Source organism: Acidaminococcus sp. HCP3S3_H5 (genome assembly GCF_052122235.1).
Lineage (GTDB): Bacteria > Bacillota > Negativicutes > Acidaminococcales > Acidaminococcaceae > Acidaminococcus.
This window is the reverse complement of the sequence record NZ_JBQKCS010000008.1, coordinates 57,672-115,342: the sequence shown is the minus strand read 5'-3', so window position 1 is coordinate 115,342 and position 57,671 is coordinate 57,672. Positions and strand designations below refer to the sequence as shown.

Sequence of the window (57,671 nt, the reverse complement as noted above, 5' to 3'; positions counted from 1 at the left end):
CATGGCCGGACCGCCGATGTCGATGTTTTCGATGGCTTCGGCTTCGGTTACATCCGGTTTGGCAATGGTCTGCTGGAAGGGATACAGGTTCACCACCACCAGGTCAATGGGCTGGATCCCGTTCTTCTTCATGTCTTCCATATGTTTGGGATTGCTGCGCACAGCCAGGATGCCCCCATGGATCTTGGGATTCAGGGTCTTTACCCGGCCGTCCATCATTTCCGGGGTCCCGGTTACGTCGCTTACGTAGGTCACCGGCACGCCAGCTTCCTTCAGCACCTTCATGGTGCCGCCGGTGGAGATGATTTCCACCCCATTGTTGTTCAGGAAATAGCCCAGCTTCACAATGCCGGTCTTGTCAGAAACGCTCAGTAATGCTCTGCGAATTTTCAGCATGGATTGTTCTCCTTATTTACGGATTTTCACTTTCCGGCCGTTTACAGTCAGCCGGTCTTCCGCCCACAGCTTCACCACTTCCGGCAGGATGGTATGTTCCTGGACCAGGATCCGGGCGGCCAGGGTGTCATGGGTATCTTCGTCCAGCACAGGTACGGCGGCCTGCATGATGATGGGGCCGGTATCCATCCCTGCATCCACAAAGTGGACGGTGCAGCCGGCGATCTTCACCCCGTAGTTCAGAGCCTGTCCCTGGGCATCCAGTCCCGTAAAGGACGGCAGCAGGGCCGGATGGATGTTGATGATCTTGTGGTACCAGGAATTCACGAAATCCCCGCTGAGGATCCGCATGAATCCGGCCAGCACCACCAGTTCCACCCCTGCTTCCCGGAGGGTCTTGTCAATGGCGGCTTCGAAGGAAGCCTTGTCCACAAAATCCTGACGGGCAATGGCGCAGTGAGGGATCCCCATCTTTTCCGCCCGCTGGAGGGCATAGGCTTCCGGACTGTCGCTGATCACCACGGCGATTTCGATGGGCAGGTTTTCTTTTTTGATTTTGTCGGCCACGGCCTGGAAATTGCTTCCCCGGCCGCTGACCAGTACCCCGATTTTCCGTTTAGTCACCGAAAACCCCGCCTTTCATCACGGTCTTTTTGGTGCCGGGCACCACATGGCCCAGTTCGTAGAAGGTTTCCCCGTTTTCTTTCAGATGAGCCCGGACGGCGTCGGCTTCGGAAGGATCCACCACCAGCACCATGCCAACCCCCATGTTGAAGGTCCGGTACATTTCCTTCACCGGAACATTGCCCCATTCCTGGAGCTTTTTGAACACAGCGGGCACTTCCCAGGCGTCTGCATGGACTTCCGCGTCACAGTTTTCCGGCAGGATCCGGGGAATGTTGTCATAGAAGCCGCCCCCGGTGATGTGGACCATACCGTGGAGATCGAATTTTTTGATCATGGGCAGGATGGTCCGGGGATACAGCCGGGTGGGAGTCAGCAGTTCCTCACCCAGGGTTTTGCCGAATTCCGGAATGTAGGTGTCCACCGTGAAGCCCTGAGCTTCGAAGCAGATTTTCCGTACCAGGGAGAACCCGTTGGAATGGACCCCGGTGGAAGGCAGACCCAGGAGGACGTCCCCGGCCTTCACCTTGTCCCCGGTGATCATCTTGCTCCGTTCCACCACGCCTACGCTGAAGCCGGCGATGTCGTATTCGTCATTGGCATAGAACCCGGCCATTTCAGCGGTTTCCCCGCCGATCAGGGCACAGCCGCTTTCCTTGCAGGCATTGGCCACCCCTTTGACGATGTCGGCGATTTTCTGGGATTCCACCTTGGCGGTGGCGATGTAATCCAGGAAGAACAGAGGTTCCGCCCCCTGGACCAGGATATCATTGACGCACATGGCCACGGCGTCCTGGCCGATGGTGTCGTGACGGTCCATCATAAAGGCGATCTTCAGCTTGGTGCCCACACCGTCGGTACCGGAAACCAGCACCGGATCCTGGTATTTGTTCCCCAGGGCAAACAGGCCCCCGAAGCCCCCCAGGTCCCCGATGACTTCCGGACGGTAGGTGGCCCGGACGCTGTCCTTCATCAGTTCCACGGCTTTGTTGCCGGCGTCGATATCCACCCCTGCATCTGCGTATGTAATGACCTTTTTCTCGCTCACGCTGTTTCCTCCTTAGCAACCCAGTTCAAACTGTAATTTGGATCCTTTTTTCATTTCTTTATCTGCTCCATCCGGATAATGGGAATTGAAGCAGGCATAGCACATATCATCGGGTTTCAGCACGGACAGGCTGGCCCGGAGTCCTTCCATGGTAATGTAATGGAGGCTGTCCGCCTTGATGTACTGGCGGATCTCTTCTTCCGTCTTGCTGGCGGCGATCAGTTCTTTCCGTTCGGAAGTGTCGATGCCGTAGAAGCAGGAATCCATTACAGGGGGCGAACTGATGCACACGTGCACCGCCGTGGCTCCCGCATCCCGGAGCAGCTGGACGATCTTGCCGCTGGTGGTGCCCCGGACGATGGAGTCATCCACCATCACCACGGATTTCCCTTCCACCAGGCTCCGGTTGGCGTTCAGTTTCAGCCGCACCGCATTGAGGCGCTGTTTCTGGGTGGGCTGGATGAAGGTCCGGCCGATGTATTTGTTCTTGGTGAGCCCTTCCACAAAGGGGATCCCGGCTTCCAGGCCGTAGCCGATGGCTGCAGGGGTGCCGGAATCGGGCACGGAAATCACCACATCCGCCTTGATCCCCCTGGTTTCCCGGGCCAGGATCCGTCCCATGTTCAGACGGGCCTGGTATACGCTTTCCCCGTCGATGATGCTGTCGGGACGGGCGAAATACACGTATTCGAAAATACAGTGGGCACAGTGGGCCGGTTTGTGGGTGCTGTACATGATGCTTTTGGGTTCTGTTTCCTCGTTGTCGATGACGATCATTTCCCCGGGCTTCACGTCCCGCACATAGTGGGCCCCCACCAGATCCAGAGCGCAGGTTTCACTGGCCACCACCCAGCCGTGGTCCAGCCGGCCCAGGCACAGAGGCCGGAAGCCGTAGGGATCCCGGAAGGCGATCAGCTGGTCATCGTTCATGATGAGGATGGCAAAGGCACCCCGGATGGTGTCAGCCGCTTCCGCCACCCGTTCCGGCAGGGTCTTTTTCCGGCTCCGGGCGATCAGGCTCAGCACCACTTCGCTGTCGATGGTGGTCTGGAACACCACCCCGTCGTTGGCCAGTTCCTTCCGGAGCTGGGCGGCGTTGGTCAGGTTGCCGTTGTGGCTGAGGGCCAGGTTGCCCCCGTCATAGAACACCTTCAGCGGCTGCACATTGTAGGGCATGCTGGCCCCGGTGGTGGAATACCGTACATGGCCGGCGGCAATGCAGCCGTCCAGGCCCTTCAGTCCGTCCTTGAACACATCGTTCACCAATCCCATGCCCTTTTTGATGTGCATGTGCCGGCCGTCGGTGACAGCGATGCCGGCGCTTTCCTGGCCTCTGTGCTGGAGAGCGAACAGCCCCCAGTAGGTATTCAGTGCCACGTCGTCTTTCTTGGAATAGATGCCGAAGACCCCGCATTCTTCATGGAGCTTGTCTTCCGCAAAAAACTTGTCCCCCATAGTTCCTCCCGTTTCCTTATGCTTTGGCAGCGGCGGCTCTGGCAGCAGCCAGTTTTTCCCCTTTGGCTTTCACTTCTTCCTTCATCTTGGCCCGGGCTTCCGCCAGTTTGGTCACCAGTTCCGGATACTTCACCGCCAGGATCTCCACGGCGAAGATGGCGGCATTCTTAGCCCCGTTGATGGCCATGGTGGCCACGGGAATGCCGGAAGGCATCTGCACGAAGCTCAGGAGAGAATCCATCCCGTTGAGAGGGGTGGCGTTGATGGGAATCCCGATCACCGGCACCGTGGTGAAGGCGGCGATGAATCCGCCCAGATGGGCCGCTGCACCGGCGGCGGCAATGATGACTTCCACACCCCGGTCACGGGCGCCGGCGGCGAATTCCTGTACCAATTCCGGAGTCCGGTGGGCGCTGGCCACCACTACTTCCACCTCTACCCCGAATTCCTTCAGAGTTTTTTCCGCAGGTTCCAGCACCGGCCAGTCCGAATTGCTTCCCATGATAATTGCTGCTTTCATTCGTGAGCACCTCCAATAAAAAAGGCCCTTGATACCGCCCGCACAGCCAGTGTTCAAGTTTCTCAGAGCCAAACCACCACAATAATTTATACTCCTATTCTATCAACGGACCGGGGCTCTGTCAATGTTTTATCGAACTTTTATAACATAAGTTACACTATCGTTCGAAAAGGGAGAGGCAGCCAGGTGGGTAAGTGGCTAGGTGGGCGGCAGGATGGGAGACTCTGCTCCAACCGTAGGGGCGGCAGGCCCGGCCGCCCGCAAAATGAGCCGCCAGCCACCGGATGAGCGGGCAGCCCGCCCAGGACCGCCGTACCCCCTTTTGTGCAGCAGCCCCTCCAATATGCTATAATAGGACCAAAGAGGTGATTCCCATGAAACAATCCATTTGGAAACGGTTTTTCCTGACCATCCTTACGGCCTTTTCCGTCTGCGGTTCGGCGCTGGCGGCCGGGGCCATTCCGGTGCCCAAACCCGGGCGGATCGGCTCTCCTGTGCCCCGGCCCACGGTGCCGGTGGGCGGCTTCCAGAATCACAGTCCCATTCCCACTCCCGTTTACACTCCTGTAACCCCCTCCCGTCCCATCCAGGTCCAGAAGATCCCCCTCCGGCCCATTGTCCAGCCCATGACCGAGTCCCTGGCTCCCACCGGGAAACAGGTGGGGGTGTTCAAACCCAACCTGACCCTGTTTTCCTGGGCTTCTCCCCGGGATATCGGAACCCCCTTCGGCCGGACCTTCCTGAACAATCCCAAGGATTCTCTGGCCTGGTGGAAGCCTGCCAGCGCCATCACCCAGGGAGACATCTTTCAGAGCCGTCTGGCAAGGCTGGTGGAAGAGGTGAAGTGAAAAAAATCCTGCTGCAGCCTGCAGCAGGATTTTTTTGTCAGCGGTCAATGGTCACTGGACGAAGGAGAGCATCTGCCAAAGGCAGATGCTCCTGAAGGGAAACGCAGCCCTGAGGGCTGCGTTTCCCTTCAAAGAAACCCGCCAGCGGCGGGTTTCCTCCTCCGGCCGCCGACCGTTGACAGCGCGGCGCCCAGGCACCGCGCTTTTATTTCACCCACACAATGGTGGCCCCGAATCCCCCTTCATTCAGGGGGGCCATTTCGGTTTTCAGCACATTGGGATGCTGGTCCAGGTATTCCAGGAGGCCTTTCCGCAGCATGCCGGTGCCTTTCCCGTGGACCAGACGGAACCGGTCCATCCCGGCCAGCAGGGCATCGTCAATGGCCTTGTCCACATAGGGGATGGCTTCATCCACGGTCTTGCCCCGCACATCGATCTGCACCGTGGCGTCCTGGGCCTTCTTCACAAACAGGTTGTGGCCCTGGCTGGTGCTCTTCTTCAGGGTCCGGTGGGTGCTCCGGGGCTGGCTGGGCGCTTCCTTCAGCAACAGGCAGTCCTTCAGCTTCAGATTCATCTTCATGATCCCGATCCGCACGGTGACTTCCTTGCCGTTCAGGGCCACAATGGTGCCGCTCTGGCCGATTTTCTTCACATACACCTTCTTGCCCACCGCCGCATTGCCGCTGGTGAGCCCCTGACCTTCCGGCATGGGCTTCCCGTCAATGGAGAAGTTCTTGTTCAGCACCTTCCGGGACAGTTCCGCCAGCTGTTCCACCTTCCGGCTTTCCACCATGTCCTGGTTGGCCCGCAGTTCCTTCAAAATGGAAGTGGATTCCCGCCGGGCGTTCCGGTACAGTTCGTCCGCCTGTTCCCGGGCCTTCCGTAAAATGGCGTTCCGGCTCTTTTCCAGGTCCTGCTTCTGACGGGTCAGTTCGTTCTTCAGGTATTCCGCTTCCCGCTGGAGGGAGGCGATTTCGTCCTTCCGGCTTTCATATTCCCGGCGCTCCCCTTCCAGGTTCTGGAGCACCCGTTCCATATTGCTGTGGCCTTCTCCGATGAAGGTCTTGGCTTCGTCCAGGATCTCCTGGGGCAGCCCCAGCCGTTTGCTGATGTAGAAGGCGTTGGAACTGCCGGGCACACCCATGAGCAGCTTGTAGGTGGGCCGGAGGGTTTCCGGATCGAATTCCACACTGGCGTTTTCCATACCCTCATGCTCGTAGGCAAAGGTCTTCAGTTCGCTGTAGTGGGTGGTCATGATGGTAAGCACCTTTTTGTTGTACAGGTACTCGATCATGGCCATGGCCAGGGCCGCCCCTTCGGTGGGATCAGTCCCTACGCACACTTCGTCCACCAGCACCAGGTCCCCTTCCCGGACTTCATCCAAAATGGAGATCATGTTCTTCATATGGCCGGAGAAAGTAGACAGGCTCTGTTCAATGCTCTGTTCATCCCCGATATCCGCATAGACACCGCCGAACACCGGCAGGATGGCTTCTTTGGCCGGGACGAACATCCCTGCCTGGGCCATGAGGGCGAACACCCCCACGGTCTTTAAGGCCACGGTTTTCCCGCCGGTATTGGGGCCGGTGATCAGCAGGGTGGTGAAATCGTCCCCCAGGTTGATGTCCAGAGGCACCACCTTTTCCTGGTCCAGGAGAGGATGGCGTCCCTGGGTAATCCGCAGCCGCTGCTGGAGGATCATCATGGGCCGGCAGCAGTGGAGCTTCTGGGCCAGGGCGGCCTTGGCACCGATGAGATCCACCTGGGCCGCCACTTCCAGGGAGCTGAGGATGTTTTCCGCCTCGCTGCCCACATGGCCGGTGAGAGTCCGGAGGATCCGTTCCACTTCTGCCTGTTCCTCCAGCCGGTATTTCTTGATGTCGTTGTTCAGGTTCACCACTGCCATAGGTTCCACGAACAAGGTGGCCCCGCTGGCGCTCTGGTCATGGACCACCCCGGGGAAGTTCAGCCGGTATTCCTGTTTGATGGGGATTACGTACCGGTCTTCCCGCATGGTCACCAGGGCATCCTGGAAGTATTTCTGGTTGTTGGGATCGTGGAGGATATTGGTGAGTTTGTCCTTCACCCGGTTCTTGGCCGCCAGGATCCCGGTGCGCAGGCCCTGGAGCTTTACGGAAGCGTTATCCTTGATGTTCCCCTTTTCATCCAGGGCGCTGGACAGCTGCTTGCTCAGCCGGGTGAAATCCCCCAGCTGGGGACCATAATCCCGGAGGGCCGGAGCGTTTTCCGTGTCTTCCAGCAGGAACTGCTTCAGATGCCGGAGCCCGTCGATGGTGTCTCCGATGGCCTTGAAGTCTTCCGGCTCCAGGATGCTCCCTACCCGGGTCCGTTTCACCAGGGGACTGATATCCGTCATGCCCCCCAGGGGCAGCCGTTTCCCTTCGTCCAGCAGCTGGACGGCTTCGGCAGTTTCCTCCTGGGCCAGTTTCACCTGTTCGAACCGGCTGGAGCTCACCAGGTCCAGGGCCAGTCTCCGGCCCAGAGAAGTCCCTGCCTGGTCCGCCAGGAGCGCCTTCACTTTATCGAATTCCAATGTATTGACAGCAAATTTCCCCATGCTTACAAAACTCCTCTGAAATAATGTCCCCGGGTGGTGTGGGGCCGGTTCTCTTCCACTTTGGTGTCCCCGTCCAGCACGCCCCGGTACAGGGCGGTCAGTTCACCCAGCTCTTCGGCGGTATAGCCCCGGCCATCGATCCGCAGCCGGGCGATCCCGGCCTTTTCCATATCCGGCACATTGGCCAGCATGGACAAGGGATGGCCGTTGAGCACGTGCATCCGGCCGAACTGGTCCTGCTTCAGAGGGAACTTTTCCTTCTTCCGGTCTTCCAGGAATCCCTGCTCTTTGCAGTGGAAGCTGCAGGATCCTTTGTGCAGGTTCCCCAGGAAACTCCCTTCCACACAGTATTCGCTGACCATCATTTCCAGGGCCCCTTCCGCCAGACACTCAATGGGGAGCGGGCTCTTCTTCACCAGGGCCCCCACCTGCTGGAGGGTCAGTTCCGGAGACAGGGTTACCCCGGCAAAGCCCTGTTCCTGCCAGAACAGGATGCTCTGGCTGTTGTAGGCGTTCATGTCATAATCCAGCCACAGAGGCAGCCCCAGCTCCTGGGCCATTTCCACCAGCCCGTTGTTGGCGATCAGGAACCCGTCGGGCTGGAGAGCCGCCCACTGGGCCAGGGCGCTCCGGAAGTACTTCAGCTGGCCTTCGCTGACGATCCGGCTGGTGGCCGCCATCCACTGTTTCCCCCGGGCCCGGGTCCAGCCGCTGATGGTGCTGTAATCTTCCAGGGTAAGGAGAGGCAGGGTGTAGCTGTCCCCTCCCACCAGCAGCACATCGGCTCCGGCTTCCAGGGCCACTTTGGCCTTTTCCAGGGTGTCCACCTGGACGCTGAGCTGGCTGTGTTTCCGGGTGCCGTGGTTTTCCCGCTGCCGGAGCACTTCCCTGTGCCACACAGCCTTTTTCCGGGGAGGCAGGAAGGCGTCCAGCCGCTTCTGGGTCAGTTCTTCCACGGCTGCCCGGCGGGCTTCGTTGATTTCGCTCATGGGGACCATGACCCCTTCATCCAGGCGGCAGACCAGTTCTCCCAGGGAGAATTCCGTGGTCCCCAGCCGGTCCAGCTGCTTTTTCACCGCAGCTTCATCCAGGGCATGTTTCCGGGCTTTTTCCACAATGAACCCGGTTTTTGCAGAGCCGGTATTCCCTTCTTCGTCGGTCACTTTCACTTCCATGGGCTGGCCCAGGCGAGCGGTGACTTCTGCATACAGAGGGATCCGTTTCTTGTGGTCTTCTCCAAAATACTGGGCGGCATACTGCATCAGTTCATTGTCATAGGTCCGGAACACCCGGTCGTTGAGCCGGATTCCCCGGGGTACGGGAATGGTGACGCTGCTGCCTGCCCGGGCCACCGGCACCTCTTTCCCGTTTACGGTCATATGTTCCACGGAGGTGCCCACCCGGCCCCCTACGCTGACCCAGAATTCCAGTCCGTCTCCCAGGTGCAGGTCCCGGTCCAGCTTCAGGGTGCCGGCGGTATGATCCTTGGCAAGGCTCTGGACCCGGCCCAGGAGCACTCCCCGGTTGTTGGGCCGCCGGTCGCTCATCATGGTCCGTCCAGGCCGGTTCACCATATAGGCAGTGGTGAAATCCCGGTTGAAGATCTGTTCGATGTTATCCCGGTCTTCCTGGGGCACTTCATAATGGCCGGCCAGGTAGCTGTCAATGGCCCGGCGGTAAATGTCCGTCACCACCGCCACATATTCCGGCCGCTTCATCCGGCCTTCGATCTTGAAAGAATGGATCCCCGTTTCGATCAGCTGGGGCAGCACATCCAGGGTGTTCAGGTCTTTGGGGGACAGCAGGTAATGGCCGGCATCCACCTTGGCCAGCAGGTCCTTCCCGTCCTTGTTCACCAAAGTGTAGGGCAGCCGGCAGGGCTGGGCACACCGGCCCCGGTTGCCGCTGCGGCCTCCGATCATGCTGCTCATGAGGCACTGGCCGCTGTAGCACACGCACAGGGCTCCGTGCATGAATCCTTCAATCTTGCCCGGGGTGATATTACAGATGGTCTTCAGATCCTTCAGGGAGGTTTCCCGGGCCATCACCGCCTGTTCCATACCATTGTGGTATGTAAACAGAGCCCCGGCGGAATTGGTCACCGTCATCTGGGTACTGGCGTGAAGGGGCAGTTCCGGCGCCACCTGCCGGGCCACCCGGATCACCCCCAGGTCCTGGACGATGATCCCGTCCACCCCGATATTGCTCAAAAAGCACAGGTATTCCCCCATATCAGGCATTTCCCCGTCATCCACCAGGGTGTTCACCGTTACATAGATCTTTACCCGGTGGAGATGGGCGAACCGGATGGCCCGGGTCATTTCCTCCGGTCCGAAGTTTTCCGCATAGGCCCGGGCGCCAAAATGGCTGCCCCCCAGGTACACCGCGTCGGCACCGGCAAACACAGCCGCTTCCAAAGCTTCCCAGGTGCCTGCCGGGGACAGCAGTTCGATATCTTTTCTTTCCATTAGAGACTCCTTTATGATCCAGCAGGGATGATCCCTGAATACGTACAATCCATGACTTTTTATTTTATCATATTCCTCCGGAGATGGCCAGAAGGAGGAGGCTCCCGGTTCCCTCATGAACAATTAAAAAAAACTCTGTGAAAAGTGCAGAAATCTGTTGTATTTTTTTACAGTCCGTATATACTTATAAAAGTGTTTTGCGCGCAGGGACAGGATTCTTCCGGATTGCTCCGTTAGCGGGGAGCCTGGACGGTCCTGTCCGGTGAGAAAATAAGAAAAGAGGTGCCTCATGGCTCCAGATACCCGTGCTTCCCAATTCCATACCCCGGACCGGACCGCTCTCCAGGAGTACGTCTGCGCCCATTTAGATGAAGCCATTGCCAAAGGCTGGATCCGACTGTATTTCCAGCCCATTGTTCGGAGCCTGTCCTATACCCTCTGCGGTTTCGAAGCCCTGGCCCGTTGGCAGGACCCGGTCCACGGGCTGATTTCCCCGGGCATCTTCATCCCTGCCCTGGAAAAATCCGGCACCATCCACAAGCTGGACCTGTGCATGGTGGACCAGATCTGCGCCCATTACCATCCCCGGGCTGATGAAGGCATGGCCATGGTGCCGGTTTCCTTCAACCTGTCCCGGCTGGACTTTTTTGCCTGCAATTTATTTGAAGAGATCAACGGCCGGGTGGACCGGGCCGGCATCCCTCACAGCCAGCTGGCTCTGGAAATCACCGAAAGCGTCTTTGTCCAGGACATGAGCTCCATTGCCCCGGTGCTGGACCAGTTCCGGTCCGCCGGTTACGAGATCTGGATGGACGACTTTGGCAGCGGCTTTTCTTCTTTGAACGTACTGAAAGACTATGGTTTCGACACCATCAAGCTGGACATGGCCTTTCTGGACAGTTTCACTGACCGGGCCCGGACCGTGGTGAAAAATGTGGTCCGGATGGCCAAAGAGCTGGACATCTTTACCCTGGCGGAAGGAGTAGAGACCCCTGACCATGCGGAATTCCTCCGTTCCATCGGCTGCGACCGGCTCCAGGGATTCCTGTTCAGCCGTCCCCTGGAAGTGGTGGATTCCCGCTGGGTGGCAGAAAAAGTGGGGCTGTTCCACGAAACAGACGCCATGCGCCGGTATTTCGATGAGGCAGACCGGGTGAATCTGATCACCGACAGTCCCCTGGCCCTGGTGGAATTTAAAAAAGATCAGGCTGACAGACACCAGTTCCAATTCTTCTTTTCCAACAGCGCCTATCAGAAGGTGACCCGGTCCATGGGCTTCCCCAATCCGGAAGCCGTGGCTGCAGACATGAGCCGGCCGGACAGCTTTTTGTGGAAGACCCTGGCCCCCTGCATCCAACAGGTAGCGGAACCGGGCCAGAAAGGGTCCGTCACCTTCCAGAGTCAGAGACAGTTCTTCTGGCTCCAGATACACCTGATTGCCCAGGCCAATGACTATTACCTGTACAAATGCCGGCTCCAGAACATCACTACCACCATGGACCGGCTCCAGGCAAACAAACTCCAGGGACTCCAGGACCGGGTCTATGAACTGTACAACACAGTGACCCTGCTGGATATGGACAAAAAAGAGGCCCGTCCCCTGGCCTTCTGGTACAAAAACTCCCCCTTCCAGCCAGGGAGGACCTTCGACAGCCCCAAAGCCTGGGACTACTACATCAGCAATTTCATCCATCCAGACGACCAGGACCGGTTCCGGGAATTCAGCAACGTGAACACCCTGGAAAAGCGGTGCGACCCCAAAGATGGAATCCTGGCGGACTACTTCCGGTCCCGGATGCCCAATGGGATCTACCAGTGGAACATGCACGGGATGATCCTGCTGCCGGAAAGATTCGGCCGCAAAGCCCTCCACGTGGCCCGGATCTGCCGCTACGGAGATGCCGCCACCGCCCGCCAGCTGATACGGGTGTATGAGGAGTATTTTGGGAAGTGAAAAAGGGGCTGTTGCATAAGCAACAGCCCCTAGCTATAGAGCCGCATAGCGGCTCAAGTCGGGAGTCTGAAGTCTGGAGCCGAATGATAAATTTGCAGGCAAATTTTTGAATGTGTAGAACCTTTGGATGAAATGATATCCCAGGTCGATTTCGAGTCTGGTTCTATACAATCGAAAGGATCCGTCCAACCAGGCGGATCCTTTCCTGAGGCTTCCGACTCCCGACTCCTGACTTCCGACTAAAAGGGCTGTTGCTCATGCAACAGCCCCTCTACCTCACCCTGAACCGAAACACCCGCTCCCTTAAGGGGGCGGTCATTTTTTTTGCGTAGACCGCTTTGATCTGGTAGTCACCGGGCTGGCTGAAACCGGCAAACAGGATGGTCACCCCGGGAGAGCCTGCCTGGCCGGTGGGGTTCAGCAGAGGCAGGGTAAAGGAATGGCCCAGGTTTACAAACCCTGGCTGGGCGCTCTGGTCCACCATCACCCACTGGTTGCCGCTGGTGGGGTTGGCATCCATGTACAGGGCCACCAGTTCACCGGGCTTCAGGTCCAGAGTCATGTCTTCCCCATTGCTGTCCAGTTTGTAGCTGGTAAGCAGCCGGGCCCCTTCCGCCACGTTGATGGCCTTCAGCAGTTTCGTATAAGGGATGGTGGTGTCCAAGGGCCCTTCCGGCTGGGAAGCCACCCGGATCCCCTCTTCGGCGAACACGTAATTTTTCCCCTGGATATACTGGGCATATTCCGTGGAATTGGTATACAGCAGATCCTGGTCTTCCAGGACCTTCCCCCCGGTTACGTCCAGGTTCATGCCGGCATACACCGTCCGGTCCCCTTCCGCCTTCAGGATGATGCTGAACAGGGTAGGCCGGTTCATGGTCACTTCATAAGAAAGCACCGCCTTGCCCCCGGCTTTTTTCCCCAGGGCATTGGCCTTTTCCTTGATCAGGTGGTTCAGGTTGGCCTGGAGATTGGCCTCCTTCAGCCCGTCCACAAAGGGCACCTGGCCTGCCGCCTTCCCGTCCGAATAATCCTGCCGGAGCAGAGTGGTATGGCCAAAAGCAAAAGCGGACAGAGGCAGAGCCAGAGAAAGCCCCAGAGCCAGCGCCGCCGCAGATTTTTTCAGATGCATGGATATTCCTCCTTCGTATCACTTCCCTTCTATTCTACACGATAAAAGAAGGAAGAAACATGAAATTTGTGAAAAAAGGGGGGCTATGTATCTATCAACAAATTCTCAGCGAACCCTTCATCGCCGTATAGTTATTCAGAAATGGGGTCAAAAATTTTTTATCGCTGCTTTGAGGTCGACGACGCAGGGGTTTCGCCGCAGGCAAACCCGTCCCGGCCGCCCAGAGGGGAAAAACTTCAATACCCATACACCCGCGAGGACTCTCCGCCGGGAGGGCAAGTCCGCCCTGCAGGGGCGGGGGACCGGGCTTGCCCGGTGGTGGGGGCATGAGGTCCTTAAAGGACCGAATCCCTTGACGGTGGTACGGAAACTATCTACCTAAGAGACAGCAATGGATACTGCTGTCATCATATTTCTGCTTCTGCCAGACACTCCCTTGTTTTCGGCCGGCCCTGCAAAGGATCGGCTGTCGCCGATGCCCCCACCACCGTGCTCCGCATGGTCCCCCTCCCCTCCCGGGGCGGACTTTTTGTTGGTGAAATCCGTCCCTCCGATTCCCTGCCAGGCGCACGAGATGGGTCCAGATGCGCGAAAGCAGCGAATTTTGGCTGGGGCATAGTACACGGACGTACATGCCCCAGTCAAAATCCGCTGCTGACAAAGCAGATGGGCCCATATCGTGCGCCTGGGTTATGCGATAGCCTTTGTGCGGAAAACCCCCACCACCCCCTCGCTCTTCACAAACTCCGCCCCCTTTTTCACCACGATGGGCCCCCGGCAGGCCAGGATCCCGGTTACGTGGGAGCCTGGTTCCAGGGTCAGGGTTCCGGTGGCGTAAAGGTAGGCATCTTCCAGGCGGGCGCCTTTTTCCACGGTAATATCCCCGTTGGCCAGGAACCGGAAATCCCCCTTGCAGCGGAAGCCCTGACGGAACCGGATGCTCCCCCGGTTCACCAGCACCCCGCTGCCCTGGAGCAGCACTGTCCGGCCTGTTTTTTCCGGCCACTGGAGGGTTTCCCGGCCATAGCAGAACACTTTTTCCACCGGGGCTTCCATCCGCCGGGAATCAGGCAGGGACCAGGCAGGCTTCCGCCCGAACAGGGACCAGTCCACAAACAGCTTCCCCTCCTTCCGTCCCTCCGCCCAGATGCCGGTTTCTGGAAAGATCTCCCCAGGCTCTGTACCGGGCATCCGGATTTCATACCGCCGGCCTTTCATCAGTTCTTCTCCGGTTTCCCGGTGGAGCCGGAGGACTTCTTCCCGGATCCGGCCCTCCTGGATGGTTTCCAGGGAAGCATAGACCAGCGGTCCCTCCGGCTGGAACCGGACCGGTTCCAGCTGCCGCTTTTCTCCCGGTGCCAGGAAGGGCTCTCCCTCCCGGATCCCGCACAGGCTCCGGAACAGGACAGCGTCCTGCCGGGCCTCCTGCTTCAGCTGCCAGTCCTTCAGAGCCTGGCGGGTCACCCCCAGAAGCCCGGCCCACACCGTGCCCAGGAGCCCCAACCCCACCAGCAGCACCAGGCTGATCATCCCGGGAGATTTCTTACCGGCCATAGGGCAGCACCTCCTTCCACACTTTCTCCTGACCGGTTTTCCGATCCCGGAGGGTCAGCTCCCAGGCCAGTTTTCCCGGCTCTGGAAGGGAAGCGGAAAAATTCTCCACCTGCACATGTTCCGGAGAGACCGCCAGACTCACCGGGTTGTGCTTCCGGGGTTTCCAGATCTTTACGTACAGGGTGGGCCAGGGCCGTTTGGCGGTGGTCATGACGAACCAGGATTCCCAGGCGGCATCCGGCCTTCCGTAACACCGGACTTCCGTGCCATGGTCCCCCTGGAACACCCGGACCTGTTCCACTTCGTAAAAGAACCGGCTTTCCAGCCGGGAGTGGAGGTCCTGTTCCAGCCGGTCCAGTTCTCCCTGGGTCCAGCAGCTTTCCATGAACCGGCACAAGTTGGGCAGTCCCTGGAGCAGCTGGCACAGCACCAGGGTAAAAAGGGCCAGGGCCCCCAGCCCTTCCGCCAGCAGGCTTCCTTTACTTTTTCTCATACCGGGCATAGCAGCAGCGTCCTTTCCCCCGGCGGGTGAGGCAGATTTTCCGGAGCATCACCCCGGGCAGCTGGGGCACCGGTTCCAGAACGGTTTCTGTCTCCCACTCCGGGTCCGGGAAAGGCGGATTTTCCCCCTCCTCCAGGAGCCGGACCGCCAGCCGGCTTCCCGTTTCCAGTTCCCGGCGGAGCCGGACGCCCTGGAGAGCCAGCCGGGAGCCCGCTGCAAAGGACAGGGCCGCCGCCCCCAGAAGGAACACCGCCAGGATTCCGTCCAGCAGGAAGAACCCGGGCTGCCGTTTACCGGAATCCATGGTATTCCATCCGTCCCACAAAGTGGGAAAAGGAAAGGAGCTGGTACCGGTCAGGATCCGCCTGTTGGCAGACGGCCACCGCAAACCCCTCTTCCCCGTTGCCGGTGGGGGTGAAGCCTCCTTCAAAGGTCCGGACCCGGAAATCCTCCAGACCCAGGGAAGGATAATCCAGCACAGTCCGCTGCCTGGTCCCGTATTGGCCATACACCTGGCTGCCCTTTGGATTCATGGAAAACCGTACATGGTTGCTGTGGAGGTACTGGGCCCGCTGCTGGAGGGCGGTAAAGGTGCTGCCGGCGGCCCGGGCTCCCAGCTGGAGCCGGAACCCATTGGCAAGCTCCTGCCACCGGGACAGGCAGGGCAAAAGAGCCAGGACCAGCCCCAGACAAAGCCCCAGCACCAGGAGCAGTTCCGTCAGCACAAAGCCGCCCTGCCGACGGGCCCTGGGATTCATGCCTCTGCCCCTTTCTTTTCTCCCAGGGTGTCGCTGGACACTTTCTCCCCGTTGCTCAAAGTGGCGGTGAACACGTACTCCCCGTCGGTTTCGCTCATGGAGATCTTGCTGTAGTCCCGGTTGGGCACGTATTTCTTGTCCACCAGGCTCTGGATGTCTCGGGGCTTTTCCGCCAGTTCCAGTTCGTACAGCTGGGCGCCGCTCTGGAGCAGGGCCATGTCGGAAATCAGCTGGCTGTCCCGGGACCGGTCCATGGCGCTGCGGATGGAGGGCAGCAGGAAAGCAGCCAGGCCCCCTATGATGGCCAGGACGGCAATCAGTTCGATGAGGGTGAAACCGGGCTGCTTCTTCCGGCGGATCGTGTTGGCAGGTTGGGTTGCTTTCAGGATACAATTGGTTTTCATCGTTGTCTGCATTTCTTTCTCCTTTCGTGAGACAGAGCATAGATTCAATAGGTCAATGAATCAGGGCACCAGGGGCAGTCCCTGGAGCAGGGCAAAAAGCGGGGACAGGAGCAGCACCAGCATGGCCGTACAGCCCCCGGCCAGGACCAGGAGCAGCACCGGTTCCAGCAGGGTTTTGGCCTGTTTCAGCCGGTTCTGGAAATCCTGGTCCAACAAATGAGCGGCTTCCGTCAAAAGAGCCGGCAGGTGGCCGCTTTCTTCTCCCAGGGCGGCAAATTCCACCGCCAGGGGACTCAGGAGCAGAGGCTGCTGCCGGGCGGCGCCTGCCAGGGACGATCCTGCCACCACCGCCTGTTCCATGGCCCTGGCACAGGTCCGGCAGGGCCCTTCCGGCAAAATCTGAGCCGCCTGAGGCAGGGCCCGGTCCAGAGGCAGGCCGCCCCTAAGCAGCAGGGCCAGGAGCCCCAGGAAACGGATTTCCCAGAAGGTCCGGACCCAGTTCCGGATCAGGGGCAGCCGGGGCAGCCACCGGGACTTTTTCCGCCACACCAGAAGGAGCCCGGCTCCCTGGAGAATCAGAAGACCCAGGAACACCAAAGGATGCGCCTGGAAGCTACGGACCACCGTAAGGAGCAGCCGGAAGCCCGCCGCCGGTTCCAGCCGGAGGGACTGGTACAGGTCCCCCAAAAGGGGCACCACCAGCCAGCAGAACACTCCGGTAAGCACCAGGGACAAGCCCAGCACCAGCGCCGGATACAGACAGGCCTGGAGCACTGCTTTCTGATTCTCCCGTTTTTTCTGATAAAATACCGCCAGCTGTTGGAATACCAGAGGCAGCTGACCGCTGTTCTCCCCGGCTGCCGCCAGAGGGCCTGCCAGCTTGCCCACCTGCTTTTCCTGCTGCCGGAGGGCCTGGGACAGGGAAAAGCCCCGGCCCAGGGCGTGGTCCAGTTCCCGGCACAGCTCCTTCACCGCAGGGGAACTGTGGCCTTCCAGAGCCCGGAGGGCCCGGAGGATGGGCAGACCTCCCTGGAGCAGCAGTCCCAGCCGGCGGAAGAAGGTTTCCCGGTCCAGGTCTCTCAGAGAACGCTTCCCCTGGAACTGTTTTTCCAGGAAGTTATCCCTCCGTAGCTGAAGGATATAGGGATACTGCCGGGCCAGTTCCTTCCCGGCCTCCTCCAGGGTGGCTGCAGAAAGGGTCCCCTGGCACAGCTGTCCTTCCCGGGTACGGGCTTTCCAGTGAAACTGTTCCATCTGTTTCACCTCCTTTCCCTGTTACCCTTCGAGGTCCAAAGAAAAATTCCTTCCCCAGTGGAAAAATCGGGCTATTAACGGCAAAAATCGGCAGCGAACAAAAAAAAAGCTGTGAAAAAATGATTTCTCATTTTTTCACAGCTTTTTTTATTTACTTTCCTTTTCCCTTATCCAGCATATTCTGGATTTCCTGCATGAAGCTGTTCACGTCGGCGAACTGGCGGTACACGGAGGCGAACCGCACATAGGCAATCTGGTCGATCTTTTCCAGACGGGCCATGACCACTTCTCCGATTTTCGTGGATTTCACTTCATTTTCCCCGGACGCCCGGATCTCGTTCTCGATCTGACTGGTGAGAGACTGGATCTGTTCGTAGGTAAAGGGCCGTTTTTCAAAGGCCCGCAGGAGTCCGGCCAGGATTTTCTTGCTGTCGAACATTTCCCGCCGGCCATCCCGTTTGATGACCAACAGAGGGATCTGTTCATATTTTTCGTAAGTCGTGAAACGCCGTCCGCAGCGGGGACATTCTCTACGCCGCCGGATGGACGCCCCCTCTTCAACGGAACGGGAATCGATGACACGGCTATCTTCGCAGCCACAGAATGGACATTTCATAACCTACACCCCCAGTTCCTTATTTGTTGCGGATCCAGGGCGGAATCTCCGAAGTGGGAGAAGTAAAGCTGCTCACCTTGGAACCGGCAGCTTCTTCAGCAGCCTTGGTGATCCGGCTGGTGGAAGTCTGGGGTTTTACAAAGGAAGCAGGTTTCGGGGTAGTGGTACCGGCAGCCGGTTTCCCTTCGTCGATGCCGGTGGCGATGACGGTGACACGGATTTCGTCTTCCATGCTTTCGTCGATGTTGGCCCCGAAGATGATGATGGCATCAGGATCCACCACATCGGTGATGATCTTGCTGGCTTCGTTCACATCCATCAGGCTCAGGTTGGGGCCGCCGGTGATGTTCAGCAACACCCCTTTGGCGCCTTCGATGGTGGAATCCAGCAGGGGGCTCTTCACAGCGTTTTCAGCTGCAGCCGCAGCGCCTTCGTCACCCTTGGCGGTGCCGATGCCCATCATGGCGGAACCGGCGTTGGTCATAACGGCCTTTACGTCGTTGAAGTCCACGTTGATCAGACCGGGGACACTGATCAGGTCAGAGATTCCCTGTACGCCCTGGCGCAGCACATCATCGGCCAGTTTGAAGGCATCTTTCATGGAAGTCCGTTTATCCACAACCTGGAGCAGACGGTCGTTGGGGATGGTGATCAGGGCATCCACCTTGGCTTTCAGGTTGGCAATCCCCTGTTCAGCCACGTTGAAACGACGGCGTCCTTCAAAAGAGAAAGGCTTGGTCACAACGCCAACGGTGAGAGCACCGGCCTGTTTGGCCATTTCTGCCACCACATGGGCTGCACCGGTACCGGTACCGCCGCCCATACCAGCGGTAATGAAGACCATGTCAGCACCTTTCACGCATTCTGCCAGTACGTCTTTGGATTCTTCTGCAGATTTTTCCCCTACTTCCGGGTTGGCCCCTGCACCCAGGCCTCTGGTTTCGTCCTCACCGATCTGGATCTTGGTGGGGGCGCTGGATTTTTTCAGCTGCTGCGCATCGCAGTTCACAGCGACGAATTCCACACCCTGGAGTCCGGCCTCGATCATGCGGTCCACGGCGTTGTTGCCGCCGCCGCCCACACCGATGACCTTGATTTTTTCCAGGGGCTGATCCATCGTATCTTTGTCTGCCTCAAACATGTTTCATGGTCCTCCTCATCTATTGTGTGATTGGATAGTTTGTTTCTTCGTACACTATATCTAGTATACCATTTAACAGATAATATTTCATCCCCATTTTGGGGAAAATTTTGCCTTCTTTACCGGAGATTGTTCACCGAACCATCAGCTCCCCATCAGCAGCCGCCGGATAATGGCGATGTTGTTGAAGATCCGCAGACCGAAGGCGATCAGGGCCACATAGTACAGGTCGATCCCCAGCCGGTATCCGAAATAGCACAGGAACACGGCGAAGATCCCGTTGGCAAAGAAGCCGCTGAGGAAGATCCGGTGGTCGAAATGACCTTCCAGGGAAGATCGGAAGCCGCCGAACGCCGCATCCAGGCAGCCCATGAAAGCCACGGCCACCAGTTTGCTGTACATGGGCGGCACCACCGGGAAATAGGCTCCCAGAGCAATGCCCGCCGCCAGTCCCAACAGGGCATAGATCATTTGGCTCCCCCCTCTTCCAGCTTGGCATATTCAAAATGACGGGTTCCCTTGTAGGCAGGGATCTCCACGCTGTCCTTTTTCTTCACGTCCACGGAAATCCCCCAGAACTTCAGGGTTTCCACCACTCCGCCCCGGAGCCGCAGGGCGCTTTCCAGAGTCTGGGGATCCCCGATGGCCCGGATCTCGTAGGGCGGGGTGAACCGGGTGTTGTTCACCGAAACAGTGGGCCCGGCGCACCGGACTTCCGATACATCCAGCAGCCGTTCCTTGTTGATGGCCAGGGCTTCCGCCCCTGCGGCCCGGAGTTCGTTCAAAAGCCGCAGCAGATCATCATCGTGGATCACATACAGGTTGGGGTTCTCCCCGGCCTTGGGTTTCACCTGGCTGTCGTTCACCGTGACCACCACCCCGGGGCCTTTCAGGGCCACTTCCCCGGATTTGATCTTCAGGTCGTTAAGGACTTTCTTGTCCCCGCCGGCTCCCTGGGTCTCCAGTTCTTCCAGCCGGTTGGCCAGTTCCTTGTTTTCCTTTTCCGCGTTCTTCAGTTTCTCCACCAGATCTTCCGCCCGCTGCTGGTTCACAGACTGTTTGGCCTGTTCCGCGCTGCGGAACTGGGTGGATATCATGGTGCCCACGATCAGGCACACCAGAAACAGGAAGAACTTCTCTCTATGACTGCGAAAGACCATGGCATTCTCCTTGTTACAGTTTAATATACGGTTTTTCGTAGGTCAGGTCGATATACTGCGCCTTGATTTTCTTGGCTTCCAGTTCCTGGCAGATGGCCTTGAAGGTCTTCAGCTTGCTCTGGGCATTTTCATAGGTGCCCAGGATCACCGGGATCCCGTTGTGCAGGTAGATCTTCAGGCTCTTGTTTTCGTCCACATGGATTTCCATGATCCGTTCCTTCAGCTCCGGATCCAGTTTCCGGAGGAAGCTCAGGATCCCCTGGATTTCTTCATCTTCCGTCATATCCCCCAGTTCCCCCTGGGCAATGTGCCAGCCGGACACAAAGGGAGCGTCTCCCCCGGTGATTCCGTCTGCCAGGCCGATAATGTGGCCGGTAGGATCCAGCTTGGCATACTGGGTCCCTTCCATGGCCACATACAGAGCCGGCTGCCGGTCCGTGATCACCACCCGGAGGATGTTGGGCCAGCCCAGGGCCAGGTCGGCCTTTTCCACCCGGTAGTCACTCCGGAGACTGGTAAGGAGCTTCTTCCGGTTGATGTTGAAGATGTTCAGCGGATCACCGGCGTCCCCCATTTCCTTCACTTCATCCAGGGTCACCACTGTGTTCCCGGTGACTTCCAGCCGGCCAAAAGCCAGCCAGGGCTGGTGGAGGGTCACATAGGAGGCAATCAGGAGAGCCACGGAACCCAGGAGCAACAGCACCCGGGGCCAGTTCAGCCGGCGTTTTCCACGGCGCCGGGTCCCTTTTTTGCCTGTTTTTTCAGATCCGGCAGGTGCTGCCGCCTTTTTCCGCCTCCGGAACCGGCTGGTCCCCGGTTCCTTCTGTTCCAGGGCTTCCGCCTTCTGTTCCTGCCGGAGCCGGAAGGTTTCCCGTCCAACCGCCCGGTCTTCCAGGGCTTTCCGTTCCGCCTCTTCCGTCCGGCCGTAAATATAGGCCTGGGCTTCCTGACGGACTTTTTCCCGTTCCTTCTGCCGTTCCTGCTCCTCTTTCCGCCGCTGTTCCTGGCGGAGCCGGGCTGCCCGCATTTCCTGCCGGAAGGTGCTGGTTTCCCGGTGTCCTTCCGAAGGGTTCCGGGAACTGCTGCTCCCATCCCCCTCCTGCCGGCTGCTGTCCCGGCTCAGCCGCCGGGTCCTTTCCTGCCCTGGCTGCCGGCTTTCCGGCCGCTTCCGGCCGATCTTGGGCTGGAACCAATTGGGCCGTTTCATGTCAGTGGGCCGTCTTCAGGATCTTTTCACACAGATCCGGGAAGGAAATACCCATGGCGGCAGCGGCCTTGGGGATCAGGCTGGTGGCAGTCATCCCGGGGATGGTGTTCACTTCCAGGGCGATGCAGTCCCCGTTGTCCGCCAGCATCAGGTCCGTCCGGGCCACACCGCTGCAGCCCAGGGCTTCGTAAGCGGCCACGGCGATCTTCTGGAGCCGCTTGGTGGTTGCTTCCTCAAAGGGAGCCGGGCAGGTGTAGGTGGTGGCCCCTTTGGTGTACTTGTTGTGGAAATCGTAGAAGTTCACATGGGGTTCGATGAGCACCAGCGGCATGGGGATGGCCCGGCCGTCTTCTTCCATCATCACCCCGGCGGCCACTTCCTTGCCGGTGAAGAAGGCTTCGCACAGCACACGGTCCCCGTACTGGAAGGCTTCCTGCAGGGCATCATCCAGCTGCTTTTCATCCTTTACGATCACTACCCCGATGCTGGAGCCCTGGGTGGCCGGTTTTACCACACAGGGGATGCCGATTTCCTTCAGGATCCGGTCCTTGGGGTCCTGGTCCCGCTTCTTGTCCAGAAAGATGCATTTGGCGGTAGGCACATGGTTGTTCTGGAACAGATGCTTGGTGTACACCTTGTCCATGGCCAGGGCGCTGGCCAGTACTCCGCTGCCCGTATAGGGGATCCCCAGCATTTCCAGGATGCCCTGGAGCCGGCCGTCTTCCCCGTAGAGCCCGTGGACGGCGTTGAACACCACCTTGGCGCCGGAGGCCTTCAGCTGGTCCACGATGTGTTCCGGATCCAGGTCGATGGCCACTGCATCATAGCCTTTTTCCTTCAGGGCATTCAGGATGGCGTTCCCGGTATTCAGGGACACTTCCCGTTCTTTGGAAGGTCCGCCCATGACCACTGCCACACGATCTTTTTTATCCATTGTCAGTTCCTCCGTTCCAGTGCCTGTACCAGATGTTCTCCCAGTTTGTAGATGTCCCCGGCCCCGATGGTCATGATCAGGTCCCCGCTCTGGGCCTCATGTTCCAGATGGTCCAGGATGGTGGGCTGGTCAGCCATGTATTCCACTTCCTGACCGGTGGTGGTCCGTACCTTGTCCGCCAGCATTTTTCCGGTGACCCCGGGAATGGGATCCTCACTGGCTGCATAGATGTCGGTGACGATCAGCCGGTCCGCATCTTTAAATGCCACGGCGAATTCGTCCAGGAGCAGCTGGGTACGGGTGTACCGATGAGGCTGGAACACCACGATCAGCCGTTCCGGATGGGTCTGCCGGGCCGCCTTCAGCGTGGCCATGATTTCCGTGGGATGGTGGGCATAGTCGTCCACCACCCAGACGCCGTCCACTTTCCCCTTGGTTTCGAACCGGCGCTTGGCTCCGCTGAATTTTTCCAGGGAAGCCAGGATGTCCGGCAGGGGCAGTCCCAGTTCCCGGGCAGCGGCAATGGCCCCCAGGGAATTGAGCACATTGTGCCGGCCGGGGATGATCAGATGGCCCTGACCGATGGTCTCTCCCTGGTACACCACATCGAAATGGGTACCGTCCGTGCCGTAGATGATGTTCCTGGCCTGGTAATCTGCATCCTGGCTATCGATGCCATAGCTGATCACCTTTTTGTCCGTGGCTTCCCCGATGGTCCGCACCCGGTCGTTGTCATAGCACAATACGGCGCAGCCTTCGTCCTTGATCTGGGAAACGAACTGAGCAAAGGCCTTCTGGATGTTTTCCTGGCTGCCGTAATGGTCCAGGTGGTCGTCTTCGATGTTGGTGACCACCGCAATGTAGGGATTGAACTTCAGGAAGGAGCCGTCGCTTTCATCGGCTTCTGCCACCACATAGTCGCTTTTGCCGTTGGCCGCATTGGACCCCAGGTTGTTTACGATGCCCCCCACCACAATGGTGGGATCCAGGCCGCAGTCGCTGGTGATGCAGCTGAGCATGGAGCTGGTGGTGGTCTTCCCGTGGGCCCCGGCCACCGCAATCCCCTTGTGCTTGTTCATGAGATACGCCAGCACGTCGCTCCGGTGGATCACCGGCACCTGGCGCCGGTGGGCTTCCACCAGTTCCGGGTTGTCAGGATGGATGGCAGTGGACACCACCACCACTTCCGCCCGTTCGATCTGACAGGCAGCGTGGCCGATGAATACCAGGGCCCCTTCCTTGGCAAGCTTGGTGGCCATGTACCCGGGTTTGGCATCGGAGCCGGACACATGGTACCCCCGTTTGATCATCACGTAGGCCAGGGCACTCATCCCCGCTCCCCCGATGCCGATGAAATGTATGTTTTTGATTTTATCCAGATCAACCAATGGTCTCTTCCTCCTATTTGTTCCCTTCGGCCAGTGCCAGTGCCTGTTCCGCAATGGCATCCGCCGCCTGGGGCATGGCGCACCGCAGGGCGCTCCGGTGCATGGTCTCCAGCCGTTCCGGTTCCTGGAGCAGTTTTTCCACTTCTCCCAGCAGCCAGTCCCCGTTCAGGTCCTTGTCCAGCACCACCAGGGCCGCTCCTTTGGCCGCCAGGGCCCGGGCATTGTATTCCTGGTGGTTGGCTGTGGCATAGGGATAGGGAACCAGGATGGAGGGGATTCCCTTCACCATCAGTTCCGCCAGCCCGATGGCTCCCGCCCGGGAAACCGCCAGATCCGCCGCTGCCAGGGCCAGGGGCATATCGTGGAGATAGGGCACCACATGGATGTTCCCGGCATGGAGCACCTGGTCTCCCAGGGCTTCCGCATGCTTTTCATACCCTACGGTGCCGGTGGCGTGGAGGATCTGGATCCGGGGATTCCCGGCCAGCTGCTGTTCCACAGTCACCATGGCCTGGTTGATGGTCCGGGCCCCCCGGCTGCCCCCGAAGGCCAGCAAGGTGGTCTTGTCCGGATCCAGGCCAAACTTCTTCAGGCCTTCTTCCCGGCTGGCATCCAGGATCTCCTGGCGTACCGGGTTGCCGGTATAGACTTTCTGGGCATGGGAGGCGAAATACCTGGCTCCCTCTTTATAGCCCAGGAACACCCGGTCCACAAACCGGGACAGGATCTTGTTGGTGACCCCGGGCATGGCGTTCTGTTCCTGGATGCAGGTGGGCACCCGTTTCATGGCCGCCCAGAACAGAATGGGGCCGCACACGTAGCCCCCGGTGCCGATCACCAGGTCCGGATCGATCCGGTTCAGCAGGGTGTAGGCTTCCTTCAGCCCCAGGAGCAGTTCTCCGGCGCTTTTCAGGGTGCCCAGGCCCAGATGCCGTTCAAAGCCTGCCACTTTGATGAATTCCAGGGGATATCCGTACCGGGGGATGATGTCCTTTTCCAGCCCTTTCCGGGTCCCCACAAAAGTGATTTCACAGTCAGGGTCCAGCCGCCGCAGCGCCCCGGCAATGGTCAGTGCCGGATAGATGTGGCCGCCGGTGCCCCCGCCGGACAGTACGACTTTCACGCTTCCGCCTCCTTGGCCAGATCATGGACGATCTGCTTGAATACCCGGCCCCGTTCCGGGAAGTTGGCGAACATGTCATAGGAAGAGCAGGCCGGGGACAGGAGCACCACCTGAGGGGCTTTTGCTATGGCATAAGCCTTCCGCACTGCATCTTCAAAGGTGCCGTCGATCATGATGATGTTCTGGACTCCGTGTTTTTTGGCTGCTTCACAGAACCGCTGCCGGGCTTCTCCCAAAAGGATCAGGGCATCGGTCTTGGCCTTTACCGCTTCCATCAGATCATCCAGGCTGGTCATTTTGTCGTGGCCTCCTGCCAGCAGGATCACATGGCCGTCTTTGAAAGCTTCCAGGGCCTTGATGGCGGAATCGGTGTTGGTGGCCTTGGAATCGTTGTAGTATTTCACCCCGTTGATGGTGGTCACATATTCCAGCCGATGTTCCACACCCCGGAAGGCTTTCAGCACCCGGGCCATGTTTTCCGGAGTGACTCCGGCGAAATGGGCGGACAGGCAGGCCGCCAGCACGTCCTGTTCGTTGTGGGCCCCGAAAATCTGGAGATCGGACACCTGGCAGATCTTTTCCTTCTTCCCGTCCAGGGCCAGGGTGAACCAGCCGTCTTCGATGAAGCCCCCTTCCGGCAGTACCTTCTGGGTGCTGAACCAGACCACCCGGCTTCTGGCCTTGTCCCCCAGTTTGCTGGAAACCGGGTCGTCAGCGTTGAGGATCAGGATCTGATCCGGAGTCTGGAAGGCGAAGATCTTGGATTTGGCGGCCACATAGCCGGCCATGTCCCCGTGCCGTTCAAAATGGTCCGGAGTGATGTTCACAATGCAGGCCACATCGGGGGCCAGGCTGGTGGTCCCTTCCAGCTGGAAGCTGGACAGTTCCGCCGCCACCCAGGAATCTGCGTCCAGGTCCTGGAGTTCCTTGCTGAGGGCAAAGCCGATGTTCCCGGCTACGGTGGTCTTCACCGGCAGGGTGGCCAGCATTTCTCCCAAAAGGGTGGTGGTGGTGGTCTTCCCGTTGCTGCCGGTTACGGCGCACCAGTGGCCTTTGTACAGCCGGCTGGCTTCTTCCGCTTCGGCGATGATTTCCATTTTCAGGTCCCGGGCCTTCTTCACCGTTTCCGTAGTAAAGGGGATCCCGGGAGAGATAATGAACAGATGGCACTGTTCCAGATAGGGTTCCGGGTCCGTCTCCTGGACATATTCCCCGCCCCGGGCTTCAAAAGCCTTCAGCCAGGCCGGATCCAGGTCCTTTTTGTCATCGTTGTATAAGATTACGGCAGAGCCCTTCTGGGCCAGGACTTCTGCAACGCCCTGGCCGCTGATTCCGGCCCCGTACACAAAGATTTTCTTTTTGTCATCCATGATGATGCCCCCCAAGTTTATGCTATTTATCGTTCATCGTGAATCGTTTATTGAGTCGGAAGTCAGAAGTCGGAAGTCGGAAGCTCCAGGATGAATTTGCAAAGCAAATTCTTTGAATATGTATAACCTTTGTACGAAATGGTCATCATGAGAATTTCGTTACCGGTCCACATATTCAGTAGAATCCGTCCAGCCTGACGGATTCTGTCCTGAGGCTTCTGACTCCAGACTTCCGACTACGGGCTGCTGTTCAATCAGCAGCCCTGTTACTTCATCAGATACAGCCCCACCCCCAGCAGGGAGAACAGGCAGCTAGCCAGGAAGAACCGCTTCACTACAGTGACTTCCTTCCAGCCTCCCAGTTCAAAATGGTGATGGAGAGGAGCCATCCGGAAGATCCGCTTCCCGTGGGTCATTTTGAAATACCCCACCTGGAGCATTACAGACAGGGCTTCCAGCACGTAGATACCCCCGATCACCACCAGGAGCAGTTCCGTATGGGTCCCGATGGCCACGGCAGCCACCGCCCCGCCCAGAGCCAGGGAACCGGTGTCCCCCATGAAGCACTTGGCCGGGTGATGGTTGTAAATGAGAAAGCCCAGGCAGCAGCCCACAATGGACAGGGCAAACAGGGCTTCCGGCAGGAGATGGCTGGCAAAGCCGATATAGGCAAAAGCCAGCATCACCGGAATGGTTACGCTGGAAGCCAGTCCGTCCAGGCCGTCGGTCAGGTTCACCGCATTGGTGGTGCCCACCAGGAGCAGCAGCAGGAACAGGTAATACCCGGCTCCCAGGTCCACAGTGGCGTTCACCACCGGTACCCAGATCCGGGTGCTGTATACGGTCACGTCTCCGGGATACAGCAGGTAGACAGCCGCCACCAGGATCTGGAGGGCCATCTTCTGTTTGGAGGTAAGCCCCAGATTCCGCTTGAAGAAGATCTTCAGGCCGTCATCGATGAACCCGATGACACCGTATCCCACAAACAGCCACAGGGCCACAATGGTCCGGGAATCCAGCGGGATCCACACCAGAGAAGCCACAATGGCCGCGGCGATCATCATCAGGCCTCCCATGGTGGGAGTACCGTTTTTCTTCAGATGTTCCTTGGGCCCGCATTCCCGGATGCTCTGGCCGAAATGCCATTTGTGGAGCAGCGGCAGCAGGAACCGGCCGAAAATGGCCGTCAGTACAAAGGAAGTGACCAGGATGCCCACACCGCTCAGCATGTTTTGGCCCCCTTCCGGAACACCGTATCAATAAGGGAAAAGACTTCCATCCCATGGGAGCCCTTCAGCAGCACCACATCGTCGGGCCGGACCAGATTGGCCAGTACGGGAGCCGCTGCCTCCTTGTTTTCCACATAGTGGACGGGAACCCCGGCTTTTTCGGCCGCTTCCGCCGTGTACCGGCTTTCCGGTCCGTAGCAGATCAGTTCTTCCACCCCGTATTTTCCGCACCATTCCCCCACCTGGGTATGGCCGCTCTGGGAATGGGCCCCCAGTTCCAGCATATCCGCCAGCACTGCAACGGCCCGGCCTTTCCCCTGGTTCTTCACCACATCCCGGAGGGTCTGGAGCGCCACTTCCATGGAAGCCGGACTGGCGTTGTAGGCGTCGTTGATCACCGTCACCGGGCCGAAATGGAGGATTTCCTGGCGCATGCCCGTCATCTTCAGGTTTTCCAGGCCCCGGGCGATGGCTTCGTCAGGGACGCCGTACACTTCCCCTACCGCCACCGCAGCCAGGGCGTTCATCACATTGTGCCGTCCCAGCAGAGGCAGCTTCACTTCCTGGGTATTCCCGGTGATCCGGCTCCGGTACACGAACCGGGTGGCCAGACCGTCGGCGGAAATCTCCACCGCCTTTACGTCTGCGTCGCTGTCGATGCCGTAGGTGTGGACCGTGGCTCCCGTTTTCATGACGCTGACCCGGGGATCATCCCCGTTCAAAAAGGCATGGTTTTGGGGCGTAAAATCCTCCAGGATCTCACTTTTGGCTTTGGCGATGTTTTCCAGGGATCCCAAAAGTTCCAGATGGGTATCCCCCACATTGGTGATCACCGCTGCATCGGGAACGGCAATGTGCTTCATGGCCCGGATCTGTCCCAGGCCCCGCATGCCCATTTCCACCACAGCCATTTCCGTATCCTCCCGGATGGTGAGCAGGGTCTTGGGCAGGCCGATTTCGTTGTTGAAGTTGGCCTGGGTCTTGATCACCCGGTATTTTTCTCCCAGCACCGCCGCAATACAATCCTTGGTGGAGGTCTTGCCGTTGCTGCCGGTAATGGCGATCACCGTCAGTCCCTTTTTGTCCAGCCGGTACCGGCTGGCGATCTTCTGGTAGGCTTCCAGGGTATCCGGCACCAGGATGCACCGGTCCGCCGGCACCCCTTCCGGCACTTCCGAGACCACCGCTCCCCGGGCTCCGTCTTTCAGGGCCTGGGCCACGAACCGGTGGCCGTCGAATTTTTCCCCTTTCAGGGCCACAAACAGGCACCCGGGCACAATGGCCCGGGAGTCCGTAGTAACATCCGTGAACTCTTCTCCGTCCTCAAAGGCCATGGGCACCTGGAGGGCGTTTTTCAGCAAAGCAGCATCAAGCATTGGTCTTCCCCTTCTGGAAAAAGTCACGTACCACTTCTCCGTCGTCAAAATGGATGGTCCGGTCCTTCAGGATCTGATAATTTTCGTGACCTTTTCCCGCTATCATCACCACATCTTCCGGTTTGGCATGGGCCATGGCATAGTCGATGGCTTTCCGCCGGTCGGTGATCTTGTGGATTTCTTTTCCTTCCGGATTTTCTTTCAGTCCTTCTTCAATATCCCGGATAATGGCTTCCGGGTCCTCGGTCCGGGGATTATCGCTGGTGACGATGACAATGTCCGCCAGATTGAGGGCAATCTGCCCCATAATGGGCCGTTTCTTCCGGTCCCGGTCTCCCCCGGCTCCGAAGATCACCCACAGTTTCCCTTTGGTGATCTGCCGGGCGGTCTTCAGCACGTTTTCCAGGCCGTCCGGGGTGTGGGCATAATCCACCACCACCGTAAAGGGCTGGCCTGCATGGATCAGCTGGAACCGGCCGGGGACCCCGGCGAAATCGTCCAATCCCCGGATAATGTCCTCCCGGGTCAGGCCTTCTGCAATGGCGGCGCAAATGGACCCCATTACATTGTACACGTTGAATTCCCCGGTAATGTGGAGCTTCAGGTCCATTTCTCCCACCGGCGTATGGAGGTTCAGTTCCATATGGGTGGCGGCCACGTGGAAGGTCAGGGGGTACACATCGTTGTCCTTCCCCTTCCCGTAGGTCATAATCTTTGTCTTCACCCGGGGCATGATCAGGGCAGAGCTTGGGTCATCGCTGTTGAACACCGCCGTCTTGTTGGGCTTTACCCCTTCATGGAGACGGGTGAACAGCAGGGCCTTGGCTTCCCGGTAGTTTTCCATGGTCTTGTGGAAATCCAGATGGTCCTGGGTGATGTTGGTCAAGACCGCCGTATCATATTCAATCCCTGCCACCCGGTCCAGGGCCAGGGCATGGGAAGAAACCTCCATGACACAGGTGTCACAGTGGCTTTCCACCATTTCATAGAGCATTTTCTGCAGATCCACCACATCAGGGGTGGTGTTGTGGCTGGTGCGGACCTGGTCACCGATCATCACGTTGATGGTGCCGATGAGCCCCACCTTGTGGCCGGTCCGGGTCAGAAGGGTCCGGAGGATATTGGTGGTGGTGGTCTTCCCGTTGGTGCCGGTGACTCCGATCATCCGCATTTTCCGGGCAGGCCAGTCGTAGAACCAGGGTGCCAGGGTCTTCACCGCTTCCTGGGTGCTGGGGACCCGGATCACCGTCATCCCTTCCGGCACTTCCGTGTCTGCTTCCGTCAGGGCCGCCACCGCGCCCTGGGCTGCGGCCTTGGCAATGTATTTGTGGCCATCGGTGTTGACCCCTTTGATGCATATAAAAAGGCTGCCGGGACCGGCGGTCCGGGAATCGATGGTCAAATCGCAAACAGTCCGATCTGCCCCATTCCCTGCAACCACGGCACCAGGCAGCTGTCTGATTACATCCTGCAGTTTTCTTTCCATGTTGATCCCCCTTATGATTGGCAGACAACTGGAAAACAGGCTGTCTGCCAATGGCTATGTGGGCCTTTCGGGCCCGGTTCGGGCAGGCTGCCGCCCAAATCAAAGGCAGCTCCGCTGCCTACTCTCTTACATAAATGTTGCTCCGGGCGGTCTGCATGCCCAGTTTCTTTTCGGCTATGCTGGTGATCCGCTCCGGGCTCCGGAGCCGTTCCACGTCGATTTTCAGGGTCTCGTTCTCGTCCAGGCACTGGGCCTCCACGGCCTTGAGCTTTACCAGATCGTCAGAACGGGCGAAGAACAGCTGACTGAGAGCCACATTCACGAATATTAATGATAATACCAAACAGGCATAAAATGCAACCCGACGCAGCACAATATTTTCCTTCTTTACGGTTTTTTTCGGTTTGGACGTCTGCTGCCGCTGCCGGGGACGGGAAGGCGCAGGAGTCTCCTCTTCCTGCACGGCTGCAGAACCGTAGGTATAGTATTTCTGAGACGGCCACTCCATGGGTCGGCTGTTTTTCCTGGTATCCATGCTGCCTCTCCTTCGTTGGTTTGTTGTTTCAGATCTTCACGGCCCCCCGCAGCCGGGCGCTTCTGGCTCTGGGATTTTCCGCCAGCTCCCCTTCGCTGGGAGTGAATTCCTTCAATTTTTTCAGTTCCGGCTTCCGTCCGCAGACGCACACCGGCAGTTCCGGCGGGCAGATGCATCCCCGCTGGAGCCGTTTGAAGGCCTGTTTGATGATCCGGTCTTCCAGAGAATGGAAAGTGATCACCCCGATATGGCCCCCCGGTTTCAGATGATGGACCGCCGCTTCCATGGTGGCATCCAGGATCTTCAGTTCGTCATTCACTTCGATCCGGATGGCCTGGAAGGTCCGTTTGGCCGGATGGGGTCCGTCCTGACGGGCCCCCTTGGGAATGGCCGCCTTGATGATGTGGACCAGTTCCCCGGTGGTCCGGATGGGATGATCCTTCCGGGCTGCCACAATGAACTGGGCGATCCGTTTGGCCCACCGTTCTTCCCCGTATTTGTAGATGATCCCGGCCAGGTCGTCTTCCTTGTACCGGTTCACCACCTGTTCCGCCGTCAGGCTGGCCTCCTGGTCCATCCGCATGTCCAGAGGCCCGTCATGCATGTAGGAGAACCCCCTCTCCGGGGTATCCAGCTGATAGGAGGACACTCCCAGGTCGAACAGGATCCCGTCCACCTGGGGGATTCCCAGGTCTTCCAGGATGGCATCCAGGTTCCGGAAATTGTTGTGGACGATCTTTACCTGGCACGGGGCGTCCTTCAGCCGCTCGGTGGCTGCTGCAATGGCGTCCTCGTCCTGGTCGATGCCGATCAGCATCCCCTCCGGGTCCAGAAGTTCCGTAATCCGGTGGGAATGGCCGGCCCCGCCCAGCGTGCAGTCCACATAGATCCCCTTGGGATCCGTGACCACCCACCGGACACTTTCTTCCAATAATACACTTTTATGGACAAATTCCATGACAAACCCCAATCTATTCATTCTTGCCATGCGTACCTGCCTATCCGCCCTTTTCAAGGGGGCGGCAAGCCGGACATGGCTATCCCCCATTTATATCCGCCCTTTTCAAGGGCGGCAAGCCGGACATGGCTGTCCCCCATTTATATCCGCCCTTTTCAAGGGGGGCAAGCCGAACATGGCTGTCCCCCATTTATATCCGCCCTTTTCAAGGGCGGGGGACCAGCCGTCAGGCTGGTGGTGGGTTAGCAGCGCCAGCTGCGTTTCCAAGCAGGCCAAATTCCTTCAGCGTTTGGCATCCATCGGCCGTTGACCGCTTTTATTCAAAATCCAATTCTTCGATCAGTTCCGCCACATCGCTTTCCACGGCCTTGGTGTAATCCGCATAGCGCTGGGCATCCCAGATTTCCGCCTTGCTCCCCACCCCCACGATCAGGGCCGTTTCCCCGATCTGGGCATAGGTCCGCAGGTTGGCAGGCAGCAGGATCCGACCCTGTTTGTCCGGCTCCACCTCACAGGCGCCGCCGAAAATGAACCGTGACACATCCCGCATCTTCTGCTTGGGCATCATTTTCTGGGCAAAGCTGTTCTTCAGTTTTTCCCAGGCTTCCAGAGGGTACACGTCCAAACAGCCGTCCACTCCTTTGGTAACAACAAAGGAAGGGCCCAGGTTCTCCCGCATCTTTGCCGGGACGAACAGACGGCCCTTGCTGTCCAGCGCATGTTCAAATTCGCCCATCAGCATCGGCCATCCCACCCTTCCCAAAAAAATTCGCCACTTTCCACCACTTTTCCCCATTATAGAATGTTTTCCATGAAAAAGCAATGAAAAACCGGTCAAGACACCCGGAGGGCAGGGTCAGGTGGTTAGGTCGCTCACGGGTCCGTAGGGGCGGCAGGCCCGGCCGCCCGCCCCCATTTCCCGCCAGGCGCGGAAGATGGGTCGAAATTCACGAGTCTGGATGGCATGAGCCAGTCCATTCCTTCCAGGCGCGGAAGATGTACCCAGATACGCGAAAGCAGCGGATTTTGACTGGGACATAGTACAAGGACGTACATGTCACAGTCAAAATCCGCTGCTGACAAAGTAGATGGGTGCATATTCCGCGCCTGGGTTATGCGTTAGCCATTGCGTTAGCCATATTGTTCCTTGACAGACTATGGTATAATAAATCATACCCATTAAATGTAATTGAGGAGGATTCAGATGGAAAAGGTTACTGCTGATTCCAGCATTATTGAAACGGTGCAGATGCACCCTGAAATCGTCAACATTTTTATGCAGTATGGTCTGGGCTGCATCGGCTGCATGGCCGCCAACTTCGAAACCATCGGCCAGGGCGCCGCTGCCCACGGCATCGACGTAGATGCCCTGATCGCCGACATCAACGACTGCATTGCAGAAGTTGAAGGGGAAGAAAAGAAATAAGGAAAAAGGGGCTGTCCTTCCGGACAGCCCCTTTTTTGTCACTGGTCAGTGACCGGGGGTGTGAATTTTTTCACACCTCTTTTTTTATTTCCCCGTCCGTCCCCGCTGGGTCAGAGGCACACCCTGTTTGCACAGAGGGCAGTCTTCCGGTTTGTAGGCTTCCACGTCCAGGCGCAGCAGAGGCTCGGTGCGGACGCCGAAATCCACTTTGCCGCCGCTCCGGTCCACCAGGAGGCCTACGCCCACCGGTACGCCTCCTTCGCTTTTCACCACGTCCAGCACTTCCCGTACACTGCCGCCGGTGGTGACGATGTCTTCCACGATCAGTACCCGGGTCCCCGGTTCAATGTGGAACCCTCTCTTGAAGGTCATCTTCCCATTCACCCGTTCCGTAAAGAAGAACCGGGTGCCCAGGTTCTTGGCCACTTCATAGGCCAGCAGGATGCCGCCGGTCATGGGGCCCACCACCAGTTCCACGTTGTCGTTGACGAACCGGGCAGCGATTTCCTTGCACAGGGCTTCCGTGTACCGGGGCTGCTGCAGCACATTGAATTTTTCCACATAGGTGGGGCTGTGGAGGCCGCTGGTCAGCAGAAAATGACCATGCATCACCGCGTTGGTTTCTTCCAGCATATGCAGTACCGTTGTATCGTTCATTTAAAAAGCTCCTTCCATTTCTTCCAGGATCTTCCGTACAGCTTCCTGTTTGTTTTCCGCCTGGGTAATGGGCCGTCCCACCACCAGATGGGTGGACCCGTTGCCGATGGCAGCCGCCGGGGTGGCAATCCGGCTCTGGTCGTTGGTGGCAGCCCAGGCCGGCCGCACCCCAGGGGTCACAATGAGGAAATCTTTCCCGCATTTTTCCCGGATCCCGGCCGCTTCCCGGGGCGAAGCCACCACCCCGTCCAGGCCGCTTTCTTTGGTAAGGGCCGCCAGGTCCAGTACCTCTTCCCCAATGGGTTTGGCATAGTTCAGAGGCTTCCACTGGGCTTCATCCATGCTGGTGAGCACGGTGACGGCAATCAGTTTGGGTGCAGGCCGGCCCAGTTCCGCCGCCGCTTCCTTCACCGCCTTCATGCCTTCCGCCATCATCTTGGGGCCGCCCACCGCGTGGACGTTCATGATATCCGCTCCCAGCCGGGTCAGCACGGCCAGGCTGTGAGCCACCGTATTGGGGATGTCCTGGAGCTTCAGATCCAGGAACACTTTTTTGTCCTTGTCCTTCAGGTACCGGATGATGTCCGGACCGGCCCCGTAGAACAGTTCCATCCCCACTTTGTAAAAGGTCACTGCATCCCCCAGTTCTTCCACCAGGGCTTTGGCCCGGTCAAAGGTGGGGAAATCCAGGGCCGTGATCAGTCTGTCTCTTGCATCCATGGGTTCCACTCCTCAGTTCCGTCCCGGCAGGGCCTGTCCCCGGAGTTCCTCCAGAGAAGCCGCCCCGCTGGCGTCCAGATAATCCTGGATCCCCTGGCTGATGGTTTCCGCCAGGCTGGGATCCGTAAAGCTGCAGGTGCCCACAGCCACTGCCGTGGCCCCAGCCAGGATGAATTCCACCGCATCCTGCCAGCAGCTGATACCCCCCATGCCGATAAGAGGCACCTTCACTGCCTGGGCCACCTGGTACACCATGCGCACGGCCACCGGGTGCACCGCCGGGCCCGAAAGGCCTCCCACGATGTTTCCCAGCACCGGCCGCTTCTTCTGGATGTCGATCTTCATCCCCACCAATGTATTAATGAGGGAAATGGCGTCGGTGCCGGCGGCTTCCACCGCCCGGGCAATTTCCGTAATGTCCGTCACATTGGGAGACAGCTTGGTGATCACCGGCTTATGGGTATGGGACTTGGCCGCCTGCACCACTTCTCCTGCCGCATGGCAGTCGGTACCGAAAGCCAGGCCTCCCTGGGCCACGTTGGGACAGGAAATGTTCAGCTCGATGGCGTCCACTCCGTCCACATCCAGCAATTCCGCCAGGGTGCCGTAGTCTTCCGCACTGTCCCCGTCGATGTTCACGATCACCGGGGTATTGGTTACCTGCCGGAGATGGGGCAGGGTTTCCTTCAAAAAGTATTCCACTCCTGGGTTTTCCAGCCCCACACAGTTCAGCACTCCCGCCGGGGTTTCCACCAGCCGCTGGCCCTTGTTTCCGGGCCGGGGCTTCAGGGTGGTCCCCTTTACGGTAATGGCGCCGATATGGTCCAGGTTGAGAAAATCCGTAAATTCCAGACCGAACCCGAAAGTGCCGGAAGCAGTGGTCACCGGTGTCTTCATGATCACCCCCGCCAGGTTCACCTGCATCCGGGGATCTTCATAAGGCTTCACCATTCCACCACCTCCTGGCTCCAGAACACCGGGCCGTCCTTGCAGATCTTCATCCGCTTGCCGCCTTTTCCTTCGCAGGAGCAGGACAGACAGGCACCCAGGCCGCAGCCCATGTATTTTTCCAGGGATACCTGGCAGGGCACCCCGTACTGGTCCACCACTTCCACCACAGCCTTCATCATGGGGCTGGGGCCGCACACGTACACGCAGTCATACTGTCCCGTGGCCAGAAGCCCGGGCAGCACCGCGTTCACCGTGCCCTTCACCCCGTAGGATCCGTCATCGGTGGTTTCATACTGTTTGGCGGTTTTGTCCTTGAACAGGTCCGCCCAGAACACTTCCGCTTTGGTCCGGCCCCCTACGATCACTTCCATTTTGTGATCCGGGTCCGCCTGGGCCAAAAAGTGGAGAGGGGCCAGGCCCATGCCGCCGCCCACCAGGAGACCCCGTTTGGCCCCCAGATGGAACCCGTGGCCCAGGGGCCCCACCACACTGATGGGGTCCCCGGCCTCCATGGCATCCATAAGTTCCGTGGTTTCTCCCACGATCCGGTACATCAGGGAAAAAGTCCCGGCCGCCCGGTCCACCCCGGCCACCCCGAAGGGCCGCCGGAGCAGGGGCTGATGGAGCTTGTTCACCCGTACCGTCACAAACTGTCCCGGCTGGGCCGCTGCCGCCACTTCCGGACAGCGGATTTCCATGAGCCGGATGTCCCCGGAAAGTTTCTCCTGCCGGACAATGGTTCCTTCCATATATACTGCCATGGCTTACTCCGTCTTCAGATCCTGGAGAGCCACCACGCTTACCACGTTCCGCCGGCGCATGGCACCCATGGCCTTGTACAGGGCCCGGGCGGTATCCAGGCTGGTCAGGCAGGGAATGGCGTGTTCCACCGTGGACCGGCGGATCTTGAAGCCGTCCCGGGTAGCGTCGGAACCGTGGGTCAAAGTATTGATCACCATGCAGATCCGGCCTTCCTTGATGTCATCCAGCAGGTTGGGGGTACCGGCGCTGGCCTTTTCCACCCGGCCCACATGGATGCCTTTTCCTTCCAGGAACTTGGCGGTACCGGCGGTAGCCACCAGTTCATAGCCCAGGTTTTCAAACCCTTCCGCAATGGGCACCACTTCTTCCTTGTCCTGGTCCGCTACGGTGATCAGGATGGCACCGCTCTTGGGGATGTGGGTGCCGGCGGCAATGCAGGCTTTGTACAGGGCTCTGGGGAACTGGGCATCGATGCACATGACTTCCCCGGTGGATTTCATTTCCGGCCCCAGGGTGATGTCCACGTCGGTCATCTTGTTGAAGGAGAACACCGGCGCTTTCACCGCATAGTAGTCCGGGAAGAGCTTCAGGCCCGGTTCCAGGCCCTGTTCCCGGATGGATACGCCCATGGCGCATTTGGTGGCTACATCCACCATGGAGATGCCCGTCACCTTGCTCAGGAAAGGCACTGTCCGGCTGGACCGGGGGTTTACTTCGATCACATACAGCTTGTCATCCCGGACAATGTACTGGATGTTGATCATCCCATGGACTTCCAGGCCCAGGGCCAGTTTGGTGGTGTAGTCGATGATCTGTTCGATTACGTGCTCGCTGAGGGTCCGGGGCGGGTACACCGCAATGGAGTCCCCGGAATGGACCCCGGCCCGTTCGATGTGTTCCATGATCCCGGGCATCAACACGTCCTTGCCGTCGCAGATGGCATCCACTTCCACTTCCGTACCCATCAGGTAGTGGTCCACCAGCACCGGGTGTTCGTGGGAAGCCTTTACGGCGTTGTTCATGTAGTATTTCAGTTCGTCGTCGTTGTAGACGATTTCCATGGCCCGGCCGCCCAATACATAGGAAGGACGTACCATTACAGGGTAGCCCACATCGTTGGCAGCCCGCAGAGCCCCGTCGATGTCAAACACCGTGTGGCCTTTCGGACGGGGAATCCCCACACTGGTCAGCAGTTCGTCGAACCGTTCCCGGTCTTCTGCCCGGTCGATGCTGTCTACGGAAGACCCCAGGATCTTCACCCCGCAGTCATGGAGCGGACCGGCCAGGTTGATGGCGGTCTGGCCCCCGAACTGGACAATGACCCCTTCCGGTTTTTCCCGGTCGATCACATTCAGCACGTCTTCCAGGGTCAAGGGTTCGAAATACAGCCGGTCAGCGGTATCGAAGTCCGTGGATACGGTTTCAGGGTTGTTGTTTACAATGATGGTTTCGTAGCCCAGATCCTTCAGAGCCCATACAGAGTGGACGGAGCAGTAGTCGAATTCCACCCCCTGGCCGATCCGGATGGGACCGGAGCCCAGTACCAGCACCTTCTTGTTGGGGGTGTCTTCCACTTCGTCTTCCACCCCGTAGGTGGAGTAGTAGTACGGAGTTTCCGCGTCGAATTCCGCGGCGCAGGTATCCACCATCTTGTAAACAGGGGTAATGCCCCATTCCTTCCGGATGGCACGGATTTCCAGACCGGTCTTCCCTACCAGTTTCCCGATGGTCACATCGGCAAAGCCCCGTTTCTTCACTTCCCGGAGAAGTTCCGGCGTCAGTTCTTCGCTCTTCAAACGCACTTCCAGTTCCACAATGTGGCGGATCTTCCGCAGGAAGAATTCGTCGATCTTGGTGATGGCATGGGCCTGGTCCACGGTCATCCCTCTCCGGAAGGCTTCGGCGATGGTAAAGAGCCGTTCGTCGTCCACTTTCCGGACCTTTTCAAAGACTTCCTGGTCCGTCAGCTTGTGGAGTTCCGGCATGTCCATATGAGTCAGGCCGATTTCCAGGCAGCGGACCGCCTTCAGCAGACCGGCTTCGATATTCCGTTCGATGGCCATCACTTCCCCGGTGGCCTTCATCTGGGTCCCCAGGGTGTGGTCCGCATTGACGAACTTGTCAAAGGGCCAGCGGGGGATCTTGATGACACAGTAGTCCAGGGTGGGTTCGAAGCAGGCGGAGGTTTTCTTGGTTACCGCGTTTTCGATTTCGTCCAGGGTATACCCGGCAGCGATCTTGGCGGCCACTTTGGCAATGGGATAGCCTGTTGCCTTGGAAGCCAGGGCAGAAGACCGGCTTACCCGGGGGTTCACTTCGATGACGATGTATTCTTCACTGTCCGGATTCAGGGCATACTGCACGTTGCAGGCCCCTTCCACCCCCAGTTCCCGGACGATGTCGATGGCGGCGGTCCGGAGCATCTGGACTTCCCGGTCAGTCAGGGTCTGGCAGGGAGCCACCACGATGGAGTCCCCGGTATGGACCCCCACCGGGTCGATGTTTTCCATGTTGCAGACGGTGATGCAGTTGTCTTCATGGTCCCGGACCACTTCATATTCGATTTCCTTCCAGCCGGCTACGGACCGTTCGATCAGGGCCTGACCGATCAGGGAGTACATGAGCCCTTTGGTGGTAATGTCATCCAGCTGATCCATGTTGTGGGCAATGCCGCCCCCGGTGCCCCCCAGGGTGTAGGCCGGCCGCACGATCAGAGGGAAGCCCACCTTCTTGGCAAATTCCTTGGCCGCATCCACGCTTTCCACAATGGTGCTCTGGGGAATGGGCTGGTGGAGTTTCTCCATGGTTTCTTTGAACAGTTCCCGGTCTTCCGCCTTCATGATGCTGGAGATCTGGGTGCCCAGGAGCTGCACATTGTATTTCTTCAGAATGCCTTTTTTGTCCAGTTCAATGGCCAGGTTCAGGCCGATCTGGCCCCCCAGGGTGGCCAGCAGGGAATCCGGCCGTTCCTTGGCGATGATGGCTTCCAGGAATTCCACATCCAGGGGTTCCACATACACCCGATCTGCAATGTGCACATCGGTCATGATAGTGGCCGGGTTGGAGTTCACCAGCACCACTTCCAGCCCTTCTTCCTTCAGGGCCCGGCAGGCCTGGGTGCCGGAATAGTCGAATTCAGCAGCCTGACCGATGATGATCGGGCCGGAACCGATGACCATGACTTTCTTTACATTCTCTTTTTTTGGCATATCAGTGCCCTCCCATCATTTTGATAAACCGGTCGAACAGATAAGCGTTGCCGCTGGGACCGGGGGATGCTTCCGGATGGTACTGCACTGTGAAGGTGGGATGGTTCAGATAGCGCAGGCCTTCGATGGTGTTGTCGTTCAGGGACCGGTTGATCACTTCCACCGGCAGTCCCTTCAGGGAATCCTCATCCACCATGAACCCATGGTTCTGGGAGGTGATGCAGATCTTGTGGTCCACCAGATCCCGGACCGGCTGGTTGATGCCCCGGTGGCCGAAAAGCATTTTCTTGGTCTTGGCCCCGTTGGCCAGCGCCATGACCTGATGCCCCATGCAGATGCCGAAAATGGGTTTCTTGCCGATCATCTTTTTGATGTTGTCGATTTCCACCGTCAGATCCGCCGGATCCCCAGGGCCGTTGCTCAGGAAAATCCCGTCCGGATCCATGGCCAGTACCTCTTCCGCCGGAGTTTCCGCCGGGAATACGGTCAGTTTGCAGCCTTTTTCCACCAGGCATTCCAGGATGTGCCGCTTCACCCCGTAGTCCATGACGGCTACGGAATATTTGGCGTCGTCCGGTCCCATGGTGTACACCTTTTTGGTGGTTACCTGGGCCACCTGGTCATGTTCTTCGGGAGTGGCCAAAAGAGCCTGGACTTCGTCGTCCGGAGTATCTGCCGGCACCAGCACCCCCTGAAGGGTCCCGTAGGACCGGATCCGCCGGGTCAGCGCCCGGGTATCCACACCGGCCAGCACCGGGATATCGTTCTTTTCCAGGAATTCCAGCACCGTGCCTTCATCCCGCCAGCTGGAGGGTTCGTCACACAGTTCGCTGACGATCAGCCCCTTGTAGCAGCAGCCGTCACTCTGGCAGAACAGGTCGTTGCAGCCGTAGTTCCCGATCAGGGGATAGGTGAAGATGACGATCTGCCCGCAGAAAGAGGGGTCCGTCAGGGTTTCCTGATACCCGGACATGCCGGTGGTGAACACCACTTCCCCCACTGCCTTATGGGTGCTGTACAAAGTTCCTTCATAGACGCTTCCGTCTTTCAATACCAACTTGCCTTTTACTTTTTGCATACTACACCGTCTTTCATCACAAACCGGCCATCGACCATGGTCGCCACTGCCATGCCTTTGCAGTGTTTTCCGTTGAAAGGAGTCACCTTGCCCCGGGTATAGAATTTTTCACTGTCCACCGTCCATTCCCGGTCCAGATCCAGGATGGTGATGTCCGCATTCCGGCCTACCTTCAGGCTGCCGGCGTCCAGATTCATGATCCGGGCCGGGCTGGTGCTCATTTTGTTGACGATTTCATTGATGGAGAATTCTCCCGTATGGTACAGCTCCGTCAGGATCACCCCTACGGAAGTCTCCAGGCCGCAGAACCCGTTGGGAGCATACCGGAATTCCACATCTTTTTCTTCCGGCGCATGAGGAGCATGGTCCGTTACGATGGCATCGATGGTGCCGTCCTTCAACCCCGCCCGCATGGCTTCCACATGATCCCGGCTCCGGAGAGGAGGAGAAACCCGGGTGGCCGTATTGTAACCGGCGCAGGCTTCATCGGTAAGGGTCAGGTGGTGGACCGTCACTTCGCAGGTGATGTTCACCCCTCGGGCCTTGGCCTTCCGGACAATGTCCACAGCCCCCTTGCTGGCAATGTGGGCAATGTGGATGTGGGCCCCGGTGTATTCCGCAATGGCCGCATCCCGGGCCACACAGATGTCTTCGGCGATGGAAGGGATGCCGGGCACACCCAGACGGGCGGAAACGGCCCCTTCGTGCATGAACCCTTCGTGGTTCATCTCTTCGTCGATGTCGTGGCAGATCAGGGGCTTGTCAAAAGCGCTCACATACTGGGCTGCCAGGTTCATTACATAGGCACTGGACACATAGTGGCCGTCATCAGAGAAGCCCATGACCCCGTGCTGGGCCATGTCCCCCATTTCAGACAGTTCCTTGCCTTTTTCCCCTTTGGTAATGGCCCCGATCACTTCCACATGGACGTACCCTTCCTTTTGGGCCCGTTCCTGGATGCCGCTGACCACAATGGAGCTGTCGATCACCGGTTTGGTGTTGGGCATGCAGGCCACCCGGGTGATGCCCCCGTGAGCCGCTGCCATAGTGCCGGTGACCAGATCTTCCTTGGCTTCCAGCCCCGGTTCCCGGAGATGGGTGTGCAGGTCGATGAACCCGGGAGCCACCACCAGGCCCGTAGCGTCGAACACTTCGTTCGCCGCTGCATCAATGTGAGGTGCCGCTTCCGCGATTTTCCCGTCTTCCACCAGAAGGTCCATCACCTGGTCCAGCTGCTGGCTGGGATCTACGATCCGTCCGTTCTTAATTAGCGTTTTCAACTGGCTTTCCTCCCATAATCGTCAAGAATAACACGGCCATCCGCACCGCGACCCCGTTGGTCACCTGTTCCCGGATCACAGCCTGGTCACTGTAGCCCGTATCCCAGGAGATTTCCAACCCCCGGTTCATGGGACCGGGATGCATCACCAGACAGTCCGGTTTGGCCAGTTTCATCCGTTCTTCGTTGACCCCGTAAATCCGGGCGTATTCCCGGGGAGTGGGGAACATGGCCTTGTCCTGGCGTTCCAGCTGGATCCGCAGCACATCCACCACATCCGCCCCTTCAATGGCGTCTTCCACCCGTTTGTGCACCGTGACCCCCAGTTCCTGGATGTCGTGAGGAATCAGGGTCATGGGACCGGCCACATGGACATCCGCTCCCAGCTTGGTCCAGGCCGCAATGTTGCTCCGGGCCACCCGGCTGTAAAGGATATCCCCGATAATGGCCATTTTCAGGCCCTTGAACTGTTTCCCATGTTCCAGGATGGTGAACATGTCCAGGAGACCCTGGGTGGGATGGGCATGGGCCCCGTCCCCGGCGTTGATCACAATGGGGGCTGCAATGTCCGCTGCGTACTTGGCTGCCCCTTCCACCGGGTGACGCATGACAATGGCATCACAGGCCATGGACTGCATGGTCAGGATGGTGTCCTTCAGGCATTCCCCTTTTTTCACACTGGAAGTGCCGGTGCTCAGGTTGATTACGTCCGCCCCCAGATACTTCCCGGCCAGCTCGAAAGAGCTGCGGGTACGGGTGCTGTTTTCATAGAACAGGTTCACAATGGATTTGCCCCGGAGAGACGGGAGCTTCTTGATGTCCCGTTTCATGACCTTCTTCATCTCCGCCGCCGTTCGCATGATCAGATCGTACTCTTCCACGGACAGGGAGGAAAGATCCAGGATATCCCGTCCGGACAGGCTGACTGCCGCCTTTGTCATGTTGTAGCCTCCTATAATAAACTGCAGGTTGAAAAAATAAGCCTTCTCGTCCTAAGACAAGAAGGCTTCTAATAACTGCTTCTGGATAAAAGTCCCTTTCTTAGTCTCACAGGACTAGGTTAAAAGGTGATTCTTTGAAGTTTTTTCTAGTGTAGCACGGGGGAAAAGAAAAGTCAAGGCGGGAGAAAAATCACACCCGGCCCCTCCGGGCCTGTCAAAAGTCAGACGTCAGTTTTTCCGGTTCAAGTAAGCAATGACCTTGGGCGACAGTTCCACCCGCAGGGTCCCCAGGGCGTAGCACCCCAGTTCATAGGGCCGGTAGATCAGGGCGATTTTTCCTCCGCCCTCCAGGAAATAATTGTCGCTGATCTTCAGCTTGTCCCACATGAAAGAATCATTGGCAAAGGTCTTGCTCAGCGGCACCGGCTCATTTCGGCTGTTGTAAATGGGCTGGGACAGGATCAGGCTCTTGTCCGCCGTACTGATCCGGACAAAATAAGGAAGAGGCAGCTTCTACCCTGTCACCTTGCTGTAAGTCAGCCCCCGGGTATTGGTGTACCCATGGGCCGCCCCCTGGCTGTACCGGAAATCCGCCAGCGTGAGAGAAAGCAGCGTCCCGTCCTCATACTGCACCTGGTAAGAAAACCTCCCCCGGGTGAATTTTCCGGCCGCATAATCATCCCGGAACCCGGCTATATATTGGTAGATATCCGAATTGATCCGGTCCTGGGCCTCCTGATTGCGGTCCACATACACAATGGGGTAGCTCATCTTGTAATTGGCCTCGTCCGCCACATGCTTCTCCACGCTGGCCTCCCCCATCCCCAAAGGCAAAGCCAGCAAACCCGCCAACACAATCCAAGTCAGAAATTTCCCACTCTTTTTCATGATCAATGCCCCCATTTCAGGATAAACACTCACATACCACTTCGTCCATACCATTATTCTACCATAATATATGCCAGTAGGACGGTGAAAAGCAGCCAGCCGCTTTTCAGTCTCACGCCTTTGCCACCGACAAAAATGCCGCCAGAGCCGTCCGTTCCCCCCCTGGACCCCGTCCATCCGATTGAAAAATGCCGTCTCCGCCGGACTGATGACAACAACGATATTCTCCGCCTAATCAACGACAACCTCCTCCAATCGGTCGAACAAACAACATCCGATCCCAACGCGGTAGGGGTGCGCCGCAGGCACACCCTTCCCGGCCTCCTGGCTGTTTTAATCCGACTGAGATTGGCGATTTTAACCCGACTTCAAGAAGTAACCTGGTTTCATAACCACTTAGCCACCTAACCATTCAATCACTTTTCACACCCTATAAACTGATATTGATTAAACCTGCAATTCCAAAATATATATAAATAGTTCCCGATTACTCTTTGAAGTACCAGCCGTTCATCCCCGCATACGCGGGGTACACGGATAACAACGATGTTTTCCTCCATGTGTATATCGTACACCTCAAAATCTCCAAAATTTGCGGTCAGAAAATAGGTTAACCTCAAAAATTGCAATTTTTAAGGCTTGATAACTATCTTTACATTCATATTATAATGGCATCGTCCATAAACAACAATACAGACGCAGATGTCTCCCTTGTCCCTTTCTCTCCGTTCCCGTAGGGGCGGCAGGCCCGGCCGCCCGCATTTGTAAGCACCTCCTCACGCTCAACGTCTCCCGTCTCACGCCAAAGGATGCCAGATGCCGGGCATCTGCCTTTGAACACAAAAAAACGGAGGCCGGGAAGGGCTCCCCTCCGGGAAGCCCCTACACCGTCTCCGTCGGACTGATGATAACAACGATATTCTCCGCCTGGTCAACGACAACCTCCTCCAATCGGTCGAACAAACAACATCCGATCCCAACGCCGTAGGGGTGCGCCGCAGGCACACCCTTCCCGGCCTCCTGGTTGTTTTTTATCCGACTGAGATTGGCGATTTTATCCCGGCTCTAAGAAGCAACCTGGTTTCATAGCCACTTAGCCACCTAACCACTCAATCACTTTTCACTCCCTATAAACTGGTATTGATTAAACCCGTAATTCCAAAATGTATATAAATCGTTCCCGATTATTCTTTGAAGTACCAGCTGTTCATCCCCGCATGCGCGGGGTCCACTTTGTCATGGGCATGTGGGCAGGCATGGCCCTGGGATCATCCCCGCATGCGCGGGGTCCACGAATAACAACGATGTTTTCCGCCAGGTGTATATCGTACACCTCAAAATCCCTAAAATTTGCGGTCAGAAAATAGGTTAACCTCAAAAATCGCAGTTTTTGAGGTTTGATAATTGTCTTTACATTCATATTATAATAGCATTGTCCATAAACAACAATACAGATGCAGATGTCCCCCTTGTCCCTTCCTCTCCGTTTCCGTAGGGGCGGCAGGCCCGGCCGCCCGCATTTGTAAGCACCGCCTCACGCTCAACGTCTCCCGTCTTACGCCAAAGGATGCCAGATGCCGGGCATCTGCCTTTGAACATAAAAAACGGAGGCCGGGAAGCCCCTACGCCGTCTCCGTCGGACTAATGACAACAACGATATTCTCCGCCTGGTCAACGTAATTGCAGGGTGTGGCCCACACAGGCCGCCTGCATTCTCCGGTCCAACGACAACCTCCTCCAATCGGTCGAACAAACAACATCCGACCTCAACGCTGTAGGGGTGCGCCGCAGGCACACCCTTCCCGGCCTCCTAGTTGTTTTAATCCGACTGAGATTGGCGTTTTTAACCCGACTTCAAGAAGTAACCTGGTTTCATAACCACTTAGCCACCTAACCACTCAATCACTTTTCACACCCTATAAACTGATATTGATTAAACCTGCAATTCCAAAATGTATAAAATAGTTCCCGATTGCTCTTTAAAGTACCAGCTGTTCATCCCCGCATACGCGGGGTACACGAGTTTTCTTTGTATCTCCCTTTCTTGTCTATAGGATCATCCCCGCATGCGCGGGGTCCACATTACAACGCACCGGAAGCATACACCAACGTAAGGATCATCCCCGCATGCGCGGGGTCTACGGGCTTGTAGTGTAATCTATTTCCTGTGTCGCAGGTTCATCCCCGCATGCGCGGGGTCCACATTTCATCCATCGCATCAAGCAGCAGTCCGGCGGGTTCATCCCCGCATACGCGGGGTCCACTTTTTGGAGCCGGTGTGCAGGACCTGGCCGCGGGGTTCATCCCCGCATACGCGGGGTCCACTTTTTGTCTAATCTGGCATCGGCTGCCGTAATGGGTTCATCCCCGCATACGCGGGGTCCACGGTCTGGTGATGCTTTTGCCGCGTCTGTACAGAGGTTCATCCCCGCATACGCGGGGTCCACGTAATCTGGGGTTCTGTACCGTTCATTACCCAGGGTTCATCCCCGCATACGCGGGGTCCACCAGACTGGACCGAGCAGGTGGCAAGCGGAACTAGGTTCATCCCCGCATACGCGGGGTCCACATGTCCTTAGGGTGCGGATGGGGGTGTGGTGAAGGTTCATCCCCGCATGCGCGGGGTCCACAGCTGGGCTTGTCTTGCTCCAGCCTGCCGTAAGGGATCATCCCCGCATGCGCGGGGTCCACTATCAGGCGGGGTCACCTTGGGGATAGGGATCAGGATCATCCCCGCATGCGCGGGGTCCACTCCCGGCACTCTATCATATCCGCCAGCGCCAGAGGATCATCCCCGCATGCGCGGGGTCCACGCCACCAGGGCGGTGCCCCGCTTATGGACGTTGGGATCATCCCCGCATGCGCGGGGTCCACTATTTGATTTTTGTTAAGTCCTAGCTTCTTTAGGGATCATCCCCGCATGCGCGGGGTCCACAACTGTCTCTGCTGGCGTTGAATGAAGGATTGGGGATCATCCCCGCATGCGCGGGGTCCACTGGCTGAACGTAGAATGATGGCGAAATCCGTTAGGATCATCCCCGCATGCGCGGGGTCCACTTGAGAATACTAACGGCCCGGACGTTATACCCAGGATCATCCCCGCATGCGCGGGGTCCACAGGGCAAGGGGGACCTGTGGGGCGGCTGTGAGGGGATCATCCCCGCATGCGCGGGGTCCACCTCCGGAATAATCCACCATCGCTTTTTATGAAAGGATCATCCCCGCATGCGCGGGGTCCACAAGCAGAGGAGGAAACAAAATGAAATTTATCGAGGATCATCCCCGCATGCGCGGGGTCCACACCGCTGATTGTGACACTGATCCTGATGCCGTAGGATCATCCCCGCATGCGCGGGGTCCACGTATCCAACTGGGGACATCATAGTCTGGGTTTAGGATCATCCCCGCATGCGCGGGGTCCACAGACTGGCGCAAATTGGAAACAGCCATTGACCAGGATCATCCCCGCATGCGCGGGGTCCACCGAATTCCTGGACAGTGTGGACCGACTGCTTGAGGATCATCCCCGCATGCGCGGGGTCCACGGATTTGTTCAATACGGTTTTTTCGGTTTTCTGGGATCATCCCCGCATGCGCGGGGTCCACGGAAGCGGTTTCATTTCTTCCGTTGCCTGTTCAGGATCATCCCCGCATGCGCGGGGTCCACCACACTGGGAGTGATATTTTTGTTGAAAGACAAGGATCATCCCCGCATGCGCGGGGTCCACCTTGTAGATGGGGTCGATGATTACCGCCATGTAGGATCATCCCCGCATGCGCGGGGTCCACACATCCAGACCGGCATTGATCCGGCAGCCGGTGGGATCATCCCCGCATGCGCGGGGTCCACTTATCTACTCTACTCTTCTCTACTCTAGGAATAGGATCATCCCCGCATGCGCGGGGTCCACGTAGTCAAGGACCCTGCTACAGGACGGTACCGGGGATCATCCCCGCATGCGCGGGGTCCACCCCTGGCCAAACGGGCCGGGAAAACGGTGCCAAGGATCATCCCCGCATGCGCGGGGTCCACGACCGGAATCTTCCCTGGACAGCTTCTACCGGAGGATCATCCCCGCATGCGCGGGGTCCACGAAAAGTACTGCAGGGACCGTAAGACGGTAGTAGGATCATCCCCGCATGCGCGGGGTCCACCCCACTTAATATCTTCCGGATCGGAATTCCGCAGGATCATCCCCGCATGCGCGGGGTCCACTACCTGATCCAGAACGGCGAAGACATCCTGCTGGGATCATCCCCGCATGCGCGGGGTCCACTAGCTTTTGTCGATTTTCATAATTTTCTCCTTAGGATCATCCCCGCATGCGCGGGGTCCACCTTCCCATTTTTTCGGGGATACCGGTACAGGTAGGATCATCCCCGCATGCGCGGGGTCCACCACAAAGGAGCTGAGCTGCTTATGATCGGAAAAGGATCATCCCCGCATGCGCGGGGTCCACACCCACACCGTAAGCTGCATTACATCCCCGGTAGGATCATCCCCGCATGCGCGGGGTCCACATCAGCGAGAATCTTATGGTTTTCCCTTATGCAGGATCATCCCCGCATGCGCGGGGTCCACACTAAAAAAAGCCCGAAAAAACGCCATTCTTGAAGGCATCACGATCCCTTTTCATTTAACTTCACAAACACAGCCTTTGTCAACAGGCAATCTGCCAATGCCCGATGTTCCTGTTTCTCCAATCCCAAATGATTGGCAACAGTGGACAATTTGTAATTGGGCATAAGCCGGATTTTCTTCTTGGCCAAAGGAAGCACATCCATACAGTGATTTTCCGGCGTTGGATATCCATATCTCAAGCAGGCCTGTATAAGGAAATTCATATCAAAGGATGCATTATAAAGCAGCAGCTGGTCCTCTCCAATAAATTCCAAAAAAGCGTCCAGCCCATCTTTTTCCGACACTCCCTCTTTTTCCAGAAGTTCCACAGTAATTCCTGTCAGTTTTTCAATTTCCTGGGACAACGGCTCTGTAATACGGATAAGTTGCGAATAGGTTTCTGTTACCCTGCCATTCCGTACCTGTACTGCACCAAACTCCATGATCCGGTTTTCCAGCGGATTCAGACCTGTCGTCTCCAGATCTATGACAGTATAATTCCTCATTGCGTCAAACTGATTTTGCTTCAGTGCTCTTTTCCTTGCCATAAGGTGTATCTCAGCATTGCTCTTCGTTCCGGAATCATCCACATTTGCAGACTGATTCCCCAAAAGAGGATGGAGCATCAGCTTGATTCCATCCAGATCAACAGGCTCCCAGGCTGAATGCCAGGTGTAAAAATCCATGCCCTGTTCATTGGCAGCATTAAATACCATTGTAGCCTGTCCATCTTTCACATGGTTGCAGATCCGCTTCCACAACTCTTCCCTGACTCTGGCCGAAACACGGCCCACATAGACTCCCGTGTTGATTTCAAAAAGCCATTTCGTCAAATCTCCCCGCAAACTGGGAGGGCAATTGGTAACCGTAACTACAATCATGAACGGTCACCTGTTCCCTCATGATACTGCTTTCCATTTTCCACAGTTCCCAGTTTATTGTCCCATAGATAAACAGCATTGACCAATTCACTGTTGGGAGCTCCATCATCTTTTAACAGACACTGGATATCATGGACCATTCTTTCCAGGATATGAGACTTCACCATTGCATCCCGCACATGATGACGGACTGAGCGTTCCAGATCATCCGGGTTTTTCGCCGCTTCCTCAAAAGCAATGGGAATGGTTATCTCCGCTTTGTACAGATCGGCAATATCATAAACAAAAGAACAGTCATGTCCCACATGTACAAAGCCAAGGCCTGGAGAACACCCCAGCGCCGCTATGACGGCATGGGCCAACCCGTAAAGGCAGGCATGTCCCATGGAAAGAGCTTTGTTCACTGGATCCCCGGCTTCGAAATTCTGGGGATCATAGTCCCTGCCGTTCCATGGAACATTCCATTTTTTGGAAGATTGCCGGTAAACATTGCGGATCCGGCTGCCTTCCCGTCCCCGCAGCTGCTGCAGTGTCAATTTGGACACATCTTCATCCGGGAACCTAAGCTGATACATTTTACGGACTACTTCCAAATGAAGTCGTTGGTTATTGACCCTCCTGGCCTGTTCCATCAAAAGTCCGGATCTGTGAGTCAAAGACTGTCCGCTGCCATAATACCGCACGCCATGTTCTCCGGTCCAGATAACGGTAACTCCGGCATCCCCTATCAGCTCCATGGCCCGGTGAGATACATCCGTTCCCGGGCCTAAAATCAGTACGGATACAGCAGCCGCAGGGATATGGATGATTCCCTCCTTGCGTGCAGCGGTAATCGCACTGTCTTTCCGGCTGATAGTGCAGTGTTCCAGATAGATAAAGGTCATCCGGTCCCCGACTTGGGGCAAGGCGTTCAATTCCGGCTGTTTGATACCGGGGATCTTTTCCGTCATCTGAGACGCCCTGCAACAGTCAGCAAGCCCATGCCATAGGCTTTCCCTCTTCCGATGCCTTCAATCAGAGTCTCCCTGAACAGATCAGGATTCACTACCTTCAGGACTCCTTCAAAAGTAACCGCCAAAAGAGAAACCCGGCGTCCCTGATCACTGCTCTTCCGAAAGAAGAAAGAATGATCTTCTACAACCTGGAACGCTTCTTCTGAAAGTTCAAATCCATGTTTTTCCGCCCGGTCCAGCAGCCATTTTTTCTGATACCGGGGCGTAACATGGGGATATACTTTTCCCCTTTGTCCCGGAACATCTTTCTTTTCCATTACACTGTGGGTAGGATAGGCAACCAGGCGAAAATGCCATTGGCTGCCGGCATCCAGCTGCTCCAGCAGCGGATTATAGCAGCGGGTCTCCCATTTTTCCTTTGCTTCCGGGAATCCAAACTGCTCCGCAGCGCTGGTAAGATCAGGTTCTTCCCGACTGACGATCAGCAAATACGTTTTCCCACGAAGCGGATCCACTCTCCACAGCTTTTTCTGTTTCCTGACAGGGAAAGACTGTTCCAACGCACCATGGAAAAGATTTGGGTTGGCCAAAGCCTGCATGGTTTTCCGTTTGGAAAGATCCAGCTGCATCCTCGTCATGTATATGGGGTTATCTGCCAGGTTCACTTTCCATCACCCCCCAGTTCTCCAAAAGCATCATGATCCGTAGCCCGGATATCTCCTTTGTCCACATAGCCCGCTTCTTTCACATACCGATACCGATACCTGCGGTAAGCCGAATTGAATGATACCGGTTCGTCCTTCAAACGATGCCGGATAGATGCAGGTTCCCCGTCATCGTCTAAAATCAGGCGCAGATGATGATCCAGTCGTTTTTGTCTCCATTCTGCAGACAGCCAGGGTTCCTTCAGAAGCGTTTCCTTCAATCCGGTTTGACGGATGCCAAGTACCAGGGGAAAACTGGGAGGGCAGGACCGCCGCCCCAGAAAAAGCGGATATACAGGGTTTTCCAAAGCCAGTTGGATTTTTTCCAAAAAAGCTTGATCAGGATGTTCCAAGCCAACAAGGAACACTGCATCACTGAGATAAAACCTTCTGGTAAGGTCCGCCTGTTTGGTTCCGTGGACCATCTGGAAATCTTCAAGAGATTCTCCCGGCTGGTCCACACGCACTCCCATATGGAGCGCACACAAGTCCTGATTTTCTTCATTTCTTTTTCTGCCCAAAGCAGAAGCCAGCAGCCCGATTACGCCGCTCTTTGTGGGAATGGAATAAGACCTCCTGATGCTGAACCTGGAATCATCACCCCACGCCTGCAGCGGGGCAGCAAGCCGCAACAGCAGCGTACTCATTTTTCATCCTCCAATTGTTTTGCCAGAGCGTTTTCCAGAGCATCCAGAAGATCAGGTACCGAATACGCCGGAACATCCAAGCCCTCCTCATTCAGTAATTCCATGGATTTCCCGGAGCCAAAAGAAAGGACAGGGGCATTTCCATACTGGCGGTAAAGGTCTTTGGTGTACTTTGCAAAAGCTTTTTCCGATGCATCGATATACCCTTCCGTTCCAGCCGGTACCGCTTTTTCAAAAGCACCGCATAAATTGACGGGCTGATCCCGCCGCAGGGTGATATAGATATCGCTGGGCAGGGTACGGTTGGCAAATGTGTTTTCCTTCCCGGTAGGCATCGTATATACAAACGATTCCACAAAATTCCGGGTTGCCCTGGCTGCCTTTTCGCCGGTGAAATTTGCCAGTTCCCGCACATTCACAGTGGCATACCGGTACAAAACGGCAGAATTGAATTCTACAGTTCCCAAATGACCAGCTCCTGCATTGTCATCCCGGGAGCAATCATCAACAGCCGTAAAATAATCATATTCATTATGGACAATGTGGGTAGAAATGCTGTGGGCCACCTGTACCGTTGCATCATAATTTAAAGACGGATCGCTGGCGGCCATTCGCCCGAACATGATCATATCCACAGAAGGATTTTCTTTTAACGCTTCTTTATAGGCTTTTTTGTCTTTTTCATCGTCGATAACCAGTCTGGCCAGCGCCTGGACTTGGCTTGCACTGATGAAAAACAGGGCATCCGTTCCTTTTTCCGCATCCTTGATCTTAAGGCCGGCATTGGTCAAGGCCGTAATGGCCAATTTTTCTGCTTTCTCTGGAGACAAATCGGTTCTTTCCTGCAATACAGCATTTTTCACCAGTTCAACAATGTGCTTTGTTCTTTTCCCCAGTTCCCCTTCCGGAAAAAGTCTTTTGAAATCCTCCCGGATTACCCGTTTCCACGCCTGGGAAGAAACTCTGGCCCGTGGAGTTCCCCCGTAAACTGCCATTTTAGGGCTTCCGGTATCATCCCGGTTTACACAGCTGGGCGGTACATTCTGCAGAACATGGATATCCACATACAAATTCTTATTCATGATTTTCCTCCTTCACGGTTTCCTGTTGATTGTCAAAAGCATAAAAACCACGGCCCCATTTCAATCTGACCTGGTTCTGATTTTCCACTGCCTGATACAAGTACAGATCTCCTGCCAAATCAATGTAGTCCAGCGGAATTCCCTTACTTCGCAGCAGCTCAACGATTCCCCGCAGATGATATGTCAGCTCTTCCATATCAGTGGCTGTTGCCATCTGGTTGAATCTCCTCAGGATCCGGTTCTCCGCGTCCTGATCTCCTTTGGGAACCAGTCCTCGAAGCGCTTTTCCCAGGGAGGCTCCCTTTTTCTGCATGGATTGGCTTTGTCCCTGCTGATGCAGCGCATATAAAGTAAGTGCAGCATAGACCGCCCACTCGCCCCGGCTGGCAGTTTTCCCTTTTCCCTGCAGTTCTTCCGGCAGTTGGTTTAAAAAGCTGCCATAGAGCAAAGGAATCTCTCCAGGGTATTTTCCTACGCCCTTCCTCAACAACGCCAATTCAGCTTTCCCATTCCCTTTGTCGCTGACTTTTTGCAGATACCCGATTTTCAGCATCACATACTTTTTCACTTCATCCAGTCTGCTCACTTGGCATCACCCTCTTTCGGATAAATTTTGGCCAATTCCAGTTTAAACCACATGTCTGCCCGGGGCACCGAATAAAATTCCCGGGTATTCCTTTTTTTGTCTTCAAGGATACGCCCCGAAAAAGCAGCCACACCGGCCCGCTGTTCTTCCGCATTCCCGATTTGGTTTGCAATGGCTTTTGCCTGTTGCTCCCAGTCCCGGTATGCATTTTCCAACTTCTTGGGATCTTTCAGCAAATCTCCCCGGAACTGGAGCAGCCACTTTCTGAAAGGTTCATCAACAGCCCGATAAAAAAGCGACTCCCCTTTCCTGCTTTTTTTCTCCGGATCTCCCCCCTCTGCCAAAAAAATATTATAAAACAGGTGATTGACAGCCCGGGCGGCTTCATCACACTTGGCAATCTGTTGTTCAATGGTTTCCTGGACTCCTATCTCTTGTTCAGAAAGAAGTTCCGGATACAAAGTCAGTGTATCGCTGCTGAAATCATTAATGAAAAAGTCCTTATCACCATACTGCATGGCAACAATCCGAAAACGGATAGTTTCTGCAGAAGGAAGCAAATCCAGTTCCTGCAAAGACCGCAGCCAACTGATGATTCCAGGAACATGCCTGTTCTGATGGGTTTCTTCCGATGACTGGTTTACAAAATAATTGCCAAAATCACGCCACATTTGCCTTCCAGGTGAAATTCTCTGAGGATGGAAAAACTGCTTTTTCAGATCTTTAGGCTCATTCCATACAGTCATCTGTTCATTGAAAGCGCCATCTTTACCATTATTACTGAAAAAGTCACCACCCAGCAGATGATATCCTGTTACTCTTCCATTTTCCCGTTCCAGCAACAACCTCCTGGATTGTAGGGTAAGCAAGCTGGCCAAATTATCCGGAACAGAGATCTCTGTCCGTTCGTCCTCTTTAGGCAGATGTTCCCAGTTGGGATTGGCCTTTTCGCCCCATAATTCTTCTCCGTCTTTTAAAAAAGTCAGATTCAGGAGTATGGTTTCAAACAGGTTCTTTCCCACACTCTGGATCATTCCCAGTTTCCCCACCCAGCCAGCGCCTGGTGAAGGCAATCCCTTTTGTTTGGGTTTGGCTGACGTATCATCAAAGGCATTGACAAACAGGAGCCACCGGGCGGCTTCCGGATAGGAAAGGGTGTTTTTCTCTTCCCCGGCACGATTGGAAAAGAGCCGGATCTTATTGCTGCTTTCTGAAATATCACCAATCAGTTTGGAAGCACCATACTGGGTTCCCTGAACGGCGCCGGGAGCCTGACCAAAAGGTCTTTCCGGATCAAAAAGCCAGAAGCAGTCATGGTACTGCTCCAGATACTGCAAAACAGGCTCCTGGGGAAACCGTCCATTTTCCCATAAGGCTCCCCAACGCCGCAGGATTTCATCTGCCGCTTCATCCGGATCAGTGATTTCCGCAATATCCATGGCTTTTCCATTTTCATCCACCCGGGAAAAAATGGTATATGCCAGAGCAATCAGCAGGCGGAGTACGGCAAAATTCTGGGGCTGATTCTCACCTCCCAGGTCAAGATAATCCTGTCCATGGAGGAATACGTCCCTCAAAGACAAGGTATCAACCTGCAGATCTTTACGCAGCACACAAATCCAGGGTTCATCCACAAGATTGAATTCTCGTTCGTTCATTCTCCACTCTCCTTTTCATAGATGAGTCCCAACAGCGGATCATAGGAAATCTCATACCCGGCAAGTTTCCCTTTGCCATTTTCTTCCAAAACCAAAAACAACTCTCCGGAAAGATAGGGATTCTTCAGCCATTGAGGAACCCATTGTTTAGTCTGTTTCTCCAGTTCCTGAATGACTTTCTGTACTATCCAAGGCTGGCCAAACCGTGCAGGCAGCCGTATTTTCTGCTGGTAGACACGCAGGGCATCAGCATTGTTCAACGGTTCATCCCAAGCAAACCGCTGATTTCCTGGCCAGACATCCTTCAGTGCATTTGCTGTCAGATCTTTTTCCAAAAGGATCACTTCAATGCTGTCCGGGCCATTGCGCACACTGGCTTCTGCCTGGATTTCATTCATGGCTGGCGTGTTGTCCAGCCAGCCTTCCAACGTGTTTCTTGCCTTGAATCTTGCTGTTTTCCTGGGAAGAGGCACACAGTTTGTTTTTGCAGCATTTTTTTCGTCAGCCATATGCTGGTCATATTTTACCTTCGCCTCCTTTTCTTTTTCAGGAGCGATGCTGTAGGACTCATCATACACGTCCTGCACATAGGGAGAAATATCATCCGGCAGGATGAATCTGTCCGGCAAAAGTTCTTTTGTCCGCAAAAGCAGATATTCCTCATAAACCGCTTTTGCTCCCTCATCCAGTTCTTCGTCTTCTTTGGCACCCAGAATCATACAGGTTGCCTGCTTCAAGCCATCCGGCCGTTTTCTGGCATGCCGATGCAACCGTCCGATTCTTTGGAACAGCAGATCCATGGGACAGAGGTCCGTAAGCAGCAAATCAAGATCTATATCCAGAGACTGCTCCATAACCTGGGTTCCAACGACCACCAGGTTGTTTCGGTTTTCGCCAGATTTTTTCCCGATCCGTTTCAGTATTTCCTTTTCCAAAGCGGTCTTTTGCCCCAGGATGAATCCAGCATGAAAGAGGATGATTTCATCCTCTGGAAGCGAATCTTTCAAATGTAACGCCAATTGTTGGGCTCTCTTTACCGTATTCACAATGATACCCGCACATCCCCCTGCGCCCAGCCGGTGTTTCAGGATATCCGGAATGTCTGCATCGGAAATCCGCTGCAACCGAACCTCTTTCGAAGTTCCTTCCACAGGAATCTTTTTCTGTTTGACCTGATTTCCGTCAGTCCATGTCAACAAGGGGTATTCTTTGCTGGTCATCCAGGGCTCCCCGGCTCCGCTGTCCGCATTGACAATTCCCTGATACGCCTGTATCAAAGCAGTCCTCCTGGCATAAGGCAGGGTGGCGGACAACAGGACAACAGGTACCTGATAGGCGCCCAACCAGGCCATTGCCCGTCCCAGGAACTGATTCATATATGCATCATACGCATGACATTCATCTACGATGACCACTTTTCCTGCCAGGCCCAGATGCCGCAGCATCACATGTTTTTGCTTCAGGGCAGCCAGGAGCAGCTGGTCTACAGTCCCAATCACAAAATCAGTCAACAGTGCCTGTTTTCTCCCTTCAAACCAGGGATGGACCAACAGCGGCTCTCCATCTTCATCCGTAGATGCTGTTCCATGGAAAATGGATCTGTAGTCGTCATTCATTTCTGCGGCGCCATGAGCAAGCCGTATTCCCAAACTGGCCGTCTCTGCCTGGGCTTCTTCAGCAGCCCAATCTGCAATCCGGGGGAAAATACCATTGGAGGTTGCCTGGGTTGGCAGCCCGAAAAACAGTCCACCGCTGCCCTTTCGGCTGGCCAGCAAATCGGCTGCGGCCAGCGCAGCTTCAGTCTTCCCAACTCCCATCTGCGCTTCCAGTACAAAGATCCCCGGATTTCTGGCCTGTTCCACGGCTTCAATGACTGCTTTCTGGACAGAATTGGGGAGAAAACCAAAGTGTTCGGCAAAAGTTTGATCAGAGAGGCTGTAACATTGTGAATTCCAGGGCGGTGGCAACTCCAGCTGCGAAAGGCCATTTTCAATTCGTTCGGCATAATCGATTTCTTCCCCACACTTATCAACGGAAATCAGGGGAAAGTAGATTTCGTTACTGGCAATCCAGTCAGCCATGATCAATAGACCTGTCAGCAGAACCTGGGCCGGCATGGAGATTTCAGGAATGTCTTGTGGAGAAGAAATGTCTGCCAGCTGGAATCCCTGTTCTATGAACCAGTTGCGCATTTCTTTCCACTGTTCAGCCATATCCAGTTCGGACCGGTCATAATAATTGATATGATGAATGGAATAAGGTGAAAGCTGCTTCTTTTCCCAGCCTTTTCCCTCTTTGGCATGGGGTTTTCCATGGTGGGCACCAACCATGGCAGCAAAACATAAAGGAAAATCTCTTGCCAGCAATACGGCTTCCCCAGCTATTGGATGCGGGGATGCTTTTCGGCTGGTGAATACTTTATATCCTGAAATCGGGAGGCCCTCTTCCTCCAATTGATTCTCTATTCCTTCTATATTTTGCAGGATCATACTGCAAAATGCGGGGGTCGCCTTTCCCAAATCATGCAGGGCACCCAAAAGCACAGCCGTTTTCCAAAGCTGCTCTTCGTTTCCTGCAGGATTTATAGCCTTTTTCACTGAATCAGGCAGC

The 57,671-nt window shown here is 56.6% G+C and carries 50 protein-coding genes and 1 CRISPR repeat array (2 of these 51 cut by a window edge); of the genes, 3 read left to right on the top strand and 47 right to left on the bottom strand.

The features are described 5' to 3' along the window. The 5 genes in view from ACTQY5_RS10490 to purE are tightly spaced (at most 16 nt apart) and all read right to left on the bottom strand, a layout consistent with a single transcriptional unit that may run on beyond the window. On the bottom strand, window positions 1–393 hold the 5' portion of the coding sequence (locus tag ACTQY5_RS10490) for an IMP cyclohydrolase (protein ID WP_441369188.1). It extends 207 nt beyond the left edge of the window; the window shows 393 of its 600 coding nt (coding positions 1–393); its start codon is at window positions 391–393; its stop codon lies off the left edge, out of view. Window positions 394–408: 15 nt separating this feature from the next. After that, the gene (gene purN / locus ACTQY5_RS10485) at window positions 409–1,020 is read right to left on the bottom strand and encodes a phosphoribosylglycinamide formyltransferase (RefSeq protein WP_022486989.1); all 612 of its coding nucleotides are present in this window, start codon (window positions 1,018–1,020) and stop codon (window positions 409–411) included. Beyond that, entirely contained in the window at window positions 1,013–2,068 is a 1,056-nt protein-coding gene (gene purM / locus ACTQY5_RS10480; protein ID WP_441369179.1) for a phosphoribosylformylglycinamidine cyclo-ligase, read from the bottom strand. Before purM ends, purN begins: the two co-directional genes overlap by 8 nt. 12 nt (window positions 2,069–2,080) lie before the next feature. Then, entirely contained in the window at window positions 2,081–3,523 is a 1,443-nt protein-coding gene (purF, locus tag ACTQY5_RS10475; protein WP_022486987.1) for an amidophosphoribosyltransferase, read from the bottom strand. A 16-nt stretch (window positions 3,524–3,539) separates the two neighbouring features. Then, entirely contained in the window at window positions 3,540–4,043 is a 504-nt protein-coding gene (gene purE / locus ACTQY5_RS10470; protein WP_022486986.1) for a 5-(carboxyamino)imidazole ribonucleotide mutase, read from the bottom strand. A 374-nt stretch (window positions 4,044–4,417) separates the two neighbouring features. On the opposite strand from purE, the gene ACTQY5_RS10465 reads away from it, so the two are divergent. Then, on the top strand, window positions 4,418–4,891 hold the full coding sequence (locus ACTQY5_RS10465; RefSeq protein ID WP_441369178.1) for a hypothetical protein: 474 nt from the start codon (window positions 4,418–4,420) through the stop codon (window positions 4,889–4,891). 205 nt (window positions 4,892–5,096) lie between these two features. Here ACTQY5_RS10465 and ACTQY5_RS10460 read toward each other — a convergent pair whose 3' ends face one another. Then, a complete protein-coding gene (locus ACTQY5_RS10460) occupies window positions 5,097–7,469 on the bottom strand; it encodes an endonuclease MutS2 (protein ID WP_022486726.1) in 2,373 nt (790 codons plus the stop codon). A 2-nt stretch (window positions 7,470–7,471) separates the two neighbouring features. Further along, entirely contained in the window at window positions 7,472–9,937 is a 2,466-nt protein-coding gene (locus ACTQY5_RS10455; protein ID WP_441369177.1) for a DUF3656 domain-containing U32 family peptidase, read from the bottom strand. A gap of 289 nt (window positions 9,938–10,226) precedes the next feature. On the opposite strand from ACTQY5_RS10455, the gene ACTQY5_RS10450 reads away from it, so the two are divergent. Next, window positions 10,227–11,891 carry an EAL domain-containing protein gene (locus ACTQY5_RS10450; RefSeq protein ID WP_441369176.1) on the top strand — a complete coding sequence of 555 codons (1,665 nt, stop codon included), beginning with the start codon at window positions 10,227–10,229 and terminating at the stop codon, window positions 11,889–11,891. A gap of 271 nt (window positions 11,892–12,162) precedes the next feature. Here the strand turns inward: ACTQY5_RS10450 and ACTQY5_RS10445 are convergent, their stop codons facing one another. The 22 genes from ACTQY5_RS10445 to mraZ all read right to left on the bottom strand — a co-directional run bounded on the left by ACTQY5_RS10445 (window position 12,163) and on the right by mraZ (window position 32,754). After that, a complete protein-coding gene (locus ACTQY5_RS10445; protein ID WP_154487258.1) occupies window positions 12,163–13,023 on the bottom strand; it encodes a protease inhibitor I42 family protein in 861 nt (286 codons plus the stop codon). A gap of 690 nt (window positions 13,024–13,713) precedes the next feature. Next, on the bottom strand, window positions 13,714–14,577 hold the full coding sequence (locus ACTQY5_RS10440) for a hypothetical protein (RefSeq protein WP_441369175.1): 864 nt from the start codon (window positions 14,575–14,577) through the stop codon (window positions 13,714–13,716). Beyond that, entirely contained in the window at window positions 14,567–15,079 is a 513-nt protein-coding gene (locus ACTQY5_RS10435; protein ID WP_022488215.1) for a hypothetical protein, read from the bottom strand. The genes ACTQY5_RS10440 and ACTQY5_RS10435 overlap by 11 nt, the downstream gene beginning before the upstream one ends. Next, entirely contained in the window at window positions 15,057–15,383 is a 327-nt protein-coding gene (locus tag ACTQY5_RS10430) for a hypothetical protein (RefSeq protein WP_022488216.1), read from the bottom strand. Before ACTQY5_RS10430 ends, ACTQY5_RS10435 begins: the two co-directional genes overlap by 23 nt. Next, window positions 15,370–15,837, bottom strand: a complete 468-nt coding sequence (locus ACTQY5_RS10425) for a hypothetical protein (protein ID WP_022488217.1) — start codon at window positions 15,835–15,837, stop codon at window positions 15,370–15,372. The genes ACTQY5_RS10430 and ACTQY5_RS10425 overlap by 14 nt, the downstream gene beginning before the upstream one ends. Continuing rightward, window positions 15,834–16,253 carry a type II secretion system protein gene (locus ACTQY5_RS10420; protein ID WP_022488218.1) on the bottom strand — a complete coding sequence of 140 codons (420 nt, stop codon included), beginning with the start codon at window positions 16,251–16,253 and terminating at the stop codon, window positions 15,834–15,836. Before ACTQY5_RS10420 ends, ACTQY5_RS10425 begins: the two co-directional genes overlap by 4 nt. A gap of 48 nt (window positions 16,254–16,301) precedes the next feature. Further along, window positions 16,302–17,495, bottom strand: coding sequence for a type II secretion system F family protein (locus tag ACTQY5_RS10415; RefSeq protein WP_154487270.1), 1,194 nt, complete (start codon window positions 17,493–17,495; stop codon window positions 16,302–16,304). A 151-nt stretch (window positions 17,496–17,646) separates the two neighbouring features. After that, entirely contained in the window at window positions 17,647–18,111 is a 465-nt protein-coding gene (gene nrdR / locus ACTQY5_RS10410) for a transcriptional regulator NrdR (protein WP_154487272.1), read from the bottom strand. A gap of 19 nt (window positions 18,112–18,130) precedes the next feature. Then, complete coding sequence (ftsZ, locus tag ACTQY5_RS10405; RefSeq protein WP_022488222.1) at window positions 18,131–19,252, bottom strand: cell division protein FtsZ; 1,122 nt, start codon at window positions 19,250–19,252, stop codon at window positions 18,131–18,133. Window positions 19,253–19,396: 144 nt separating this feature from the next. Continuing rightward, window positions 19,397–19,723: a small basic family protein gene (locus ACTQY5_RS10400; RefSeq protein ID WP_022488223.1), complete on the bottom strand. Its 327-nt coding sequence runs from the start codon at window positions 19,721–19,723 to the stop codon at window positions 19,397–19,399. Further along, on the bottom strand, window positions 19,720–20,412 hold the full coding sequence (locus tag ACTQY5_RS10395; RefSeq protein WP_154487274.1) for a DUF881 domain-containing protein: 693 nt from the start codon (window positions 20,410–20,412) through the stop codon (window positions 19,720–19,722). The genes ACTQY5_RS10400 and ACTQY5_RS10395 overlap by 4 nt, the downstream gene beginning before the upstream one ends. A 13-nt stretch (window positions 20,413–20,425) precedes the next feature. Next, window positions 20,426–21,619 (bottom strand): cell division protein FtsQ/DivIB, encoded by a 1,194-nt coding sequence (locus ACTQY5_RS10390; RefSeq protein WP_154487276.1) that lies wholly within the window; start codon window positions 21,617–21,619, stop codon window positions 20,426–20,428. A 1-nt stretch (window position 21,620) separates the two neighbouring features. Beyond that, a complete protein-coding gene (locus tag ACTQY5_RS10385) occupies window positions 21,621–22,553 on the bottom strand; it encodes a D-alanine--D-alanine ligase family protein (protein WP_441369174.1) in 933 nt (310 codons plus the stop codon). 2 nt (window positions 22,554–22,555) lie between these two features. Further along, complete coding sequence (gene murC, locus ACTQY5_RS10380; RefSeq protein WP_022486901.1) at window positions 22,556–23,941, bottom strand: UDP-N-acetylmuramate--L-alanine ligase; 1,386 nt, start codon at window positions 23,939–23,941, stop codon at window positions 22,556–22,558. A 13-nt stretch (window positions 23,942–23,954) separates the two neighbouring features. Further along, window positions 23,955–25,064, bottom strand: a complete 1,110-nt coding sequence (murG, locus tag ACTQY5_RS10375; RefSeq protein ID WP_022486902.1) for an undecaprenyldiphospho-muramoylpentapeptide beta-N-acetylglucosaminyltransferase — start codon at window positions 25,062–25,064, stop codon at window positions 23,955–23,957. Next, a complete protein-coding gene (murD, locus tag ACTQY5_RS10370) occupies window positions 25,061–26,434 on the bottom strand; it encodes a UDP-N-acetylmuramoyl-L-alanine--D-glutamate ligase (protein WP_302157333.1) in 1,374 nt (457 codons plus the stop codon). The genes murG and murD overlap by 4 nt, the downstream gene beginning before the upstream one ends. A gap of 266 nt (window positions 26,435–26,700) precedes the next feature. After that, window positions 26,701–27,663 (bottom strand): phospho-N-acetylmuramoyl-pentapeptide-transferase, encoded by a 963-nt coding sequence (gene mraY, locus ACTQY5_RS10365; RefSeq protein WP_308664425.1) that lies wholly within the window; start codon window positions 27,661–27,663, stop codon window positions 26,701–26,703. Further along, entirely contained in the window at window positions 27,657–29,039 is a 1,383-nt protein-coding gene (locus ACTQY5_RS10360) for a UDP-N-acetylmuramoyl-tripeptide--D-alanyl-D-alanine ligase (protein ID WP_288311203.1), read from the bottom strand. Before ACTQY5_RS10360 ends, mraY begins: the two co-directional genes overlap by 7 nt. Then, the gene (locus ACTQY5_RS10355; RefSeq protein ID WP_441369173.1) at window positions 29,032–30,525 is read right to left on the bottom strand and encodes a UDP-N-acetylmuramoyl-L-alanyl-D-glutamate--2,6-diaminopimelate ligase; all 1,494 of its coding nucleotides are present in this window, start codon (window positions 30,523–30,525) and stop codon (window positions 29,032–29,034) included. The genes ACTQY5_RS10360 and ACTQY5_RS10355 overlap by 8 nt, the downstream gene beginning before the upstream one ends. A 118-nt stretch (window positions 30,526–30,643) precedes the next feature. Further along, window positions 30,644–31,060: a septum formation initiator gene (locus ACTQY5_RS10350; protein ID WP_022486907.1), complete on the bottom strand. Its 417-nt coding sequence runs from the start codon at window positions 31,058–31,060 to the stop codon at window positions 30,644–30,646. Between the two features lie 28 nt (window positions 31,061–31,088). Then, window positions 31,089–32,018, bottom strand: a complete 930-nt coding sequence (gene rsmH, locus ACTQY5_RS10345) for a 16S rRNA (cytosine(1402)-N(4))-methyltransferase RsmH (protein WP_022486908.1) — start codon at window positions 32,016–32,018, stop codon at window positions 31,089–31,091. 316 nt (window positions 32,019–32,334) lie between these two features. Next, entirely contained in the window at window positions 32,335–32,754 is a 420-nt protein-coding gene (gene mraZ, locus ACTQY5_RS10340; RefSeq protein WP_229778381.1) for a division/cell wall cluster transcriptional repressor MraZ, read from the bottom strand. 468 nt (window positions 32,755–33,222) lie between these two features. Here mraZ and ACTQY5_RS10335 point away from each other — a divergent pair, with 468 nt between their 5' ends. Next, window positions 33,223–33,444: a DUF1858 domain-containing protein gene (locus tag ACTQY5_RS10335; protein WP_022486910.1), complete on the top strand. Its 222-nt coding sequence runs from the start codon at window positions 33,223–33,225 to the stop codon at window positions 33,442–33,444. Window positions 33,445–33,528: 84 nt separating this feature from the next. Here the strand turns inward: ACTQY5_RS10335 and pyrE are convergent, their stop codons facing one another. The 18 genes from pyrE to cas3 all read right to left on the bottom strand — a co-directional run. After that, window positions 33,529–34,101, bottom strand: coding sequence for an orotate phosphoribosyltransferase (pyrE, locus tag ACTQY5_RS10330; protein ID WP_154487286.1), 573 nt, complete (start codon window positions 34,099–34,101; stop codon window positions 33,529–33,531). Further along, entirely contained in the window at window positions 34,102–34,821 is a 720-nt protein-coding gene (pyrF, locus tag ACTQY5_RS10325; protein ID WP_022486612.1) for an orotidine-5'-phosphate decarboxylase, read from the bottom strand. A gap of 12 nt (window positions 34,822–34,833) precedes the next feature. Beyond that, the gene (locus ACTQY5_RS10320; protein ID WP_022486613.1) at window positions 34,834–35,772 is read right to left on the bottom strand and encodes a dihydroorotate dehydrogenase; all 939 of its coding nucleotides are present in this window, start codon (window positions 35,770–35,772) and stop codon (window positions 34,834–34,836) included. Beyond that, the gene (locus tag ACTQY5_RS10315) at window positions 35,766–36,533 is read right to left on the bottom strand and encodes a dihydroorotate dehydrogenase electron transfer subunit (protein WP_022486614.1); all 768 of its coding nucleotides are present in this window, start codon (window positions 36,531–36,533) and stop codon (window positions 35,766–35,768) included. Before ACTQY5_RS10315 ends, ACTQY5_RS10320 begins: the two co-directional genes overlap by 7 nt. 3 nt (window positions 36,534–36,536) lie before the next feature. Further along, window positions 36,537–39,743, bottom strand: a complete 3,207-nt coding sequence (gene carB, locus ACTQY5_RS10310; RefSeq protein ID WP_022486615.1) for a carbamoyl-phosphate synthase large subunit — start codon at window positions 39,741–39,743, stop codon at window positions 36,537–36,539. A gap of 1 nt (window position 39,744) precedes the next feature. After that, complete coding sequence (carA, locus tag ACTQY5_RS10305; RefSeq protein WP_154487292.1) at window positions 39,745–40,821, bottom strand: glutamine-hydrolyzing carbamoyl-phosphate synthase small subunit; 1,077 nt, start codon at window positions 40,819–40,821, stop codon at window positions 39,745–39,747. After that, window positions 40,809–42,101, bottom strand: coding sequence for a dihydroorotase (locus ACTQY5_RS10300; protein WP_154487294.1), 1,293 nt, complete (start codon window positions 42,099–42,101; stop codon window positions 40,809–40,811). Before ACTQY5_RS10300 ends, carA begins: the two co-directional genes overlap by 13 nt. Beyond that, window positions 42,085–43,041, bottom strand: a complete 957-nt coding sequence (locus ACTQY5_RS10295; protein WP_075580585.1) for an aspartate carbamoyltransferase catalytic subunit — start codon at window positions 43,039–43,041, stop codon at window positions 42,085–42,087. Before ACTQY5_RS10295 ends, ACTQY5_RS10300 begins: the two co-directional genes overlap by 17 nt. 228 nt (window positions 43,042–43,269) lie before the next feature. Then, complete coding sequence (locus tag ACTQY5_RS10290) at window positions 43,270–43,464, bottom strand: DUF3298 domain-containing protein (RefSeq protein ID WP_441369172.1); 195 nt, start codon at window positions 43,462–43,464, stop codon at window positions 43,270–43,272. A gap of 90 nt (window positions 43,465–43,554) precedes the next feature. Beyond that, complete coding sequence (locus ACTQY5_RS10285; RefSeq protein ID WP_441369171.1) at window positions 43,555–43,848, bottom strand: PdaC/SigV domain-containing protein; 294 nt, start codon at window positions 43,846–43,848, stop codon at window positions 43,555–43,557. Window positions 43,849–45,920: 2,072 nt separating this feature from the next. Then, window positions 45,921–48,511: direct repeats of the CRISPR family, unit length 28 nt; unit sequence GGATCATCCCCGCATGCGCGGGGTCCAC. A gap of 38 nt (window positions 48,512–48,549) precedes the next feature. Then, window positions 48,550–49,431, bottom strand: a complete 882-nt coding sequence (gene cas2e, locus ACTQY5_RS10280; RefSeq protein ID WP_302575741.1) for a type I-E CRISPR-associated endoribonuclease Cas2e — start codon at window positions 49,429–49,431, stop codon at window positions 48,550–48,552. Then, a complete protein-coding gene (gene cas1e, locus ACTQY5_RS10275; protein WP_441369170.1) occupies window positions 49,428–50,381 on the bottom strand; it encodes a type I-E CRISPR-associated endonuclease Cas1e in 954 nt (317 codons plus the stop codon). The genes cas2e and cas1e overlap by 4 nt, the downstream gene beginning before the upstream one ends. Next, window positions 50,378–51,049 carry a type I-E CRISPR-associated protein Cas6/Cse3/CasE gene (gene cas6e / locus ACTQY5_RS10270; RefSeq protein WP_441369169.1) on the bottom strand — a complete coding sequence of 224 codons (672 nt, stop codon included), beginning with the start codon at window positions 51,047–51,049 and terminating at the stop codon, window positions 50,378–50,380. Before cas6e ends, cas1e begins: the two co-directional genes overlap by 4 nt. Then, entirely contained in the window at window positions 51,046–51,735 is a 690-nt protein-coding gene (gene cas5e, locus ACTQY5_RS10265) for a type I-E CRISPR-associated protein Cas5/CasD (RefSeq protein WP_441369168.1), read from the bottom strand. The genes cas6e and cas5e overlap by 4 nt, the downstream gene beginning before the upstream one ends. Continuing rightward, window positions 51,732–52,817 carry a type I-E CRISPR-associated protein Cas7/Cse4/CasC gene (gene cas7e / locus ACTQY5_RS10260; protein ID WP_302575735.1) on the bottom strand — a complete coding sequence of 362 codons (1,086 nt, stop codon included), beginning with the start codon at window positions 52,815–52,817 and terminating at the stop codon, window positions 51,732–51,734. The genes cas5e and cas7e overlap by 4 nt, the downstream gene beginning before the upstream one ends. Beyond that, window positions 52,810–53,403, bottom strand: coding sequence for a type I-E CRISPR-associated protein Cse2/CasB (gene casB / locus ACTQY5_RS10255; RefSeq protein WP_279126113.1), 594 nt, complete (start codon window positions 53,401–53,403; stop codon window positions 52,810–52,812). The genes cas7e and casB overlap by 8 nt, the downstream gene beginning before the upstream one ends. After that, window positions 53,400–55,061, bottom strand: coding sequence for a type I-E CRISPR-associated protein Cse1/CasA (gene casA, locus ACTQY5_RS10250; protein WP_441369167.1), 1,662 nt, complete (start codon window positions 55,059–55,061; stop codon window positions 53,400–53,402). The genes casB and casA overlap by 4 nt, the downstream gene beginning before the upstream one ends. Continuing rightward, window positions 55,058–57,671: the 3' portion of a CRISPR-associated helicase Cas3' gene (cas3, locus tag ACTQY5_RS10245; RefSeq protein ID WP_441369166.1), read on the bottom strand. The gene runs 125 nt beyond the window's last position; the window shows 2,614 of its 2,739 coding nt (coding positions 126–2,739); the start codon falls outside the window, past its right edge — the gene reads right to left on this strand; the stop codon is at window positions 55,058–55,060. Before cas3 ends, casA begins: the two co-directional genes overlap by 4 nt.

Bases quoted from the DNA above. Each gene is read 5' to 3' on its own strand.
- ACTQY5_RS10395 (WP_154487274.1), bottom strand. From the start codon at position 20,412: ATGGTCTTTCGCAGTCATAGAGAGAAGTTCTTCCTGTTTCTGGTGTGC.
- ACTQY5_RS10295 (WP_075580585.1), bottom strand. From the start codon at position 43,041: ATGACAAAGGCGGCAGTCAGCCTGTCCGGACGGGATATCCTGGATCTT.
- mraY (WP_308664425.1), bottom strand. From the start codon at position 27,663: ATGCTGAGCGGTGTGGGCATCCTGGTCACTTCCTTTGTACTGACGGCC.
- ACTQY5_RS10440 (WP_441369175.1), bottom strand. From the start codon at position 14,577: ATGGCCGGTAAGAAATCTCCCGGGATGATCAGCCTGGTGCTGCTGGTG.
- purF (WP_022486987.1), bottom strand. From the start codon at position 3,523: ATGGGGGACAAGTTTTTTGCGGAAGACAAGCTCCATGAAGAATGCGGG.
- cas5e (WP_441369168.1), bottom strand. From the start codon at position 51,735: ATGAGTACGCTGCTGTTGCGGCTTGCTGCCCCGCTGCAGGCGTGGGGT.
- carB (WP_022486615.1), bottom strand. From the start codon at position 39,743: ATGCCAAAAAAAGAGAATGTAAAGAAAGTCATGGTCATCGGTTCCGGC.
- murD (WP_302157333.1), bottom strand. From the start codon at position 26,434: ATGGATGACAAAAAGAAAATCTTTGTGTACGGGGCCGGAATCAGCGGC.
- casA (WP_441369167.1), bottom strand. From the start codon at position 55,061: ATGAACGAACGAGAATTCAATCTTGTGGATGAACCCTGGATTTGTGTG.
- ACTQY5_RS10360 (WP_288311203.1), bottom strand. From the start codon at position 29,039: ATGCTTGATGCTGCTTTGCTGAAAAACGCCCTCCAGGTGCCCATGGCC.
- nrdR (WP_154487272.1), bottom strand. From the start codon at position 18,111: ATGAAATGTCCATTCTGTGGCTGCGAAGATAGCCGTGTCATCGATTCC.
- ACTQY5_RS10420 (WP_022488218.1), bottom strand. From the start codon at position 16,253: ATGCAGACAACGATGAAAACCAATTGTATCCTGAAAGCAACCCAACCT.
- cas7e (WP_302575735.1), bottom strand. From the start codon at position 52,817: ATGAATAAGAATTTGTATGTGGATATCCATGTTCTGCAGAATGTACCG.
- ACTQY5_RS10320 (WP_022486613.1), bottom strand. From the start codon at position 35,772: ATGGTGAAGCCTTATGAAGATCCCCGGATGCAGGTGAACCTGGCGGGG.
- cas2e (WP_302575741.1), bottom strand. From the start codon at position 49,431: ATGATTGTAGTTACGGTTACCAATTGCCCTCCCAGTTTGCGGGGAGAT.
- ACTQY5_RS10445 (WP_154487258.1), bottom strand. From the start codon at position 13,023: ATGCATCTGAAAAAATCTGCGGCGGCGCTGGCTCTGGGGCTTTCTCTG.
- ACTQY5_RS10455 (WP_441369177.1), bottom strand. From the start codon at position 9,937: ATGGAAAGAAAAGATATCGAACTGCTGTCCCCGGCAGGCACCTGGGAA.
- ACTQY5_RS10355 (WP_441369173.1), bottom strand. From the start codon at position 30,525: ATGGAAAGAAAACTGCAGGATGTAATCAGACAGCTGCCTGGTGCCGTG.
- ACTQY5_RS10450 (WP_441369176.1), top strand. From the start codon at position 10,227: ATGGCTCCAGATACCCGTGCTTCCCAATTCCATACCCCGGACCGGACC.
- ACTQY5_RS10460 (WP_022486726.1), bottom strand. From the start codon at position 7,469: ATGGGGAAATTTGCTGTCAATACATTGGAATTCGATAAAGTGAAGGCG.
- carA (WP_154487292.1), bottom strand. From the start codon at position 40,821: ATGCAAAAAGTAAAAGGCAAGTTGGTATTGAAAGACGGAAGCGTCTAT.
- pyrF (WP_022486612.1), bottom strand. From the start codon at position 34,821: ATGGATGCAAGAGACAGACTGATCACGGCCCTGGATTTCCCCACCTTT.
- purE (WP_022486986.1), bottom strand. From the start codon at position 4,043: ATGAAAGCAGCAATTATCATGGGAAGCAATTCGGACTGGCCGGTGCTG.
- ACTQY5_RS10350 (WP_022486907.1), bottom strand. From the start codon at position 31,060: ATGGATACCAGGAAAAACAGCCGACCCATGGAGTGGCCGTCTCAGAAA.
- ACTQY5_RS10385 (WP_441369174.1), bottom strand. From the start codon at position 22,553: ATGGATAAAAAAGATCGTGTGGCAGTGGTCATGGGCGGACCTTCCAAA.
- ACTQY5_RS10390 (WP_154487276.1), bottom strand. From the start codon at position 21,619: ATGAAACGGCCCAATTGGTTCCAGCCCAAGATCGGCCGGAAGCGGCCG.
- pyrE (WP_154487286.1), bottom strand. From the start codon at position 34,101: ATGAACGATACAACGGTACTGCATATGCTGGAAGAAACCAACGCGGTG.
- ACTQY5_RS10430 (WP_022488216.1), bottom strand. From the start codon at position 15,383: ATGGATTCCGGTAAACGGCAGCCCGGGTTCTTCCTGCTGGACGGAATC.
- ACTQY5_RS10415 (WP_154487270.1), bottom strand. From the start codon at position 17,495: ATGGAACAGTTTCACTGGAAAGCCCGTACCCGGGAAGGACAGCTGTGC.
- ftsZ (WP_022488222.1), bottom strand. From the start codon at position 19,252: ATGTTTGAGGCAGACAAAGATACGATGGATCAGCCCCTGGAAAAAATC.
- ACTQY5_RS10465 (WP_441369178.1), top strand. From the start codon at position 4,418: ATGAAACAATCCATTTGGAAACGGTTTTTCCTGACCATCCTTACGGCC.
- cas1e (WP_441369170.1), bottom strand. From the start codon at position 50,381: ATGACGGAAAAGATCCCCGGTATCAAACAGCCGGAATTGAACGCCTTG.
- ACTQY5_RS10400 (WP_022488223.1), bottom strand. From the start codon at position 19,723: ATGATCTATGCCCTGTTGGGACTGGCGGCGGGCATTGCTCTGGGAGCC.
- ACTQY5_RS10315 (WP_022486614.1), bottom strand. From the start codon at position 36,533: ATGGCAGTATATATGGAAGGAACCATTGTCCGGCAGGAGAAACTTTCC.
- ACTQY5_RS10425 (WP_022488217.1), bottom strand. From the start codon at position 15,837: ATGAATCCCAGGGCCCGTCGGCAGGGCGGCTTTGTGCTGACGGAACTG.
- ACTQY5_RS10435 (WP_022488215.1), bottom strand. From the start codon at position 15,079: ATGCCCGGTATGAGAAAAAGTAAAGGAAGCCTGCTGGCGGAAGGGCTG.
- ACTQY5_RS10335 (WP_022486910.1), top strand. From the start codon at position 33,223: ATGGAAAAGGTTACTGCTGATTCCAGCATTATTGAAACGGTGCAGATG.
- mraZ (WP_229778381.1), bottom strand. From the start codon at position 32,754: ATGGGCGAATTTGAACATGCGCTGGACAGCAAGGGCCGTCTGTTCGTC.
- rsmH (WP_022486908.1), bottom strand. From the start codon at position 32,018: ATGGAATTTGTCCATAAAAGTGTATTATTGGAAGAAAGTGTCCGGTGG.